A 57355-nucleotide genomic window follows, 5' to 3' on the forward strand; every position below is an offset into this window, starting at 1 on the left:
GGATGTACGCGTCATCGTTGACGACCATCGCGAGCAGGCTCGCTCCTACAGTGGATTGGGTTTCATCTGTGGAATCTGGTTTAAGCCGGTGAGGCCGAGGATCACCCGATATGGCCGGGTTTCATCAGCCTGATGTAGGAGCTGGCCTGTCGGGCCGCCGCATCGCAGCGATGAGCCTGAAGCCGCCGCGTTAATCCAGGATGTACGCGTCATCGTTGACGACCATCGCGAGCAGGCTCGCTCCTACAGTGGGTTGCAGTGGAGCGAGCAAACTACGGCAGATACATCACATGCACGTCATTGATCTTGCCATTGAAATGAAACGGCGCGCGGTCGAAGTAGTCGAGGGTGACCGGGGAGCCCTCGTCGGTGGCGACGTCGAAGGTTTCGCTGGCAGTGAAGGTCAGCGGTGGGGTGAAAGGCGTGGTGGCGCTGGCGATTTCCTTGCCGTTGAGGCGCAGGGTCAGGTTGGCGGGCGCGCCGGGTTTAGGGGCTGACATCACCGTCAACATTTCAATGCTGAGGCGCCCGGCCGGAACTCGCTCGGCCGACTTCAGCTTGACCCGGGCAATCGCCAGGGCGTTGTACTCGTAGACCAGGAAGCCGTCATCCATGTACAGGCTGACCCCGCCGCCGATCCCGCCCAAGGCATACAACACGCCCGAAGCATTGGCTGGTACGTCGGCGTCCACCACCACGCTGTTGTTCTGGTTGCGCAGGTTCGGCGCGGCGAATTCCGGGAAGCGTTGCACGTGGTCGCTGAAGTGCCACTCGTGCCGGGTGGTGGAGATCCGAGCCTGCGGGTCGAGGAACGGATACAGGCCGGCACCGATCGGGTAGACATGGTTGGCCTTGGCCTGCACGTCGAATTCAGCCTTCAGCTCGGCGAGTTTTTGCGGATGGGCGGCAGCGACATCCTTGGCCTGGGAGTAGTCATCCTGCAGGTTGTACAGCGACCACTGATCCTTGCTCGAATCCCAGCCCATGAACTGAGCGAACCCTTGCACCCACGGCTTGCGCGGGCCGAATACCGAAGCCATCCAGCCGTCCTTGTACACGCCACGACTGCCCAGCACCTCGAAGTACTGCGCCGGTTTTTTCGATTTCACCTCGGGGTCATTGAAGGTGTAGCGCATGCTGACGCCGTCGAGCGGGTCCTGGGCGATGCCATTGACCTCGGTAGGCGGGGAGATCGCCAGCAGGTCATACACGGTGGGAGCGATGTCGTTGACGTGATGGAACTGTCCGCGCACCCGCGCGTCGGCCTTGATCTGCTTCGGCCAGGAAACCGCCAGTGGTGTGCGTGTCCCGCCAAAGTAACCGGCCACCAGCTTGGTGCCGACAAAAGGCCCCGAACCGGCCCAGGCCCAGGCGGCGTTGTACATGTTCTCCAACTTCGGCCCGCCCAGCGCCGACAGGCCTCCGTACATCTCATTGAGGACTTTCAACTGCTGTTCCTTGGGCACCGGGATACCGTTCTGCGCCAGCAGTTCGTTGATCGTGCCTTCCATACCCTCGGCCGAAGCGCCGTTGTCGCTGAACACATAGAAAATCAGCGTGTTGTCCCGCTTGCCGCTGCGTTCGAGCTGGTCGAGGAGCTTGCCGGCCTGGGTGTCCGCATGCTCCATGAAGCCGGCATACACCTCCATCAAGCGCGCCTGATACTGCTTTTGCTCGGCCGACAGGCTGTCCCAGGCCGGCAGTTCCGCTGGGCGCGGGGTAAGCACGGCATTGGCCGGGATAAAGCCCAGGGCTTTCTGGCGAGCAAAGGTCTGCTCGCGGTAAGCGTCCCAACCGGCGTCGAACTTGCCTTTGTACTTGTCCGCCCACTGCGCGTTGACCTGGTGCGGGCCGTGCACTGCACCCGGGGTCCAGTACATGAAAAACGGCTTGTCCGGCGCATAGGTCTGTTGATCCTGCAGCCAGTTGACGGCCTGGTTCGCCAGGTCTTCGCTGAGGTGATAGTTCGGGTCGCGCGGCGGTTCGATCGGGGTGTTGTCGCGGTACAGGCGTGGTTCGTATTGCGAGGTTTCCCCGGCCAGGAAACCGTAGAAATGTTCGAAACCGTAAGCCGTCGGCCAGGTGTCGAAAGGCCCCGCGGCAGTGGTGTCCATCGGTGGCGTGTTGTGCCATTTGCCGAACGCGGCGGTGCTGTAGCCATATTGCTTGAGCACCTCGGCCATGGTCGCCGAACTCTTTGGAATCTTGCCCGTGTAGCCGTCCCAATCGGTGGCCAGTTCGGCGATCACGCCGTTTCCAACGCGGTGGTGATTGCGCCCGGTGAGCAGCGCGGCACGGGTGGCGGAGCTGATCGCGGCGGTGTGGAAGGCGTTGTAGCGCACGCCGCTGTCGGCCACGCGTGTCAGGGTTGGCGTGTGGATCGCGCCACCGACGGTATCGGCCTGGGCGAAGCCGGCATCGTCGAGCATGATCACCAGGATGTTCGGCGCGTCGGCCGGCAGGTGCGATTGCGCCTGGCGTTTATGGTGCGTGGATTCTTGCAGCGTCGGTTTCGCCTCACTGGCCGAAGGCGTGGGCGGGAAGGGCAAGGTGTCCTGGGCACTGGCGACCGATGTCGCCAGCAGCGCACAGAGTTTCAAGGCGAAGGGCCCGGCGGGATGCAGCTTCTGGGACATGGGGGTCTCCGTGATGTTCAGGTGGCAACGACACGGCCGCCCGGTGCGGCGCCGGGCGGTCGAAGAGGCTGTGGGGGCGTTCAGACAGCAAAGCTGGTGATGTCCCGGGGCTCGACATCGTTGGCCTGACAGAACGCCAGGTAGCGTTCGACGCTGGTTTTCCAGTTTTCGATGGCGACCAGGTTGTCGCTGTCGTCGAAGTACAGCAGGTCGCCCTGGGTGATGTTCAGGGTGATGATTTCGTCGCCGTATTCCGGCAGGGCCACCGGGGTATGGCTGGAGCCTGCGGTTTCGAACACCACGCCGCCGGCCTTGGAGATCCAGTCGTGTTCCAGGTACTTCCAGCCGCCCTTGATGGTGTAGACGATCACCGTGCCGGAGTGATGGTGCTTGGGCAGGGTGGTGCCGGCCGGGGCCTTGAGCAGGGTGATGGTCTCACCGCGAATCGGGTCGCATTTGAGGTATTTGATAAAGACCTCATTGCTGTAGGGCACGAACGGCACCCACGGCAGGTCTTCATCGTTGATCGCGGCGGTATCAATGCTTTCGTAAAACATGGTTGTTGTTCTCTCATTGACGGCGGGTGGAGGGACGCGTGTATACGGCGCCATCCTGAAGAGGACCCCAAACCATTGCCCCCCCATCGGCGAGGGGGAGCGTCTGCTGATTGATCGTGCCAGGCGTGGGCTGGACCTCAACCGCCCTGCGGCGCCATCTGGTGCCCGGCGTGTTGCATGTGGTCCTCATGGTTTTCCTGGACCACCGGCGGCTCGGGCTGCACGCGTTCGGTTTCTTCGGCGAGGAAGGTCAGCAGGGCGTTGATCTCGATGTCGCCGAGGCGCAGGTTGGGCATCGCCAGGTTGTTGTATTGCGCATACAGCTGCATCGCCAGCGGGTCTTTTTCGCTGAGCATCTGGTCCGGTTCGCGGATCCAGCGCTTGAGCCATTGCGGGTCGCGCTGGCGGGTGACGCCGATCAGGTCCGGGCCGATGCCGCGCAGGCCGGCGTTGGCGGTGTCGCCCAGGGTGTGGCAGGACGAGCAGCGAGTGCGGTAGATCTGCTCGCCGGCACTCGGTGGGCGCAGGGTCGGGGCGCTGGCGTAGTCCTGGGTATTGCTGCTCGGTTGCTTCCAGTTCTGCAGGGTCTTGCTCAGGCGGTCGGCGAGGATGTAGGGGTTCTCCATCGGCGAGGATTTCATCCAGCGCCCGGTGCTCTGGTTGCCGATGATCAGGCTCAGGTTGTGGTCCTTGTTGCGGCCGTTGTCGATGCCATCGATGAACAGCCCGAGGTTTTTGCGCAGGGCGGTGATGTCGTCCTTGTTGCCAGTGAGGAACTGCCAGCCCGGGCCGATGCGAAATTTCTCGGCGTACTTTTTCAACACTGGCGGGGTGTCGGTTTCCGGGTCGATGCTGATGGAGTAGAGGAACACGTCCTTGCCGACCCGGTCGCCGAGGATTTTCTGCACCTGCAGCAGGCGTGCAGTTTCCAGCGGGCAGGAGTCGGTGCAAGAGGTGAAGATGAAATTGATCGCGACCACCTTGTCTTTGATCATGTCATCGAAGAAGTGCAGGGTCTGGCCGTCCTGATTGATCAGCGCGGTGTTGGGGAAATAGTCCTTGCCCCAGGGCGTGCCCGGGTCGCCGTCCTCGGCGGCGCTGACCCAGCGCGCAAGGCCGAGCAGGAACAACAGCAGCAGGCGGATCAGTGGGTTCGGTGCAGTCCAGGATAACGTGCTCATGATATGCGTCCTGTGCAGGTACTGATAAAAAACCTTGCACCCCGACCGTCCGGGCCGAGGTGCAAGAGGGTCGCGATCAGCGCACCGAAACCGGGGCGGTGATGGTCTTGCCGGAGGACGACTTGATCGTCACGCTCGCCCCCGCCGCCGGGGCATTGCCGGTGGTGGTGATCGAGACCCGCCAGCGTGCGCCGGTGGGGGCTGACGACAGGGTCGCGGTGCCGAGGCTGACCGGTCCGCCGGTGGTCGCGGCGGTTACGGTCAACACCGAGTCGGTCTTCGACGTGGTACCGGCCAGGTCCCAGGTGTAGCGGCTGTTGCTGCGCGCCGTGACGCTGGCGCTGGTCACCTGCAGGTCCTCGTTGCTGGTGACGGCGGCCGGCACGTTGACGGTCACCGTGCCCGGCGTCGCCGATATCCCGCCCTTGGCATCGCGCAGGTCATAGGTGAACACCGCCGTGAAACCCTCGGTCACCGTGGCCGGTGGGGTGTAGGTAATGGTCGTGCCATCGGTGGTGACGACGCCCTTGCCGGAGTCCGGCTGACTCAAACCGACCACCGACAGCGGCAGGTTGTTGTCCGGATCGCTGTCGTTGGCCAGGACGTTGAGGGTCACCGCCGCGCCCGCGGCCGTGCTGGCACTGTCGGCGCCGGCGATGGGTTTTTTGTTCTCGCTGCCGTCGTCGCCACCTTCGCCTTCTTCCTCATCGTCAGGGTTGCCGCTGCCCTTGCCGCCGCTGCGGAAGGTTGGCAGCGCAGCCGTGGCGACGTACTCGACGCCATCCCAGCTCGGCAGCGGGGTCGGCATCAATTCGAATTGGCCGGGGTGCTCGATGTCCCAGCGCAGCAACATCGACGAGTCCTCGTGCTGGGTGTTGTGGCAGTGCTCCATGTAGGTCCCGGCAAACTCGCGGAAACGGATGGCCATGGTCACTTCCACCGAGCTGTCGACTTCCGGGCCGATGCGGAACACGTCCTTGCGCGCCCATTTTTCCCAGTCCGGCGGGGCCTTGCCGTCGCGGTCGAGAATCACCCCTTCCTCGAAGTGCACGTGCACCGGATGGCTCCAGCCGTTGCCGCCGTTCTTGATCTTCCACACTTCCAGGGTGCCGTCGCCGCTGAAGCCGGCATCGGTCGGGCCGGTGGACAGGGTGGCCGCTGCGGTCAGCTGCCGTGGGTCCATGCTGTAGCCGAAACCGTCATCGGTCTTGATGGTCCAGGGCGCCAGGTCGGTGCCGTCGGAACGGCCGAAGGTGAAGCTGCGATGGCGCGCCAGTTCGAGCTTGGCCTTGTCAGCGGCATCGTCGCGGTTGATGGTCAGCGGGATCATTTTCTTGCCTTCGGGCTTGCCCGGTTTGGCCGGCTCGTAGGCGACCGGGTCCATGCTCTGGTCCTGGCCGGAGTAGGAGTTGACGATCAGTTGCAGGAACTTGCCCACCACCGGATCGCCCTTGTCCCATTTCGGGCCTTTGCTGCTGTCCTTGAGTTCGGCCTTGTACTTGCCGGACAGCACGTCGCCCAGGGGCACCGCGTCTTTCTCCGGGCCCTTGCCGGTCTTGTGCTCCATCACGTTGACGAAGTACAGCTTGTCGCCAGTCTTGATCCCGTGTTTGGCGAAATTGATGATGATGTCGTAGCGCTCGGCGATGGCCTGGGTCGGCAGGATCGCGTTGTTGTTCTTCAGGTCGCCGTCGCCATCCAGGTCCAGGGTGCCGTCGAACGGCACCGCGTGCTCCATGATGTTGCCGTCGTTGCCGATCATGTGGAACGGCACCCGCGCGTAAGACACACCCGAGCCGGACGGGCCCTGGAATTCACCGCTGGTGCCCTTGATTTCGCGGACCACCGCCAGCTTGAAGTAGCGCGACACCGAGCCGTTGAGGATGCGGAAGCGGTAGCTGCGCGCGCGCACGTTGAGGAACGGCTGGTACTGCCAGTTGACCAGCATCTGGTCGCCGAGGAAGCCATCGGTGTTGAACGGGTTGAACCACAACTGGCCGTTGGCATCCCAGGCCTTGTCGCCGAGCACCAGGTTGACGTCGTAGTCGCGGTTGCCCCAGGGCATGGCGCTGCCGCTGGGGAAACGCAGGTTGACGCCGTCTTCGAAGGTCTCGTTGCCGCGGTCGATGGCGCTGTAGTAGTTCATCATCACCGCGTTGCCCTTGTAGACGTTCTGCGCGGTGAAATCGAGCATGTGGTCGTGGAACCAGTGGGTGCTCATGGTTTCGCGCCAGTCGCCACGGATCTTGATGCTGCCGTTCTCGCAGGTCTTCTTCGACGGCGCCATGTCGTTGACCCACAGGGTTTCGCCAGGCGAGCAGGGGAACGCCGCGCGTGGGTCCTCGGCCTTGGTGTTGATGGTGTCGTAGCCGGCCAGTTGCACCGGCCAGCGGTAGTCGTAGTACTGGCCGGGGAAGAAGAAGGCGTTGGCATAGCCGTCGCTTTCGGCCGGGTTGTGGCCGTTGTGTTCGTGGGTGCTGATGGTGTGCAGGCCGAAGCCGTTGTTGGCCGCCGGGTCGATCGGCAAGGCGTTGTAATGACGCATCAGCAGTGGTTGGCCGTAGCGCACCATCAACAGTTTTGGCGGCAGGGTGCCGTCGAAGGTCCACACCGAGTTGTGGTTCTGGATCGGCATCTTCGGATGGATGCGAATGTCGATGCCCTTGGTCGTGCCCTTGGTGGTGGGCATGTCCGAGGTCTGGTAGTAGAGCCCGCCCGGGCCGAACTCACCCTTGGCGTAGCCGTGCATCTGCTTGTTGTCGCGCAGGCCGAGGTTCTGCCGCGCGCCGGCTTGCACGGTCTTGAATGCGGCCTGCGGGTAGAACTCGTTCCAGCGCTGGTGCGACCAGCCCTTGCCACCGGGCCGGCCTTCGGCGGGCGAACCGACCGGGGCGCGGTTGAGGAAGGCTTCGATCTGCGCCTTCCACGGGTTGCGATCCAGCACGTTGGAATACTGGGTGGGGTAGGGGGTCAACCCCGGTTGCCGGAGGAAGGCTTCCAACGCAGTGCCCGCCGGACCGCTGCGGGCGATGCTGTTGGGGTCCTGGCCCGGCATTGGCCCCAGGGTTGGGACCGGGAAGGTCATCGGTGCTGGTGGGGTTTGCGGGTCGAGTTTTTCCGGGCCGAATTCCTCGAACAACAGAATCTGCTGGGTGAACGGCTCGGCGCCGAACAACGGGCTGGGCTTGCCGTTGGTGGGGAAGTTGAACGACGTCTGCAGCGCCGGCGGCAACACGTTGTCGGTGCGCGGCGTGTTGCGGTCGCCCTGGCCGCCATTGGGCAGGGACAGCGAGCCATGGTTGGCCTCGGGCATGCCGCGGATTTCCAGCAGCGCAGCGGCCGGGTCGGCGGGCTGCGGCCGGTAGTAGGACGGGTCGGTGGGAGAGGGCTGGCTCTCGTCGTCCATCGGCGATGCGCCGGCGTCCATCAGGTACAGCGCATAGAACATGGCTGACGCAATGCGCGAACGCTCCATCAAGGGCGACGCTGGGGTAGGTGTGTTGTTCATCCGGTTCGCCTCACTGCCTGCGTGGGTGTGTACCGGGCATACTTCGTGTCGAGGGTGATGTTGTTGGAGCTCTCTCCCTCACTGTCGGAGCGAGCTTGCTCGCGAAAAACTTCAGGACACCGCGTTCATTCAGAATGTCCGCGTAATCGTTAACGTTTTTCGCGAGCAAGCTCGCTCCTACAAAAGAGAGAGCGAACCCTGAACAATATTACCGGTCGATGGCACTTTGCCCTTTATTTGGGCATGGGGCAAAGTCCGTGCCAGCGCCGTTTCAGGCCTGTTCTGCGGCGCTTCAGAGCCGTCAGCCATGGGGCTTGCAGACCGTCCAAGTGGATCCAATCAATACTGGCCATGAGCCGGGTATTGGGGGGGATGTGGGGGGGAATTGGGGGCTGGCCGGGCTTGCGGGAAATCAACGGTACGCCTATATTTCAACAGAATGTTGAAAATCGGACCGCAATGCCCATGCTGGATACCACCCTCGAACGCCACACCACCCTGCAGGTGTTGCGCGCCGCCATCAGCGCCTTGTCCAGTGTGATCGGGCGCAATACCGAGATCCTCCTGCACGACCTCGAGCGTCCGCAGCAGTCGGTGCTGGCGATTGCCAACGGGCATATTTCCGGGCGCAAGGTCGGCAGCCCGATCCTCGGCGGGCCGGAGCAGGACAAGGGCTTTGCCGCCGTCACCGCGGCCACTGCCGCCAGCGACGGCTGCGACCCCGTGGTCATCCCCGACTACCCGACCCTGGTCAACGGCCGCCATTTGCGCAGCGCCACCGTGGTCTACCGCGACCGCAACGGAACCCCCTTCGCCAGCCTCTGCATCAACGCCGACCTCACCGGCTTGAGCGTCGCCCAGGCCTTCCTCGAACAGTTGCAACCAATGCTCCAGCCCGCCGGCGAACCGGCCGCGGAACCGGGGGATATGGAAGTGCTGATGGCGCAGATCATTCAGGACTCACTGGCCACCCTGGGTCTCGGCAAGATGAACAAAAAAGCCAAGGTCGAAGCCGTGCGAGTGATGCAGGAGCGGGGCCTGTTCATCGTCAAGGGCGGCGTGGAAAAAGCCGCCACCGCCCTCGGTGTGACCCGCTTCACGATTTACAACTACCTCGAGCAGTTGCGCGGCGATAACGCGGCGCAACGCTGAACCCATTTTTCAGGACCTGCCCATCATGCCCTTGCACATCAACACGCCGCTGATCGAATCCCGCCCCCTGAGCCTCGCCGCCCATTGCACGGTCAACCTCAAGCTCGACGCCCTGCAGCCCTGCGGCTCGTTCAAACTGCGCGGCGTCGGCCATGCCTGCGAAATCCATCGAGCCAATGGCGCCGAGCGGTTTATCTCGTCGTCCGGCGGCAACGCCGGGCTGGCGGTGGCCTACGCCGGACGCAAGATGGGCGTGCCAGTGGTGGTAGTGGTCCCGGAAACCACCACCGAACGGGCCAAGGAACTGCTGGCGCTGGAAGGCGCCGAGGTGATCGTCCATGGCAGTTCCTGGCAGGAAGCCAACCAGCTGGCGCAAGGGCTGATCAAGGGCAACGACGCCTTTATCCATCCATTCGACGACCCACTGCTGTGGACCGGCCACGCCACCCTGATCGACGAAGTCGCCGCCAGCGGACAAAAGCCCGATGCGGTGGTGCTCTCGGTCGGTGGCGGTGGTTTGCTCTGCGGTGTCATCGAAGGCCTGCAGCGCAATGGCTGGCACGACGTGCCGGTGATCGCCGTGGAAACCGAAGGCGCGGCGTCGTTCCACGCGGCGACCCTGGCGGGCAAACCGGTGCAGTTGGATCAGATCACCTCGATCGCCACCTCGCTCGGCGCCAAACGCGTGTGCGACCAGGCGGTGAACTACCTCGGCAGCCACAGCATCCACAGCGAACTGGTGACCGATCAGCAGGCGCTGGACGCTTGCGAGCGCTTCCTGTTCGATCACCGGGTGCTGGTGGAGCCAGCCTGCGGCGCGGCATTGGCGGTGGTCTATGAGGGCGCGGCGCTCAAGGCTTTCGACAATGTGTTGGTGGTGGTCTGCGGCGGGGCAACGGCGTCGCTGGAGCAGATCCGGTTGTGGTCTGCCAAGGCATGAGCCGATAAGCGCTTGACTCTGTAGTGGCTTCAGGCTGTTGAATGGCGTCCGCCTACCTCTTGAAAAAGGATTTCACCGGATGCCCCCGTCCCCTTCACAGCCTCTCCCCAAAGGCTGGCCGCTGTTACTGATCGCCTGGCTGCTGGCCCTGGTGTCCAGCCTGGTCGTGTTGTTCGTTGGCGAAGTCATGGGCCAGGCGCCCTGCGTGTTGTGCTGGTTCCAGCGGGCGTTCATGTTCCCGCTGGTGGTGGTGCTGGGCGTCGCCTGCTGGGTCTCCGACACCCGCGTCTGGCGCTACGGCCTGCCCCTGGCCGGCGCCGGCTGGTTGCTCGCCTTGTTTCACAACCTGCTGTATTTCGGTTTTATCACCGAAAGCCTGCAACCCTGCGGCGCCGGCCCGTCCTGCTCGGGCGCCGACATGACCATCCTCAGCGGCCTGCCATTGCCGTTGCTGTCACTGGGCGTCTTCAGCCTGTTGATCATCCTTCTCGAAATCCTCCGCCGGAGAGTCACCCCATGAGTCGTCGCACCCTCGTCATCGCCATCACTGCCGTTGCGGTGATCGGCTTCAGCGCCGCCGCGTTCTACTACAATCGCGCCACCACCCCGGTGCAAGTCACCGCGCCCGTGCAGGACAGCAGCGCCCTGGTGCGCTTCAACGCGCCAAGTTTCGGCCCGGCCAAAGCCTCGGTGACCGTGGTCGAATTCTTCGACCCATCCTGCGAAAGCTGCCGCGCCTTCTACCCCATCGTCAAACAAATGATGGCCAAACACCCGGACGACATCCGCCTGGTGCTCCGTTACGTGCCCCTGCACGTCGGCTCCGAACAAGCCATCCGCCTGCTGGAAACCGCCCGCAAACAAGGCGTCTACCCGCAAGTCCTGCAAGCCGTCCTCGAATCCCAGCCGCAATGGCACGACGACGCCAACGCCACCGCCGCCTGGACCGCCGCCATCCAGGCCGGCCTCGACGAAGCCAAGGCCCGGGAAATCCTCATGTCCGCTGACATCACCGCGACCATCGCCCGCGACGCCGCCGACGCGAAAACCCTCGGCGTCACCCGCACCCCAAGCTTCTTCGTCAACGGCAAACCCCTGACCAACTTCGGCGCCCAACCGCTGTACGACCTGATTCGTAGTGAAATGAGCGCGCCACGATAACTAGGTGTTGAGGTGAATATGAACACACGCCTGCGACAGGCCATTGATCAAGCGTTCGTCGAGGCTCGGGCTGCGATGGAGTCGGGTGACATTCCGGTCGCGTATCGCTGGCTGGAGCGGGCGCATGTGTTGACTCAGCGGATGCCGTTCGCGCATGCGAAGGCCCATTGGTGGATGTTGCGGGTGGGGTGGCTGGATCGGGATTGGCGGGAAGTGACGGGGCAGGTGCCGAGGATTTTGGCGGCGTTGGCGTTTTCGAGGGTTTGGGTGCCGGTGGGGAATACGGGGAGGGCGCGGGTGAGTGCGTTTAGGGTGATGGGGGTTGAGGGGGAGGTGGAGGCGTTGTTGCGGGTTGGGTTGGAGAGGTAGGGGGCTGGATGGATGAATTCACCTCTCATCAGCTTTGATGCCTTCGCTTTGAGCGAGTCGTGTCTGTGGGGTAGGGCAACTTTCGGCCAAGAGCGGACAGTGGACACAGTGATATCAAATTGGTAGCTTCACCGGTGCTGTTTTCGAATATCGAAGGTCGTAGGGCTTGCCGTCATCCATGTCACATTTCTCCTTGAGCAATGTCGCGTTTGCCGCGACCACCTCTGAGACAAATACGGCTGGAGCGTAAACGAATTACCATCGAAGCATCCGGTGAATGGGAGAATCGCAAGTTTTCCTACAAGTGATGAATTGGCAGTGCGGACGTTGCTTGGTCAGTACTATCTTGAGATTTCTGATCAGGTGCGACCAATTCTGAAAGCAGTTATCAAGTACTGCTGATCGAGCGGGCATGCTGATTCGAGATGTTGATGGGGGTATTTATTTATGAATCGTCAATTTTTTTTTGCAAGTCATGGTTTAGAGCGAAGAAGAAGCCGACAGAAGTTTGGTCTAAAGAGCAGGCTGAGCTTGCTCATACCAACAAGAAAACTTATACGGTATTAGTTGACTCTGTCAGTCAGCCATACTGCTTTCTCGATATTTCTGACAAGGTAATAGGTGTAGGATTTCTTGATGAGAATTTGCGTGTATCGCTGACGTACGCTTTTCAGGAGGTTGAGCCTGAAATGTTATTTTTAACTACGGCTATATACCGAGAGTTCGATGGTGAGTCAGATAAGGTGATTAGTGGTGCTTCATATTTATTTGATCGCAGCGGGGGAGTTGTTATCAGGAAAGAATCATTCAATCCTCATAAGCTTGAAATTGCGAACTCTCATGCCGATGTTTCGTCAAATTATTCTCGAGTACCGTCATTTGGCGACTACGATGAGTTGATTCGAGTAGAGCACGGCTAATTTGTTTGGCGGCCTCTTAATATCGTTAGAGTAAAGCTAAAGGTTAATCACCAATTGGCACGAAGATGGGATATGTGATTTTTTATCCAAAGGTTGATAGGTCGCTGCATGAGCTTCCGCGGGAAGATGCCCCGATCCAATCATATACTGATTACCAAGGTGAAAAAGCGATGAAGCGGATTTCCCGACTGTAAGCCGTGTTATGGGTGCTATCTACGCCTCACATTTTTGCCAATGACGCTGAAGGCGTACGCATGTCAGACGAAGCTACAGACATCAATCACACCATGCACAAGGATGCAGTCATGAGTCGCTACGAAGGCAAACCATTTCTAAAGCTATTGGAGTTATACGTTTTACAATCCATTGGCAGGATTGAGCCAGAGCAATTGAACGTCTTGGCTCGAATGGAGCCCAAACTACGCGAGACCTATGCCACCCAAGGAACGTGGTTTGAAATAGTCGCCGAGCAGATGGACTTTCGAGATGATCTTCCCAGCCGTATCAGCGTCAAGTGGGATTCCTATTCCAAACACATGCAGCAAAAGGGAGTGACTGCCGACCCAATGGAGTTAACCTACCGATTTGTAGATACCAATTTTATCGTTAATTAAGACGACCGCTTTTGGGCTGGCCTCGATCATCCGACAGGCCGCTTTGGGTCGAAAGCGACCACGGCGCACTGTGCCTGATCCATCCTTGTCCTCCCCCAACGTGGAGGACACCACCATGAACACTATTGCTACATACACCCATCAGCCGTGGAACAAGGGAAAGCTAGTCGGCCAGAAAGCCCCGCTTCGATTCAGAGATACCTGGGCCATCCGGGTCAGACTCCAGCTCGCAGAGAAATGCCCTGGAAATGGCGGGACAGACGGAAGTCTGACTATCTATAGCGACTGTCGATGCTAGACCGTCGCTATCCGACCCATTGCTGCCGGTGGCGACAGGCTACAACCGGCCAGAAATAAGCCAGTCGCTAGCTACCCAACGTCACTTTTTTCACCAGCACCTGCCCCTGGCGAACCAAGGTCACAGTAATGGCCTGGCCGCTATGGGCATCAATCAACCGAGAAAAGCCCTCCTGATTGGCCACTTTTTCATTATCGATAGACACGATGAAGTCGCCGGGAAGGATGTCTGCCCAGAAGGCGGGACTGTCATCGACGATAACCTCTACCGCCACCCCTTGGTTGGTCTGCAGAGCTTGGCGCTCAAGATCATTCAGGTTTCGAACAGAGACCCCAAATTTGTTCCGATATTTCACAAAAAACACAGCGCCGTAGTCAGACCGGTTCACTGTCATCGGGACATAGGTCGTATTAGTCCCATGGGTGGTCGTCAACACGTTGCCGTAAGTGGTTGCTGGGCCGCCTGGCCCATATGCTGTCGCTGATCCGGTAGCATACGACGTGCTGGTTGTCGGGGTGGTGATGGGCACGCTGGACGTCACTGAGTCCGTATATTTGGGGTAGAAGACCAAAACCAAGTCAGCCCCAACGGCGCTACCTTGTGCCAGGGCTTGATGTTCAGAAGCCACCTCGCCACTGTTGAACATCGAACTGCCGATGGACACAAATCCCCGCTTATAATAGTCGGCAATGATCTGTTTGATGTCGCCAAACTCCGAGCGCTCGATTAGCGGTTCTTCGGGAGCCGGGGAGACCCGATTGGCGGCGATCAATTCGGGAGTGACTCCGGGGGCGGGAGTGTAGAAGTCCTCGTAGCGACCAGCACAACCCGCAATCACAAGCGACGTAGCCATCACCAGCGTAAGCTGCATAAACCGCTTTCTCATTCCCTACCCTTCCTATTCGAACGTAGTCACTACCGCACTCGAAGTGTGCCCAAATTATCACGTAATAACACTATGGCGAATAGGTGGATTGCTGTTTACGAGCGACACAGGGGGGGGATGAATAGAAAACTTCCGGCGACGCATCATGTGAGAAGTAATGACCACTTCTGGCCGATAGCGGACACTCAGAGCGTCCAAAATCAACCACTAAAAAATACCTTCCCCTTCGGTTATCAAGTACGACTGTCCTGGCTAATTCCAAGCAGTTTCGATCCGCAACACGCTCTTGAATGACCAGTTACCCCGACACACTCGGCACCCCAAGCCCGACCTTCACCCGGTCCAGCGCCACGATGGTCTTGAACCAGGTCACGTTGGCGTTTTCGGCAAACAATCGCCGGGCCAACGCCTGGTATTCCTGCATGCTGGCAACGGTCAACACCAGGACGAAATCCACTTCACCGGTGACGTAGTAGCACTGCTGAACTTCGGGCACCGCGAAGTGCGCCTTCATCGCCTCCAGCGCCTCGATGCTGGTGCGCTCGGCCATCACTTCGACAATGATCGTGATCGGCCGTCCTACGGCGGTGGGATCGACGATGGCGACGTTGCCGGTGATCACGCCCACTTCTTCCATGCGCTTGATGCGGCGCTGAACGGCGGCCGTGGAAAGATTGACCTGTTCGGCCATAAGGCGCAGCGGCATCGTGTTGTCGCGCTGGACGAGGTCGAGGATGGCACGGTCGAACTTGTCCAGCGATTGAGGTGCGGCGTCGTTTTTTGCCATGGTCGATCCGTGAGAAATTTTCTCGAAAACTATCAGAAAACTGCGGCCCTTTATCTGGCCAGGCGAAATATTATTTTGCCAGCAGTCTGCGTACGCAGCCTTGGTCGAGAACACACTCAGGATATTATTGGCATGCTCGCACTGTTCCATCTTTCCCCGGTCCTGTTGGTGACCGCCATGCTCGTCGTGCTGCGCCGGCCACCTGTTCACGCGGCACTTGCGGGCACTCTATTGGTCATGGTGCTCTGGTTCGCCGGTGCTGCTGACGCGTGGCGCCTGGGCAGTATGGTGGCCGCCGCGCAAGATACGGCCGTGCTGTTTGCAAGCACGGCTTTCGTGATCGTTCCAGGTCTGGTCTTCGTGATTTTTATCGAGCGCATGGGCGTCAACCTGGCGCTTAGCCAATGGGTGCGGTCACTGGGGCTTGGACGCGGCGATCAAGTGGTGTTTATCGTCCTTGGGCTGGCACCGTTGCTTGAGGCGATGACCGGCTTCGGCGTGTCGTTGATCGCAACGGTGCCGCTGCTGCTGAGTCTCTTCGAACGTCGGATTGCGCTGCGAATCGCACTGACCGGCATGGCAATCATGCCCTGGGGAACGCTGGGCCTGGCAACGGTCATTGGTGCTTCGTTGGTTCACCTGGACGCCCCCGCGCTGGCATCGACCTCGGCACTGACCAGCGCACCGGTGTTTTTCGCCCTCAGTGCAATCGCGCTCTATCTTGCAGGCGTTCGTGACGCGCGGGAGTGGAGGGCGTTGGGCGCTTTCTGGTTGCTGTTTGTGGGCGTGCTCTACAGTGCCAGTCGGTGGCTGGGGCCGGAAGTGGCCGGCGTTGCTGCGGGCCTGGTGACGGCAGGAGCGGTACTCACTGTCGGGCTGTGGCGCCTGCGCCGCAACGATAGCGGGAGCGGTGCGGTGCAATGGCCGCGTCAGGCATGGCCGTATCTGGTGTTGATTACCTGCATCGTCGCGTTGAAGGTGCTGTGGACAATCACCTCCTGGCAGGATCACTGGGTTGTCCAGGGCGCGCAGGTCACCTGGAAGCCACTCGCCTCACCCGGTGTGGCACTGGTTCTGGTGCTGATCGGGCTAGGGTTTCAGACGCGCAACGCACCACGCCAGACAGCACTCGACGTCAGCATGCCTGCTGCGCTGCTGGCGCGGGCAAAGCGGCCGTTGTTGACCATTTTCTTTTTCCTCGCGATGTCGCAGATGATGGTGAAGGCCGGCTTCCTTGCGGGTTTGATGCAACTGCTGGCAGGGCTGTCGCCCACCGCCGCGACGTCGCTGGTGGCCCTGTTTGGCGGGCTGTCAGGCTACATGACCGGGTCGAATGTTGGCGGCAACGCGATCTTCATGCCGGCCATCGCGATGCTGCCCGAATCCTCTCGCCTATTGTTGGCGGCCGTCCAGAACAGCGCGGCAGGGCATGCCGCGCTGGGCTCGCTGTCGATTGTCATGCTGATCCTGGGGCTGGCCAAAACCCAGGCCAGTGAGGAAGGCGAACTGGTCAGGTTCGGCTTCATGCTGGTCTGTCTCAATACTGTGTTGGTCGCGTTGGGTGCCGCGTTGCTGAGTGGATGGTTGGGGTAGCAGGGTAGTGGCAGATGATCACCCGAATGAGGCCGGTTGCTGTCTCACCAGGGGACCTCCTACGCTTGGAAGAATCGATCAGGCCGGCATGGGCTCAGGGCGCTGGACGCTTCGTCATCGATGATCTCCTCGCTGGCAAGGCGTCCCACTACCGCCGCCAATGTCACTCCAGGGTGCATGGCGCAAACATAGACACCGGCGACTTTCGGTAGATAACCGATGATGGGGAGGCCATCGGCGGGCATGGGCCTGAGGCCGACACAAGCCCGTTCCGGATGTATGGAAACAACCCCATGGAGTTCGTTCTGGATTGTCCTGGCGGTGCGAAGCGCTATCGCTCCCGGCTGATTTTCCATGGCGTCGTCCAGGTAATCTTCCGCCGCCAGCAATGCACCCTCCGAGGTTTGCCTCACCTCCATTTCAGGGCTGGAGATGAGGGTGTGCACGAGCTTGGGTTGTGACGTGTAACGGATGAAAATGGCGGGCGAGGCGTCTATTGGCAGGGATATCCCAAGCATGTCTGTCAGCTTGGTGATGCCTGTTCCGGCCGCCAGTACGACAATATCGGCATCGATGATGCCTATTGTCGTTTCGACTCCGGTCACCGTTGTACCCCGGGTTTCAAAACCCAGCATTCGCGTCTGAGTGAGGATCTTCGCTCCGTACCCCTGGGCAGCTGCGATCAACGCATGGGTGGCCGCCACTGCGTCCAGCGCGCCTTGTCCCGCCTCATAGACAGCAGACTGGGGTGGGTTCTTGAGATTGGGTTCCAGGTCGAGAATCTGCGCTCGAGACACCCGGGTTGCCGAAGCCTGTTGATCCGAGAGCGGCGGGGTTCCGATCACCGTCGCGCCGTAAGACAGGGCACCCGTCCATTGGATCTCCAGGCCAGGCAGGTGCGTTTCGAGTCGGCGGTACTCCTTGATGGCAGCACCGCGCAGTTGCGCAATCGGGTCAGGTTCGGGGTGTGAGGTATTGAGCCAGGCGAAAGAGCTGCCAGTCACTCCCGAAGCAATATCTCCAGCCTCGACCAGGGTGACATTCGCGCCTTTGGCTGCCAAGTGATAAGCCATTGACCCACCAACGATGCCTGCACCAATGACAACGACTCGCTTGCCCTGACCATTTCCCATATCAACCTCCGTTTTGTCGATGTACCGATGGTACGACAGCCGGATGATTTAATGACATGAGCACCTGATCGTTCTGCACGTTTCGCCAAGCATCAACGGGCAGACATCCGCTCACTCAAGCCACGCTGTCAGGTACGTTGGTCCCCATACCTTCAGGCAAGTAGTGGCTTATTTCTTCTATTTCAGCGGGGGCAAGACGAACGCCGATTGCATCGATCAATCCATTCACCTGTTCGGGCTGGCGTGCGCCTACTATCGCGCCGGTGACGGCCGAATCACGCAGTACCCAAGCGATGGCGATGGCTGCCGCACTGACGCCATGCCTGGCACCGATGGTTGCCATCACTTCCACCAACACCAGGTTCTTGCTCAGGCGTGGTTCCTGGAAATCAGCGCTGCGCGATTTTCGCCAGTCGTCGTCGGGCAGGTTGGCAATTCGTTCGCGGGTCATGCTTCCCGTCAGCAGGCCGGATTGTAAGGTCGAGTAGGCAATCACGCCGATCTGCGCCGTTGCGCAATAAGGCAGAATCTCGTCCTCGATCTCACGCATCAACGCTGAATACGGCGGTTGAAGGGCGGCGATATCGGTGACCGTACGGGCTCGCTCCAGTTGGGCCACATCGAAGTTTGATACGCCAATGGCCCTTATTTTGCCCTGCGCCCTGGCTTGGGCCAGCGTTGCCAACGCCTCCTCGATGCCGTCGCTGTTGCCACCTGGCGGAAACGCCGGCCAGTGAATCTGATAAAGGTCGATGACATCGACCTGCAAGCGCCGCAGGCTGTCCTCGATCTCTTTCATCAGTGACCGGGGGGCGAGTGAATGAGCAATCTCACGGGTCTCGGGATCCCACACCAGACTGCCTTTGGTGAACACCAAAGGACGACGCGAGGCGGGCACCTGACGCAGCAATTGCCCGGTCAGACTTTCGGCATGACCGAGTCCATAGACCGCCGCTGTGTCAATCCAATTGACCCCGCGCTCTACCGCGTACTCCAATGCCGCCAGGCTATCGTGATCATCCTGTGCCCCCCAGCTGAACTCCCATCCTTGACCTGCAATGGCCCAGGTGCCCATGCCAATGGGCGAAATCCACAACTCGGATGTACCCAGTCGATTCTTCTGCATAAACACCTCACGTCGATTGATGCGCAAAGTATCCAACGCGAAGTTACCGACGATAAGATAGCCAATCGTGTTTGAACTACTGAATCCTGTTCATGAAAACCCCATGTGATCTTTCCGAGCTCGACGCCTTCGCCGCCGTCGCTCGCCACCACAGCTTCCGTAAAGCTGCCGACGAGCGCGGGGTGTCCGCATCGGCAATAAGCCACGCCATGCGTGCGCTGGAGGGCAGGCTGGGGGTCAGGCTGCTCAACCGAACCACTCGCAGCGTGACGCCCACGGAAGCAGGCCATCAGTTGCTCGCCACACTGGTCCCAGCGTTGGCGGAGGTCGCCAAGGCGCTGCAGGAGCTGACCTTCAAGCAGGAAGTGCCCACCGGTACGCTGCGCTTGAACGTATCGCGCCCCGCAGCCCGCCTGGTCATTGCGCCACTGCTGGCGCCATTCACGGCTGCCTGCCCGCGTGTCAACGTCGAGTTGGTGGTCGACGATGGCTTGTGCGACATCATCGACAAAGGGTTCGATGCGGGCGTGCGCTTCGGCGAGAGCCTTGCCGGGGACATGGTCGCCGTCCCGGTGGGCTCGCCGCAGGGATTTGTCACCGTCGCTGCCCCCGGTTACCTCAGGAAGTACGGGACACCGGACACGCCACAACAGCTACTTGAGCACGTCTGTATCGGCCGACGTTTCCCCAGCGGCAAACTGTATAAGTGGGAATATCTTGCCGAGGGGCAGCCCATGCGCCTGACGGTGGCCGGACCGTTGATACTGGAAGATGACACCCTGATGATCCAGGCCGCGAAGGACGGTGCCGGGATCGCGTACGTGTATGAGGAGATGGCCCGGGAGTACCTGGTTCAGGGGCAACTGGAGGAAATTCTCCAGGACTGGAAATCCCTGCCAAGCCGATTTTTTATTTATTACTCCAGCCGGCGCCACGTACCGCCAGCGCTGCAGGCGCTGATCGAGTTTGTACGTGAAAGGTGGCGGCCGTGAATAATTAAAGGCAGTTCACGGGTGTGCCGTCTGGAAGCATGGGGTGGTGAAGAGGGTGTTTTGATAAGTGTTATAGATCGTCTGTTTTCGGCCATAAGCGGACGGTCGCGGAACAAAGCGACAGAACCTTGCCTTGCTGGCTGGTCCTTTGGACACCGATCCGGCATTTCTGAACGACCCGGCCTTCGGCTTTCCCTCAGCGGCCGCCCCGGACATTCAATTGCCGAAACCTCTCACACATCACTAAACCTGATCCGGGTGGACTCGGCGTACGCTCTGATCCAGTCGGTCGTTTTGATCACATGGGGTTTGCTCATGTGCTGACGGTTGACCACCAAAAACTCCTTGAGCCGGCTGGTCTTCCTCAATGAGAGCACCGGGCACAACTTCCCCTGTACGAGCGCCTCCGCTGCGTAGTACTTCCAGCCGAGTGCCACGCCATGGCCGTAAACGGCCGCGTCCAGCAGCGTTGAATAGGTCGAGTAATACCTCAGCAAGGTCGAGACGGGTTTATCCAGGACCTGGTTTGGCAGCCATTGCTTCCAGTCCATCAACGGGCTGTGATGAGTGGCCAGCTGTAGCAGCGGTACGTTGCAGAGGTCTTCAACCTTGTTGATCGAATGCTGGCGTAGGAATTCCGGGCTGGCGACGGGCAGGATAACCTCATCGAGCAATGGATAACTGACCCCGTCGCTCCAGTTGCCGCTGCCGAATCGCACTTCAATGTCGAAATCCGCCATATCCACCGAGGGCGATTCGTCGACACAGATCAACTGCAACAGGACATCCGGGTTGGCAGCGTAGAAGTCACTGAGCGCCGGCAATAGCCAGTTGGAGGCGGCAACACTGGTCCGCAGCCGCACCACCGCACTTTCTTCCACCTCCGGGCGCAATGCCAGGGCGGTGTGCTCGATGTTTTCGAAAGCCACCGTCACCGAGCTGAGCAGTTTTCTGCCGGCCTCGGTCAGTTCTAGGCGCGTGCCAAAGCGCACAAACAGCGCCACCCCCAGCGTGTATTCCAGCTCCTTGATCTGACGGCTGATGGCGGGTTGGGAAATCAGCAGTTCTTCGGCGGCCCGAGTGAAGTTACAGCGCCTGGCGGCGGCTTCGAAGGCAACGAGCCGGTTCATGGAGCCGAGGAGGTGACGTCTGGAGGTCATGATTGCGCTTCGGAATGGGACGGTTCTCATAACATATCGTTATCAGGAGTATAAATACAGCTGCCCTTCCGGTGGGGGAGGGGCGGTCGTACTATTTGTTCAAGGCATGAGGCGAACGAAGGTTCGCGCGCAACTTCTGACCTGCAATGGACATAGTCGCAAACCCGAAGACGGAGTGACCCATGAAATGCAAGCTCGAAGTCAAAAACCTGTTCAAGGTTTTTGGAGGCTGTCCTGAAGAGGCGATGCGCCTGGTGAAAGAGGGGCGGGAACGCACGGAAATTTTCGCCAGGACCGGTCAATCGCTGGCCGTCAACAATGCTTCTTTCAGCGTGTACGAAGGCGAGATCTTTGTGGTGATGGGGCTTTCTGGATCAGGCAAGTCCACGCTGGTTCGCTTGCTGAACCGCCTGATCGATCCGACCTGCGGGCAGGTTCTATTCGATGGGGCCGATATTGCTTCGATGTCCGAATCTCAACTGCGCGAACTGCGTAGGCGGCACATCAGCATGGTGTTTCAGTCGTTTGCGTTGATGCCCCATTTGACGGTTTTGCAGAATGTGGCTTTCGGCCTAGAACTCGCGGGTGAGCCGCGATCGGAGCGCAACCTGAAGGCGCAGAAGGTGCTGGAACAAGTCGGACTCGGCACACGTTCCAACAGTTTCCCTCATGAATTGTCCGGCGGCATGCAACAACGGGTCGGACTGGCCCGGGCGCTGGCCAGCGATCCGTCGGTGTTGCTGATGGACGAAGCGTTCTCCGCACTTGACCCAATGATTCGCGCCGAGATGCAGGACGAATTGAAGAGGCTTCAGCGCAATGACAAGCGCACCATCATCTTCATTTCCCACGACATCGAAGAGGCGTTCCGCATCGGAGATCGTATTGCGATCATGCAGGATGGCGTAGTGGTACAGGTTGGCACCAAGGAAGAGATCGTCAAGCAGCCGCGCAATGACTATGTGCGGTCATTCTTCAAAAATGTCGACGTGACCCATGTCTATTCGGCGCTGGATGTGTCCGACATGCCCGCCGAATCCTTGCTCGACGCCAGTCGGTACAGCCTGCAGGAAGCCCGCGTCCGGCTGCTAGCCAATGATCTGGAGTTTGGCTACGTAGTTGATAAGCAACGCAAGTTCCTCGGCATCGTGTCCATCGCCTCGCTGGACGCCGGGATTGAGCTCAAGGGCCAGACCGATCTGCTGTGCGCGTTGCTGGGAGCGGACCATAGCGTGTCTACGACGGCATCGGTTTGCAGCTTGTACAACACCCTCGCCAACTTCAGGCACGACTTGCCAGTCGTCGATCCCGACGGCCAGTTCTGCGGCGCAATCAGCCGTTCCCGGGTCTTCGAACTGTTGGGGCGCAAACCGCTGGCGGCCGAAGAGCCCGTGGCCGGGGTAAATGAACCCGATACCTGTTGTTGAGCCCTTTACTGCGGCTGATTCAGTCCATCTGGCGGCGCGCTCCAGGTTTTTTCGACAGCGCCAATAACACCGACCGGGATACACCATGAAACGTAATAACTATAAAAATCATCCGTGGGTTCAAGCCTGTTTCATTGCACTTGCGTGTTTCTGGCTGGCGGGTCTGGCCCAGGCGGCGCCGACAGACGTCGCGCCCTCCCATGAGGTGTCGGCAGCCGAGATTGTCCAGTCAGCTGGAGATTTTCTGAGCGGCTCGACGGCAACGGAGCAACAGGCGCGGTTTGATCCCTGGCGGCCATTCAGCGATCAGGCGGTGATTCCGCTGGATCGATGGGTCACCAACGGGCTGGATTGGGTGGTTGCGCATTTTCGCCCGGCCTTTCAAGCGATCCGGGTGCCCGTCGACCAGACCCTTAGCAGTCTGGACCTGGCTTTGCAGGCGGTGCCGCCGCCAGTCATGTTGCTGCTGATCGGCGTGCTAGCGTGGCGCGCCAATGGCTACCGGCTGGCCGTCGGTGCCGTGGCCTCATTCGTGTTGATCGGATTGATCGGTGCCTGGTCGGAGGCAATGGTCACCCTGTCACTAGTCCTGACATCGTTGCTGTTCTGCATTGTCGTGGGTGTACCCCTGGGCATTGCCTGCGCTCGCAGTGATCGATTGCAAGGCCTTGTGCGGCCGATCCTCGATGCGATGCAAACCACCCCCGCGTTTGTCTACCTAGTGCCCGTGGTCATGCTCTTCGGCATCGGCAACGTTCCCGGCGTTCTGGTCACCATCATCTTTGCCCTGGCGCCGCTGGTGCGCCTGACCAATCTGGGCATTCGCCAGGTCCGTCCCGACCTGATTGAGGCCTCCCGCTCTTTCGGTGCATCGCCCTGGCAAATACTGCTCAAGGTTCAAGTGCCGCTGGCCATGCCGACCATCATGGCCGGGGTCAACCAGGCGCTGATGATGTCGCTATCGATGGTGGTCATTGCATCGATGATTGCCGTCGGCGGGCTCGGTCAGATGGTGCTCAGGGGCATCGGCAGGCTCGACCTGGGGCTGGCGGCAGTGGGCGGAGTGGGGATCGTGCTGATGGCGATCGTGCTTGACCGAATGACGCAATCGCTAGGCCACGCCAGCAGGGTTTCGAACAAAAGCAGTGTTACCCGCAACAGAAAAGGCAGGCTGCAAAAGCAGTGAGCAACCAAGTGCATGGGGTGTAGGCCTCCCTTGTCGGGCTTTGCGCCAGACCCAGGTTTTTCAACGGAGTATTCACAATGAAATGCCATAAATTTTCAAAGCGTCTGTTGATGGTTTCGCTGTTCGCAGCCATCGCTTCTACTTCTCTGGCCGGTGTCGCGCAGGAGATGCAGCCGGGCAAGGGCGTGGTCGTGATCCCTGCGAAAAGTACCGATCAAGGTGTGTCGTTTCAGAATCAGTTGGTGGTGCATGGCTTGAAAGACTTGGGCTACGACGTCAAGGAGGCCAAGGAAGTGGAATACGCCACGGCACACATCGCCATTGCCAATGGTGACGCTACCTTCCTGGCTGGCAGTTGGGAGCCTCTGCACAATGACTTCTACGAGAAGTCCGGCGGCGATGCGAAGCTGGTGCGTTCGGGCAGTTTGTCGGCTAATGCCCAGCAGGGTTACCTGATCGACAAGAAGACCGCTGACCAGTACCACATCACTAACATCGATCAGCTCAAGGACCCTTCGATCGCTAAGCTTTTCGATACCGACGGTGATGGCAAGGCCGACCTGACCGGGTGCACGCCGGGATGGGCCTGCGAAAAAATTATCGAGAACCTGCTCAAAAGCACCGGCTTGCAGGCAACGGTCAGCCAGAAGACCGGTGCCTATTCGGCGCTGATGGCCGATGTGATTGCGCGGTACAAAGAGGGCAAGCCGGTCCTCTATTACACCTGGACCCCTTATTACGTCAGCGCCTTGCTGGTGCCGAACAAGGACGTGGTCTGGCTGGAGGTGCCGGCGCCCGCTGGCGAGCCACAGCCCGCCGGCAAATATTATGGCTATGCCGTCAACACCCAACACGTGGTGGCGAACAAGGACTTTGTCGAAGCGAATCCGGCGGCAGGCAAGTTCTTCCAGTTGGTGAACATCGACGTGAATGACATCAACGCGCAGAACAACCGCCTGTTCAGTGGCGAGAAAACGCCGGCTGATATCGAGCGTCATGTCACCCTGTGGATTAAGGCCCATCAGAAGATCTACAACGATTGGCTGGCGGCGGCCCGCAGCGCCGGCGAAAAACCGTCCTTACAGGCGGGGCAGTAAGCCTGGGCCAAAACTGAACACGTTTTCTCCTCCTCGATTGGGATACCGACTCGATGAAACCATTGAGCAGCACAAGCCAAGCACAACAGGCCTTGCAGCAGGGTGAGTGGCCATTGGCGCCGTCGCCATGCCTGCGACAGGGGCCGATTCACTCGCCAGCCATTGGTTTGCTGGAATTGTCGGTCGAAGTAGTGATGGCCGCGGAGTTGCTGGCGTTCTGTCCGGCCGAGGCTTCGCTCTACACCGGGCGCATGGCGTTCAGCGGCGAGACTACCATCGAGGGCTTGAGCGCCGTCGCCAACAACATTACCAGCGCCGCGGCGCTCTTGCCCGACGCACAATGGATGCATGCAATCGTCTATGGCTGTACATCCGGCACCATTGTGCTGGGGCAGGACAGGGTGGCCGAAATGATCCATCGAGTGCGGCCTGATGTGCCCGTCGTCACACCGATCGGTGCGGTGCTCAAGGCGCTGCGAGCACTGGATCTTGGCAGGTTGGCCGTGATCACCCCTTACGTACCGTCGATCAATCGGCTGGTGGCGCAGACGCTTGATTCAGCTGGCGTTGAGATTGTCGGTGCCCGGACCTTTGGTCAGCGCGATGCCGAGGACATGTTCCGTACCCCCGCCCAGGCCTTCCTCGACGTCGCGCTGGCGGCAGACAGTCCGGACGCCGATGGAATTTTCATTTCCTGTACCGGCATCTGTGTCAGTCCGATCATCGAAGAACTAGAACGGCGCACAGGTAAGCCGGTGGTGACCAGTAATCAGGCGATTGCCTGGCAATGCCGCGAAATCGCCGGTGCTTCCCAGTCAGCTAATGACATGGGCGTGTTGTTCCAGCAAAGACTGGTCGACTGATTCATCCAATGGAGGACAACCTTCAGCCTTTTGAGGTGGCAGCACTTGGGTGATGCCGCACGGGCAAGGTTGCGCCTTTTTTGCCTTCTCCCGGCCTTCAATAACTCGAGTTTCAAGCTGATGAACAATCAATCCAGTCAGTACCGTTTACCGTTCGGCTCGTTGTGGAAGATGAAAATCGAGCATCCCTATTCCTTGCTGGTTCAGGACGACGGATTTGCATGGACCTGCGGCCAGTGTCCGCTCGACGAATTCGGCCAGGTGGCCCACGAAAACGATTTGCTCGCGCAGACCCGGCATGTCGTGCAGTCGATCCGGATCATCCTGTCCAAAGCCAGGTTGCAAACGCCGGTGGTGGGCAAGCTGGTGGTGTATTACGTCGAGCAAAGTATCGAATCCGAGCAGGAGATGGTGGCGCTTCTGCAACAGGCGTTCGGCACAGACGTCATCATCCAGCCCATCGCGGTGCCATATTTCTACTACAGCGGCATGCTAATTGAAGTCGATGTGCATGCCGCCGAGTCTCGACACTTCCTGCGCAGCACCGTGATAGAGAAGGCGGGGCTTGAAATTCGAATCACGGATTTCGACCAGATGGTCTGGGTCAATGTTGTTGCTCAGGTGGGTGAAGGGCACGCTCAAGAAGTGCGTGCCGGCCAACTGGTCGAAGCCCTGGCGGCTGTAGATCTCGGGGCCGATGAACTGCTGGCAGATCATTGGTTCATCTGCCCGGACCGAGCCGAATCTGCGCTCGATGCATTCGTTGAAAAAGGTCTGGTGACCGATCCGGGGGGCGCGGCCATTACCCGCTTGCCGGCGGGCACAGCGCTGGTGGGAGAACTGACCTTCGCCCATCGTTCAGGCAGCCAGCGCAACTCAGTGTTCAGTGTCCGTCGTGTAGGCGATCTGACGCTGACGCTACGGCAGAAAGGTCATTTTTTCTGGGCCGGGGTCCGGATTAGCAATAGAGCCATGGCTCTGCCGGAGCAGACCCGCAAGGCGATGATCGCTTTGAACAATGCCCTGCTAGGCCATGGCTTGAGCTTTGATCATGTGTGCAAGGTCACGACTCATTACGTGGGCAGCAGCAGCCCGGCTGACCTGCATGACAATATGACCGTTCGCAATGCCTATTACTCCCAGCCTGGGCCAGCTTCGACGGGGTTGCCGGTTGAGGCCCTGAGGGATTCGCAAAGTCTGGTCAGCATCGATGTGCTCGGGAGATTCGTGCGATGAGCCGCTCGATCACCAGGAAAACAATCGCCCTTCCCGCACTCTCCCCGGGCTGTACCCAGCAACTGACGGTGTATTCCTTCGGGGCGGCGATCTCAGGCAAAAGTATCTACCTACAGGCGGGCTTGCACGCTGATGAGCACCCCGGGCTTCTGGTGCTGCAGCATCTGCTGGTTCAGTTAAAGGCATTGGACGAACTGGGCAAAATCAGCGGCCAGGTGACCGTCATCCCTTACGCCAATCCACTGGGCATGGCGCAGCGCTTGTTCGATAGCGTGCTGGGCCGATTCGATCTGGCGAACGGGGAAAACTTCAATCGCAACTTCCCTGACTGCAGCCGCTTTGTAAATCAGCAAATCGAAGCAGGAATCAGGCTTACGAGTGAGCAATGGAAGGACTGTGTTGCCTCGCACCTCGCCTCGCTGCGGCCTTTGACCCCAGCGGCGACCCTGAAGCTTGAGCTGATGAAAATGGCGATGCAGCATGACATTGTGCTGGATCTGCACTGCGACGTTGATTGCGTGGCCCATCTCTATGCCTCACAGGCTCAAGAGCTGCAGGCGCTCAGGTTGGCGAGCGCGATGAACATCCCGTTTGCCTTGCTGGAACCTGACGATATGGGCGGACAAGCGTTTGAGAACGCTGTTTGCAGCACTTGGCGCGAGCTTGAAATCAACAACGCCATTACCTCAGGCGCACGCGGATTTTCGGCGACGGTGGAACTGCGGGGCAAGACTGAAATCAGCGACCACATTGCGCAGGCGGATGCGGCAGGACTGCTGGATTTTATGGCCGAGGAAGGCATCATCGTTGATTTTGAACCCGCAGCTGCAGAGGGTCCAAGGACCAGTGCGCAAACCTTTCCACTAGTAGCCGCCTCTCACATTCCGTGCCCGGCGGCAGGCATTGTGGTCTATGAAAAAAGCCTGGGCGAGATGGTCAGAAAAGGTGATGTCATTGCTCAGGTGGTGCATCTGGACAGCGAAAACATCGGTGAGCGCAGCCTTGTCCGTAGTGATACCGATGGCATACTCATCGTTCGCCAAGCGCCTGGACTGATGCGCTCCGGGCAACGGTTGGCATTAATAGCCAGCGGCACTGTGCCGGTGTATCAAGACAGCAACCGCTCCTTGTTGGACGCATAATCCTTTGGTGATCGCCAGTAGCATCGCATCGACGACCATTAAGGCAGCACAGCGCCATGGATCGACAAGCGCAGTTCCTCTTGCGCCTACCTGATAATGCGGTCGGCAATTCTCTCGCCAAAAATTGACGCCACCGCAGATTCGTCGGCCGCGGTGGCCACGGTGGTGTAAGACAGCGCAAGCGAGCCCCATAGAACTGCGCGCGCGAAGGGCTGCTTCTGGCCGATTTCTGCCATTCACCACTGTCAGCTTTGGGGCGATTCATGCACTTCATGAAAGGCAGAAATCGACCCACCACGGTCGTCCCACTGAAAGACCCAGAGCTGCATCGAAACCCAGGTGAACGCGAATCGTGCCGTTTGCGGTGAAATCGAGATCAAGGGGGGCGCAGCTTGTACTCCTGGCTCAAGCCGCCCTAGCCATAGGCACTGGCGCGGCAGTCGATCACATGAATGTTTGAGTGCGGATGTTCATTGCCTATTTCCGTGGCCAACAGTTTGAAAACCTCATGCTGGTAACGTGCTTTCTGCGCCTTGGTATTGGTTTCATTCGTAATCGTGACCTCCGGACGGAAAGAGTGGCGTCTGTGTTCGATTAGTGAGCGCTGTCGATGAACTACTGTTCGCGCCCTTGTTACCTGCGCGTGCCGGCGAATCTCATTTGATCGGCGCCGTACGAGAAATGCTTGCCAGCAAATTGGGCGGATGATCGAGCAATCGCTCAAAGGGAAACGCCGCGTTCATGAGTAATGAGGGTGGCCATGAAACAGGTTGCTTCTGACCAGATAGCTGCCTGTCACCCTCCTGTCCAAAAGGTAGTCGAAGCACCGTACTGATTCTGAGCGCAATTGCATCTGCCCGCCCGGACCCGGGAGGGCAGATGTGCCTTTGCTTCAGTTTTGCGGCGCGCCGCGTTCTACCATCGCTCGCCACTCTTGAACGCTCGGCCTTTGTTGCATGCGCACATGCCACGCTCGCAACGCTGCACATTCGTCCGGTACAGGGAGCTTGACCAGAGAGGCGAAAATCATGCCGCCCAAAACTGCGATATCGGCCATGGTGAAGCTGTCGCCTGCAACGAACGGTTGATTGTGCAGAACGCTGTCAAAGTAGTGCATGCCGCGGACCGCCTTGTCGCGCATGCGATTGCCCCATTCGGGGTTCTGGTAAAGCTCGACCTGCGGGCCAAGCCCCGGAGTGGCGTGATGAAAGTAGACGCTGACCGCGTCGAGAAACTCGATTTCGGCACGCTTGGTCATCATGTGGATGAGCCCCTTCGTCACCGGGGTTCGCCCGGTAAGGGTGGGATTGCCATCCAGGGTGTCCAAATACTGGGTAATAGCCGTGCACTCGGCAATGAGCGTGCCGTCACTCAACTCCAACACCGGTAACGTTCCGGAATAGTTGATGGCCAGAAACGCTGGGGTCTTGTGTTGCCCTGTCCACAGATTCACCGATTTGAACTCGACGTGTGGGAGCAGGCCTTTTTCAGCCAATGCAATGCGCACGCGAGCAGGGTAAGGGCCATCAAACCAATCGTGGATTGTCATCGTGGGTAATGTAGAGGTTTCGGACTGCGCGTTTGAATAGGTCATTTCATAATCTACCTGTCAGTTGGTAGGTATACGATGCGCTCACGTTTTCGGGCTGTCAATCCCTACCTGTCAGTTGGCAGATTTGTGTGTCCGGGCGTATAATTCGTCCCTCGACTGATCAGCAAGGAGTTCAAGCGTGAGCGAAAACGCGCGTGAGGCCATCCTGGCGGCTGCAAAAACAGCGGCGCAGCGGCACGGTTACAACGGCATCAACTTTCGAAGCATCGGCGAAGTGGTGGGGATCAAGAACGCGAGCATTTATTACCATTTTTCCAGCAAGGCCGACCTGGGTGCCGCAGTCGCCGCACGATACTGGCAGGACACGGCTGGCGTTCTGGAATCGATACGCGAGTCGAATCCCGATCCCATCCGTTGCCTGGAACGCTACCCGTCAATCTTCCGAACATCCCTGGAGGACGGCAACCGCCTCTGCCTCTCCAGCTTTATGGCGGCGGAATACGAAGACTTGCCCGAGGAGGTCAAGCGCGAAGTCACGGCGTTTGCAGACGCTAATGTGAACTGGCTGACGCAGGTGCTGAGTGATGTCGGAATGGGCAGCGCGGAAAACTGTGGTCGACGCGCTCGGGCGATTTACACCGCCGTTGCCGGGGCTCAATTGATTGCCCGTACCCGGCTCGATATTGGTCTGTTCGACGATCTGATCCTGAGCTACCGGGAAGCGGGACTGATCCCGACCCGGCAGCCCTGACACCCTCAGGGTAGATTCACCGACTTCAGCCTGTCTTGAAGGGCTGAAACCGACCCAAGGCGGCCTTCCAAGGTTGCCCATCGTCGGCCCGCAGCACTCGCTCGACCCGCTGAAAATGCTCCACTGAAGCAACTTTCGCCTTGCTCAGCGGAGCATTTTGCCTATTCTCAGCTTCAGTCCATCGCATCGGAGTGTTTCCATGGGTTCGTTCCTGTACGACCTTGTCGCTTTTGCCATTTTTGTCGCCGATATCTGGGCGATCATTCAAGTCGTGAAAAGCAGTGCTGAAGTCCCGAAGAAAGTGCTCTGGGTCGCACTGATTGCATTGCTTCCGGTGATCGGCCTGATCATCTGGGCCATCGCTGGCCCTCGGGCCAAAGCCTGATAGGGGGCAGTCATAACCGGCGTGGCAATGATCTTTAGGCGTGATAGCCGTGAAGGAGCGAACTGTGGGTAAACGGCAACTGGTCTCGCTGACTTTTTGCTTGCTCTTCCTGATCGTCTTCGGGCCGTTAAGTCTCAGTGTCTATATCTCGAGCGTGCAGGCGCAGAAGTTAGTGCTTTCAGAAATGAAGGAGTTCACCGCCCGAACCTTGATTCGCACGGATCTTGTCCTGGAGCAAGCCAAACTGGCACTGGAAAACATGCAGCAGTTTGCAGGTGAGGACTGCAGCCCGGAGCATTTGTTGAAGCTGCGCCAAGTCACCTTCGAAAACCGGTATGTTCAGGAGATTCTGTTCGTCGACGGTAAAAAAGTTCGCTGCTCCTCAATGCGGGCAGAGGGCGGGGACCTGGCGATACAGGCACCGGACGCCACAGGGCCGAATGGTTTTTCCATCTGGTATCAGGCGGGGAATGATCTAGGTGTCGAAAAGCCAATGACTCACCTCAGGCTCGGACGGTACGTTGTGGTCATCGATTCGATTTCCTTCATTGATATCGTTCCGCGAGATTCCAGGATCCAGTTGGGCGTAATTGATCTGAACAACCAAAAGGTCGTCGCGGCCTGGCCTGAAACAAACCCCGCATTGCTGGCGATGGCGCTAGCCAAAGGGCGAGACAACTTTATCGAGGATAAGCAGTTTTTCGATGTCCAGCACTCGCCGCAATTCCCGATTGCCGTGGTTGCCTATACGCCGCTCGACGCACAAAGCACTGCGTGGCGAGGGCAGTTGCTGATCTGGTTGCCGCTGGGGGTGCTGATCAGTGCATTGGGCGTCTGGGTGTTGCTGACGCTGCATCGGCGTTTCTCGTCGCCTAAATACCAAATGCAGGAGGCCATTCGTTTACGTCAGTTCCAGGTCCACTTCCAACCCATTGTCGATTTATCCAGTGGGCGCTGTGTGGGCGCTGAAGCACTCATGCGCTGGCAAATGCCTGACGGGCATTATGTCGCCCCCGACCTGTTCATTCAGTTGGCTGAATCCCTGGAGTTGATACAGCCACTCACGGATCTGCTGATTGAGCTGGTGTTCAGTGAGATGGGCGATTTTCTGGCTGCCCATCCCGACCTCTACATCTCTATCAATCTGTCCGCGCAAGATATGCAAAGCCTGCGCGTCCCGCCATTATTGAACGACTATGTCACCCGCTATAAGGTCTTGCCCAAGCAGCTGTGTATCGAGGCTACGGAGCGCGGCTTCATGGATGCTGAGCAGACACGGCCAGTCATCGAAGCTTTGCGCAGTGCGGGACACCCGGTTTATATCGACGATTTCGGGACGGGCTATTCGAGCCTTTCGCTTCTGGAAAATCTGCAGGTCGATGCGTTGAAAATCGACAAAATATTTGTCGATACATTGGCCACTGATTCGGCCACCTCGAAAGTTGCGCTGCATATCATCAACATGGCTCACAGCCTTGGGCTTTATATGATTGCGGAGGGCATCGAGCTGCCCGCTCAAGCGGACTATTTGCGTGAACATGGCGTTCAGTTCGGTCAGGGTTGGATGTTCCATAAAGCGATGCCGGCGGCCGCCTACATTGAATATTGCCGTCAGCAGGCTACTGACTCGGTGACGCACTAATCCTGCCGCGCCCGCCAAACAGCGGGCACTGCCTGTAACCGATCCTTACCAGTTATAACTCACCTTCGCCGTAATCTCCCGTCCCGGGTTGTAGTAGTTCGCCGTCCCCGACCCCACCACATGCTGTTCATCCAGCAAATTACTCACATTCACCGCCAAGTCAGTTCCCTTGGCGATCTGGTAGTTGAAGGCAGCATCAAACAGGGTAGTGCCATCACTCTTGCTGGTGTTCTCGGCATTCATGTAATAAGCCCCGACATACCGCGCCCCCAGGCCAATGCTGACGTCGGTGCCTGGCACATCGTAGTAGCTCCACAGCGACGCCGAGTGCTTGGGTGCGGTGGTGAATTCGTTGCCTTTGAGCGAGCTGCCGTCGTACAGGGTGCCGCGCAGGACTTCGGATTCCATGTAGGAGTAGCCGCCGATCAGGCTGAGGTCCTGGGTGATTTGCGCCTTGGCTTCGAGGTCGAGGCCGCGGACTCGGGATTCGCCGACGGTTTGCTGTTCGATGATGCCGCTGGGCAGGACCACGGCGATGGTGACGTTTTCCTGGGTCAGGTCGTAGACGGCGGCGGAGAACAGGGCGTCCATGGCCATTGGCGAGTATTTCACGCCGACCTCGTACTGGCGGCCGGTCTGGGGTGTCACGCCGACCTGGGGCGGGGAGACGGATTCGACCATGCTGACGTAGGTCGAGACTTCGTCGTTGACGATGTAGGTCAGCGCGCCGCGGTAGGAGGTTTCCGAGAAGTTGTCTTTTCCTTGGATTGCAGGCCCTTGCTGGTCAGGTCCATGGAGTCGTTGCGCATGCCTGCGGTGGAGCTTTCCTAGTCGACGAATAGAGATATTCGACACCCACCAGGCTGCTGCTGTCGATGTTCTCGAGGCGGGCATCGTATTGCAGCATCAGGTTCCAGATCGATCCTACACGCTTCTGGGAATCATCTGATTCCATCAGTTATCACCTTCGTGAAAGCCTTCCAGCGCTTGAACGAGGGTAGGAAAAGTTCTCCTTGCGCCCTTGAACAAGCACAAATCCGTGCCCTGAACCCCACGGATTCCCTGCCTGATTCTTCGTAAAACTAGGAGCGACACTCAGCATGGCCAGTTGGCTTTCTTTCTTTTTCGGCCTCCCCGATGTGCCCAAGAGGGCGCCCACACAACGGCCAAAACCGCGAATCCTGCCCATCCGCGACAACGGCCTCAACCCCAAGCTGCCCGACACGCCCAAGCTGACCCCGCTGAAAAACTGGAGCCACCCGTTCAAGGACAGCCGTGACCCGCTGCAGCAACTGACCCACATGGCCAAGGCCGCCGCCGGTTATTACCCGCTCGGGCGCAACGGCATGTTCCATGGCGGCGTGCATTTCGACGGCGGCACCGCCGGCACCCTGGATCAGTCCAGCGTGCATTGTCTGGCGGACGGTGAAGTGGTGGCCTACCGCGTCGACAGCCGCTCGCCCACCACCCGCTATTTCGTCGAGGGCATCACCGTTGACGTGCCTTTCTCGCGCAATTTCGTGCTGGTGCGCCACCACCTGCAGGCGCCGCACATCACCGGCAGCCCGGACGTACCGCCGAGCCTGACCTTCTACAGCTTGTATTTGCACCTGCAGGATTGGGCGCTGTATCAGGACAATCGCGCGCAAGCGCGGCCACCGTTCTGGCCGCAAAGCTCGATCCGCCGCGTCAAGCAGACGGCCAACGATGGTCGCCCCGGCCACCCCGAAGAGACTGGCCTGAACGTGCGCAACGCCGACTATCAGGGCAAGGTCCTCGACCTGTTGCCGCGCGGCACCGAGGTGGTGGTCAGCGGAAAAGGCCGTTACCGCAAGCTGGAAAATCGCCTCGGCCCAAGCGCACTGCTCGACGCCGACGGCGCATTGCTGGGCTACATCGCCGCCAGCCTGCTGCGCCCGGAGGCTGACGGCGAGCACCGCATTGTCTCCTCGCGAGAGCGGGTCAATGTGCGCGCCGAGCCGGATATTCACAGCGAGATCCTGCTGGAGTTGCCCACCGGCACCGTGCTCACCGTCAGCGGCGAAGGCGATTTCCGCAAGCTGGAGCGGGTCAATCAGTACCTGTACTTCGCCGACCTGGAAAGCGAACCCGCGCCGCAAGCGGTCGATCAAATCGTCGTGCTGGAGCAACCGGTACCGATCAAGGCCGGCGCCCTGATCGGCCATATCGGCGACTATCAGGACGGCTACGTCGAACGCCCGGAGCAGCGACTGCACCTTGAAGTCTTCAGTGGCGATGACATCGACCTGTACTTCGAAACCAGTCGTGCCTGGGCCCAGCGCTTGCCCGCCAAAGAAAAAACCTGGCTGAAACTGGCCAAGGGCACCGCCGTCGTGCCCCATCGCGACGATGTCACCGGGCCGCTGCTCAGAACCTGGAGCGAAACCAGCCCGCTCAGCGACGCCGACCTGCTGATCCCGCGAAGCCTGCTGGACGGCTTGCCCGCCGAGAAAAAATTCCACGTGCCCGGCCGCGATGGCCGCAACGACCGGCGCTGGTACCGCCTCGACGGCCTGCTGCACGACGCCGAGCAAAACCTGCTCAACGGCTGGGTTTGCGAAGAAGCCGGCGTCACCCCGACCGTCAGCCCCTGGGCCTGGGAAGGCTACGACGTACTTTTCGACTACAGCACCCCACGCCACAACACCGCCTCGTTCTTCAGCGTCATCGGCGAATTCACCGAAGCCCAATGCCAACGCTTCAAACCCCTGGCCGACACCGACAACGCCGGCCCGATGAAACAACGCCTGTACGACATCATCGACCGCAACCGCGACGGCCATATCACCGGCGACGAACTGCAAGCCGCGCTGCAACTGCCGGCTCATGCGCAGGCTATTTCACAGATGGTTTTGCGCAAGGAAAGCGAGTGGTTTTACACCCGGGAGAAGTGGGATGGGGTGGATGAACTGATGGGGCACTGCGGGTCAACGCCGGAGTTGAACTGGGTGGCGGAGAAACAGCGGATTGAGCAACTTGGGTGGTGGAGTGAGGTGGCGGAAAGGGTGGGGTTGCCGAGTTGGGGGAGGCCTTATCACTTTCATCCAATTGGGTTGGTCGGGGCATTCACTACTAAGGAGAAATCAATAAACTTCCCCGGTATGATTACTTATAATGCGGAAGGTAATGATATCCCAAACTCAATGCACTACAGCAAGGTAATACATTGGCCTGGCAATGATCTTTCTGGAGTTACTTTGGGGCGCGGGTATGATATGGGTAGTAGAACTGAAAGCGAAATCTATACACATATGACACAGGCTGGAATTGCCGGTGAGAAAGCTCTATTAATTTCTTCGGCTCATGGGCTGAAGGGCGGTGGTGCTAGAGAATTCGTAATAAAAAACAAAATTCTGATTGGGGCGATAACAGAAGGGCAGCAGATATCGTTGTTTAATGCAATATATCCAGCATGCGTTAAGCGTGCTATCTCTATTTACGATAAGTGGACTTCAGGTCAAGTTGGCAAAGTAGATTGGGATGATCTCGATCCAATCATTCGTGACGTGCTGGTTGACTTTGTTTATCAAGGGTTTACTGCCGGACCTAATCCTATGAGGTCTGGGATGCACAATAACAAGTTGGAAATGATCACCTACATTGAAAGCACCCCTGCAATCTATCAGTACGAACCCGGGCGCCAACGAGCTAAATATTTGAGAGGTAAATAATATGATCGTCATCTCGCATAAACCCATATTTTTTGTTGTGGCTTGTTCCATCGGTGTTGGATGTTTTGCAGCACCATCAAATGTCGATAAATGTCCCGCCGAGTCATTGGACAGTCAAGGGATATATCAATGCTCCAAGGAGGTTTTTAATCAGGCGGACGGAAAGCTTAATGTTGCATACAAGGAGTTGATTTCAAAAATCTCCTCTGATTACAAGGCTGACCCGTCATTGGGGTCAAAATTAAAGTCTCATTTAACAAAGTCCCAGCGCGCTTGGATTTTGCTGCGAGATGAAAACTGTGCTATCGAGAGTTTTGTCACTCCGCACGGAACAATAGCATTTGAAATCACTAAAAACTTTTGTATCGCCCGAGAAAGCAATGTGAGGACCGAATATCTTAGGAACTTAACGTGGTAATTCTTCTCTGGACCAGCAGTCTGATGCAGCTTCCAGCCCATGGTCCTGCGCGAGGAAATTGAATGGTTTTACACCCGGGAGAAGTGGGATGGGGTGGATGAGCTGATGGGGTACTGCGGGTCGACGCTGGAGTTGAACTGGGTGGCGGAGAAACAGCGGATCGAGCAGCTTGGGTGGTGGAGTGAGGTGGCGGAGAGGGTGGGGTTGCCGAGTTGGGGGAGGCCTTATCACTTTCATCCGATTGGGTTGGTCGGGGCATTTTCAACTTTAAATGACGATAATGATCTTCGTTGGCTGAACGTGCCATTTGGACAGCTTACCTTCGATGTAGAAGGTAATGATCACGAAGATTCGTCACATGCCGGACATCGATTTTTTAGTCGAAAGATTCACTGGCCCGGCGGCGCTTCGGGCATAACTATTGGACGAGGGTATGATTTGGGGCAGCGACCTTCACCGCAGGAGGACTTGCAGTCCGCAGGAATAACTGAGCCATTATTGAGTTGGCTGGTTGGCGCCAAAGGACTCAAAGGCCAGGCAGCGATGATCTATTTTGAAAGTGCCGACAACGAAATAAAGAGTGCTGTCATATCGCGCAAGCAGCAGTATGATTTTTTTATTCCTATCTATGAGTTCATGAAGTCGGAAGTTTTGCGAATCTCACGAAAGGTGGATGTTGAAAGAAAATATGGCAATGTAGATTGGGAGGTGTTGGATGCAAAAATTCAGGATGTGGTCGTAGATATAATTTATCGTGGCGACTATACCGGAAGCACTAGGGAGATAATTCAATCATATATTGCTGATAATGATCTTGCTGGTTTTTCTTCAGTTATATGTGAGCAAAAAAATTGGCTCTCAGTGCCAGCAGACAGGTTTTCAAGAAGATCTCGATATGTAAGGGGGCTGAGATGAGCGTTTTTCTTGGTGTTCTGTTTTTAGTGGTAGCATCGTTTGTTTTTTCGCAAGTTAGCGCTGCCGACTACTCAAATGCGTCTGAAATTAATTCAGGCAGAAGCGGTGATGTGCCGGTGCGATATATCAAATCATTTAATGATCAGTGCCTAATGGTCGAAGTGCTCGATGTCAAGCGCGAGGTTGAGGTGCTAGATAGGCTTAATCTATGTAGCTTTGAAGGTAAAGACTTCTCGACTGAGTACGCTGATGTTGGATTCCAAGATTTATCTTTTGGACAAGACGGACTTCAATTTGTACTAAGCATAACGCCATTGGAGTCCACTGGAGAGCAGTTAAGGAGGTGCGTTGTGCCGATAAAAGGAAAAGTTCTCGGAAGCTTTAAGTGCTTTGAGCGACTTAAATAATTGGCGCTTTTTTACGTGAGCTGGCATGGGCAGTTGTTTTAATATTTATCAGTGCGGACCGAAGTGGCGACCAGGTTGTTGCTGGGGGAAGTAACGGGTCGCGGTGTGCAAAAAAAGCCATGCTGTTTTCCAATTGCGTGCTGAATTGACGTAACTGTTATGTCGCACCATCACGTGGGCAATACTCCTTTATAACTCGTGGTGACCGCTAAACAGCGGGCACCACTTTTTTCCGTAAAAATCCCTACCAGTTATAACTCACCTTCGCCGTAATCTCCCGCCCCGGGTTGTAGTAGTTCGCCGTCCCCGACCCCACCACATGCTGCTCATCCAGCAAGTTACTCACGTTCACCGCCAGATCCGTCCCTTTGGCAATCTTGTAGTTGAAAGCAGCATCAAACAGGGTGGTCCCATCAGTTTCGCTGGTGTTCTGCGCATTCATGTAATAAGCCCCGACATAACGCGCCCCCAGGCCAACGCTGACGTCGGTGCCCGGCACATCGTAGTAGCTCCAAAGTGACGCCGAGTGCTTGGGTGCGGTGGTGAATTCGTTGCCTTTGAGCGAGCTGCCGTCGTACAGGGTGCCGCGCAGGACTTCCGATTCCATGTAGGAGTAGCCGCCGATCAGGCTGAGCTCCTGGGTGATTTGCGCCTTGGCTCCGAGGTCGAGGCCGCGGACGCGGGATTCGCCGACGGTTTGCTGTTCGATGATGCCGCTGGGCAGGACCACGGCGATGGTGACGTTTTCCTGGGTCAGGTCGTAGACGGCGGCGGAGAACAGGGCGTCCATGGTCATTGGCGAATATTTCACGCCAACTTCGTACTGGCGGCCGGTCTGTGGGGTGACGCCGACCTGGGGCGGGGAGACGGATTCGACCATGCTGACGTAGGTCGAGACTTCGTCATTGACGATGTAGGTCAGCGCGCCGCGGTAGGAGGTTTCCGAGAAGTTGTCTTTTTCCCTGGATTGCAGGCCCTTGCTGGTCAGGTCCATGGAGTCGTTGCGCATGCCGCCGGTGACGATGAAGCGCTCGTAGAACGACAGGTTCTGCTGCAGGAATACCGCCTTGGTGGTGGCGTCGCGCTTGTTCACGGCGTAGGGCGTGAGATCCCGTGAAACGCCGGTGAACACCGGGTTGGCGATGTCGATTGGGGCCGTCAGGGCGTAGAACGAACTTTCCTTGGTCGACGAATCGAGGTACTCGACGCCCACCAGGCTGCTGCTGTCGATGTTCTCGAAGCGGGCATCGTATTGCAGCATCAGGTTGCCGTTGAACTGGTCGGCTTCGCTGTCGGTTCCGAACAGATAACGGTCAACCGTGGTGCCGACACGGGTCGGGCTGTCGCTCAGGTACACGTAGCCGAAATCATCGGTCAGGGTGCTGTAGCGCATGTTGCTGCGCAGCACGAAGCCGTTGTCGAAGTCGTGGGTGACGTTGCCGCTGAGGTTGGTGCGTTCTACGTCGTGGAAGTTGTAGCTGGGCTCACCGAAGAAATCGCTGCGGTCGTATTCCTTGTCCAGCGGGTAGCCGCCGCTGTTGGGCGAGCTCTGGGTTTTCAGGTAGTCGAGGACCAGGGTTGCCGAGGTGTAATCGGTGGGTGCCCAGGTCAGGCCGCCCATGAACAGCTGGTTGTCGTCCTGGGAGTGGTCGTACTCGCGGTCGCTGTTCTGGCCCTTGGCGGTAAAGCGCCCGGCCACGGTTTTCTCGTCGTTCAGCGCGTCGCCGACATCGATGCCGGTCTCGACATGGTTGAAGGAGCCGTAGGTCACGTAGCCGTGGCCAAACTGCTCGAAGCGCGGCTGCTTGGTGACGAAGTTGACCGATCCGCCTGGGTCGGCCGGGCCGAACAGGGTGGAGTTGGCGCCCCGCAGGATTTCGATGCGCTCGTAGGCGAACGGGTCTTCGCGCACGCCGCGCATCGAGCTCAGGGTCAGGCCGTCACGGTAGGTGGTGGCCTGGAAGCCGCGAATCTGGAAGTAGTCGTTGCGGTCGTCCGAACCGTAGAAGTCACTGATCACGCCGGGGGTGTATTGCAGCGCCTCTTCGGTGGTGCTGACGCTGCGCTGCTGCATTTCCTTGTTGGTCACCACCGACACCGAGGCGGGGGTGTTGAGGATGCTGGTGGCGACTTTGCCGCCGACCCAGAGCTCCTTGGCGACCACCGATTGGTCGTCGTCATCGGCGCCGGAGCGAACCTTGGCATTGATGATCACGGGCCCGAGGCGGTAGTCCTCGACGTCGGTGGCGTCCAGCTCCAGCGGGCCGGCCGTGGCGGGGCGCGGGGTCAGCAGGTAGGCATTCGGGCCTTGCTGCTCGAACTGCAATTCGCTGCCCTGCAGCAACGCGGACAGGGCGGACGCGGTGTCGAGGCTGCCGTTGACCCCTTTAGTGGTGCGATTGGCCACGCTCGCCGCGTCAAAGGACAGGCTGATGCCGGCCTCGCGGGCAAAGCGGTCAAGCGCCGGCGCCAGTGGGCCGGGTGCGATGTTCCACTGCTGGACCTGGCTGCTGTGTCCGGCGCTCGAGGGTTGCGCCAGTGACGGCAGGGCGTAGCTGCCGACGAACAGACCGAGGATCGCGGCCTGCAGGGCACGACTCAATGGGTGGCGCTGTGGAACCGGGGACAAACGCATTTTCTCGCTCCGAGGAAGGGTGTTGGCTGACTGGCCTGTGTTCCGGCCTTCCTTACAGGTCGAACGAGAATGCGAAAGCCCCTCATTATATTTTGCAAATATATGCAGAGGGTGGCGGGACTCAGCTGGGGGCGGTCAAGGTCACCCAGTAGCGGGTCCGGTAATCGATCTGCAAGCGCAGGGATTGGGCGAGCAGGGTCAGTACCTGATCGTTGTCGGCCAGTTGGAAGGTGCCGGACACACGGCGCTCGGCAACCTCGTCGGCGCAGCGCAGGACCCCGGGGCGATAGCGCGACAATTCGGCGATGAAATCCGCGAGGCGCATATTGCGTGCGCTGATCACGCCGTCGCTCCAGCCCCAGGGGTCGAGGCCGTTGTCCTTGAGGTCACGGCTGCCATCTGAGGTGAACAGCAGTTGATTCGTGGCCTGGACGGGGGGCTGACCCGCCCCGGGAAAGACCGTCGCGGCGCCGCCCTGAACCGCCAGCAGGGTGCCGTCGTCACGCTCGCGGGCCAGCAGGCGGCTGCCCTGGGCACGAATCAGCCCGTCGCGGGTTTGCACCCAGAGCGGGCGGGCTAAAGCCGCCTGTTGATCAGCGCCGACATCGACGATGATTTCACCTCGACGCAGAATGATCAGTCGCCGCTGCGGGGTGAAATCGCTGTCGATGGCGCTGTCGCTGTTGAGCTGGACCTGGCTGCCGTCATCGAACTGGAAACGGCGTTGTTCGCCGGTGTCGCTGCGCTGCTCGGCCAGCATGGCGGGCAGGGGGGTGTAATCGCGGCCGAGCCAGGCTGCGCCGCCGACAGTGGCGAACAGGGCCAGCAGCTTCAGGCCTTCGCGGCGACCCATGCCCTGGTGGCTGCCATCGAGGGTTTGCCGGGCCAATTGCGCGGGGATGCCGGTGAAGTCGTCGCCGAGGGATGCCACGCGCTGCCACGCCAGTTGATGTTCGGGGTGCTGTTGCAGCCAGTGCTGGAAATCGCCCTGGGTTTGCTCATCGGCCTGGTTGAAACGCAGGTGCACCAGCCAGTCGATGGCCTGGTCGACCACTGCTGGGGCCAGCGTCTGCGGCTCACGCATCGACATAGCGCAGGCGATAGCAGTGTTGCAGGGCCTTGGCCAGGTCGCGCTCCACCGTCGACACGGAAACACCGAGTTGTTCGGCGATTTGCGCGCAGGTCAGGCCCTCGAGCTGGGCCAGGAGGAACGCCTGGCGCACCCGCGGCTTGAGGGCATCGAGCATGCGATCGATGCGCTCAAGGGCATCGAGGATCAGCATCCGGCTTTCTTCGCAAGGAACGTCCTGGCGCGGCAGCAGCGCGACACTCTCCAGGTAGGCCCGCTCGAGTTCGCGTCGGCGGTACTGGTCGATCATCAGCCCGCGGGCAATGCTGCTCAGGTAGGCACGGGGTTCGCGCAAGGGGCTGGCCTGGCGGGTTTTGAGCAGGCGGACAAAGGTGTCCTGCACCAGGTCCGCGGCGCGGTCGTGGCATCCGGTGCGTCGGCTCAGCCAGCCGTGCAGCCACGAATGGTGGGTGCGGTAGAGCAACCCGAGGTCTGCAGTAGCGGGGGAATCGTTGCTGACCATCGGCATCCCGGAAAGTACATGATTGATAATTAATCTCATTCTACTCAAGGGATGGGGTTGCAGGCAAATGGGCTGTGGGGTAGGGCTTTCAGGGGCTTTGGGTGTTGGATTTTAGGGCCTGTTCGCTGGCAAGCCAGCTCCTACAGGGGGGTTGCAAGCGCAACAGGGTTTTGTGGTGATGCTCCGAGTCATTAAAAAACCCGCCCCTCAGACCACAGATCCATCGTTTCACCCCCCGCGCGCATTTCCCTATATTGCCCCCCATACCCGGCGAGTGACTCAACGCTTGCCGTCTTCAATGCGAGAAGTCTTCATGAATAAAAAAACGGACAACGCAGGGCTGCCGAATGCCGGTGCGGGGACTCGGGTGGTGTGGGGTGGCGAGCAGGTGCGCCATCCGTATAACGCGACGCAGACGCCGATCGTTGCCAGTGCGGCCTACGGCTACGACGACATCGATCACTGGTACGACGTGGCGCTGGGCAAGGAGCCCGGTTTTATCTACAGCCGCATGAGTAATCCGACCGTAGAAGTGCTGGAAGCGAAGATTTGCGAGCTGGAGCAAGCTGCGTCGGCGGTGGCGTTCAGCACGGGCATGGCAGCGATCAGCAGCGTGCTTTACACCTTTCTGATGCACGGCGACCGAGTGGTTTCGACCCGTGACAGCTACGGCGGCACCAATAAAATTTTCGAGGAGTTCCTGCCGCGCATGGGCGTGGCGGTGACCTTGTGCGAGACCTTCGATCACGCGCAGATCGAGGCCGAGATCGCCAAGGGCTGCAAGGTGCTGTACCTGGAAACCCCGACCAACCCGACCCTGAAGATTCTCGATATCCAGCGTCTGGTGACGGCGGCCAAACGCGTCGGCGCGCTGGTGGTGGCGGACAATACCTTCGCCACGCCGCTGAACCAGAACCCGCTGGCGCTGGGCGTGGACGTGGTGATTCACAGCGCGACCAAATTCCTCAGCGGCCACGGCGATGTGCTCGGTGGCCTGGTCTGCGGCAGCGAAACGCTGATGGCCGAGGTGCGGCATTACCGGGAAATCAACGGCGCGGCCCTCGATCCGTTCTCGGCGTTCATGATTATTCGCGGGATGAAAACCCTGGTGCTGCGTATGCGTCAGCAGCAGCACAGCGCGCGCGCCCTGGCGGACTTCCTGTGCACCGAGTCGCTGGTGGAATCGGTGAATTATCCGGGGCTGCCGAGCCATCCGAACCACACGATCGCCTGCGCGCAGATGCGCGGTTTCGGCGCCATCGTCAGCTTCGTGCTGGTGGGTGGCATGGACACGGTCAAGCTGCTGCTGCCGCGTCTGCGTTATGCCCATTGCGCGGGCAACCTCGGTGCGGTGGAAACCATCTACGGCCCGGCGCGCACCACCAGTCACGTCGAGAACACCCTGGAGGAGCGTCAGGCCCTGGGGATTTCCGAAGGTCTGGTGCGGGTCTCGGTCGGCATCGAAGACACCGACGACCTGCTCGAAGACCTGCAGCAGGCCTTTGCCTTTGTTCGCCGCTTGCGCGAATCGCAAGCGGCGGCCGTCACCCGGTCCGCCGTCCAGCAGCCTTGCCCCGAGACCGCAGGCTGACCCCGGCGTCCCCCATCCCACGGCACCTTGCGCCGTGGGACTTCATGAAGAGCGATAACAATAAAACGTAGCGGCGACCTGTTTTTCCTCTGCCAGGTAACTCGCGCAGACGCGTGCCCTCACTACTTTCATGAGAACAACCATGTCCAGACAAGAACAACAAACTCATCCGCGTTCCGGATTCAAGCAAGAAATGCAGACCCGGCATATCGTCATGCTCGCCCTCGGCGGCGTGATCGGCACCGGGCTGTTCCTCACCTCCGGCTACACCGTCAACCAGGCCGGGCCGATGGGCGCGGTGATCGCCTACATCATCGGCGCGCTGATGGTCTACATGGTGATGATGTGCCTCGGCGAACTGGCGGTGCAGATGCCCGAGACCGGCTCCTTCAGCACCTACGCCACCCGCTTCCTCGGCCCTGGCACCGGCTACACCGTGGCCTGGCTCTACTGGCTGACCTGGACCGTAGCCATCGGTTCGGAATTCACCGCCGCCGGGATCCTCATGACCCGCTGGTTCCCCGACACCCCGGTGTGGATCTGGAGTGCGATGTTCGCTTGCGTGGTGTTCCTCACCAACGTGATCTCGGTGCGACTGTTTGCCGAAACCGAGTTCTGGTTGTCGTTGATCAAGGTGGTGACGGTGATCGTGTTCCTGATGATCGGCGGCGGGGCGATTCTCGGCCTGTTGAACATCGAACAGGCGCACAGCATTGGCCTCGGCAACTTCACCCGCGAAGGGCTGTTCCCCACCGGCTTCATGCCGATTGCCATGACCCTGCTGGCGGTGGCCTTTGCCTTCTCCGGCACCGAGCTGATCGGCATTGCCGCCGGTGAAACCAAGGACCCACAGCGCAACGTGCCACGGGCGATCCGCACCACCGTGCTGCGCCTGGCGATCTTCTTTGTCGGCACCATCTTTGTCCTCGCGACCCTGTTGCCCCGTGAGCAGGCGGGTCTGGTGGAGAGTCCGTTCGTGACGGTGTTCACTTATATCGGCATTCCGTACTCGGCGGACATCATGAACTTCGTGATCATCACCGCGCTGTTGTCGGCGGCCAACTCCGGTCTGTACGCCGCCTCGCGGATGCTCTGGACCCTCAGCGACCAGGGCCACTTGCCCAAGCAGTTCTCGGCCCTGACCCGCATGGGTACACCGCTGAACGCGATTATCGTCAGCATGGCCGGTGGTGCGGCGTCCCTGCTCAGCAGTGTGTTTGCCGCCGACACCATCTACCTGGCGCTGGTGTCGATTTCCGGTCTCGCGGTGGTCGTGGTGTGGATGAGCATCGCCGCCAGCCAGATCGCCTTTCGCCGACACTACGTGGCCAACGGCGGTGACATCAACGACTTGAAGTTCCGCGTCCGTGGCTATCCATGGGTGCCGCTGGGCGCGCTGGTGTGCTGCAGCCTGGCCTGCGTCGGCATCGGCTTCGACCCCGAACAGCGCGTCGCCCTGTACTTCGGCGTGCCTTTCATCGCCTGGTGCTACTTCGTGTATTACATTACCCGCAAAAGTCGCGAGCGCCGCTTGTCCCTGGCCCCGGCGGCCTAGGCAACGCGCCCCAACCCGGTATGGCGCCGAACCCTGTGGGAGCGAGCCTGCTCGCGATGATCGTCAACGATGACGCTGGCATCCTGATTGCTCGCTCCCACAACTACCGCCCCGAGCCCCAACCCATGAAACAAAAACCGCTCCCCCCACTCAACTGGCTACGCGCCTTCGAGGTCTCGGCCCGCAACCTCAACTTCACCCACGCCGCTGACGAGCTGTTCCTGACCCAGGGCGCGGTCAGCCAGCAGATCCGCCAACTGGAAAGCCACCTCGGCGTCGCGCTGTTCAAGCGCCTCGCCCGGGGCCTGGCGCTGACCGAGGAAGGCCAGGCCTACCTGCCGGTGGTGCAGGACGCGATCACACGGCTGGCGGTGGGCACCAACGAGATTTTCGGCCAGCACCAGCGGCGGCCGATCAAGGTGCGCGGCAGTCTGTCGTTCTTCGTGCACTGGCTGGCGCCGAAGCTGGTGAGCTTCCAGCAGGCCCATCCGCAGGTGGATATCCGCTACATCAGCAACATCTGGGTCAAGGAGCTGGACGGCGAAGACGACATGGAGATTCGCTGGGGGCACGGGCAGTGGCCGGGCCTGGTGGCGCAGCGCCTGACCTGGGACAGCCTGGTGCCGGTCTGCTCGCCGGCGCTGATGGCTCGTTCGCCGATCAAGGAGCCCAGCGATGTGGCCCAGCATCGGCTGCTGCACGTGCTGGGCTACGAAGAGGGCTGGGGCTACTGGGCGAATATGGTCGGTGCCCAGGGGGTCGACCCGTCGAGCGGCATGCAGTTTGACACCCTGATTTCCACTTTGCGCATGGCCGAGCTGGGGCAGGGGATTGCCCTGGCGCGTTCGTCGATGGTGGTCGAGTTGCTGCGCGAAGGACGGCTGGTCGAGCCGTTCCAGCAGCGCATCGAGGCCAGCGAATCGTTTTACCTGGTGCGCGGGGCTGGCGCCGACCAGCATCCCGACGCCGTGATGTTTGCCACCTGGTTGGTCGAGCAGGCCCACCGCTTCAAATAAATGGCCGGAGCCCAACATGCGTTATGTGAGTACCCGCAGTGCTGCAATCAGCGCCGATTTCGAACAGGTGGTGTTGTCCGCCATCGCCGCCGACGGCGGTTTGTTCGTGCCGGTCGAGCTACCGCGTTTCAGCCCGCAGGAGATCGCCAACTGGTCGACCCTGGCCTATGACGAACTGGCCTGGCGGGTGATCAGCCGGTTCGTCGGCGAAGCGATTCCCGAGACCGATTTGCGTGGGCTGCTCAAGGCCGCCTGCAGCTCTTTCAGCCACCGTTCGGTGGCGCCGTTGCATCAGGTCGACCGTAATGAGTGGGTGCTGGAGCTGTTCCATGGCCCGACCCGCTCTTCCAAGGATTTTGCCGCCCAGTTGCAAGCACAACTGGTGCAGTACTTTTTGCGCAAACGCCAGCGTCGCGCCCTGGTGCTCGGCGCTACCAATGGCGATACCGGGCTGGCCGCGATCGAGGCGTTCAAGGACTGTGACGACGCCGAGCTGGTGCTGGTGTATCCCGGCACCGGCATCGCGCCGCAACAGTGGCAGCAGTTGCAGGCGGTGGATCAGCCGAGGGTGCATCGCCTGGTGCTCAATGGCAGCTTCGACCAGTGCCAGACCCTGGTCACCGAAGTCTTCCGCGACTGGCCGTGCGCCGAGTATGAGGCGGTCAGTTTCAATTCGAGCAACTGGGTCAGCGTCCTGGCGCACCTGGTGTTCTATTTCCATGCGGTGTTGCAGTTGGGGGGAGGGCAGCGGCCGATCGGCTTCAGCGTGCCGGCGGCGAGTTTCGCCCAGGTGTATGCCGGCTACATCGCCGAGAAGATGGGCTTGCCGATCACTCAGATGATCGTCGCCACCAATCGCAATGACGCCCTGCACCAGCTGTTTCTGAAGAATCACTACTCCCGCGGGCCGGCCAACAGCACTTTGTCGCCGGCCATGGACCTGTCGATTTTCTCCAACCTCGAACGGTTTCTCTGGGAGTTGTATGGGCATGACGGCGACGCAGTCCGGGCGCTGATGGAGCGCTTCGAGGCCACGGGCGAGATGAGCATGGCCAACGAGTGCTGGTTGCAGGCGCGGATGATCATCGACTCCTACTCGGTGAGTGATGCCGAGACGGTTGAGGAAATCACTTCGCTGCACCGTGACACCGGCTATGTGATCGACCCGCACACCGCCACCGGGGTGCTCGCGGCACGTTTGTATCGGCGCAGTCTGGTGGCGCCGATGGTGACATTGGGTGAGATTGCGCCCGGCAAATCGTCGCGCTTGCTGGCGGAGTTGGGGATTGCTGTTGCACCGGTCGGGGAGGTTGACAGGCAGGCGTGTGGATCGCGGTTGTATGGCATCGAAGCCGATGATCTGACGGCGATTCGGCAACGCGTGCAGGCGCTGCCAAAGGAGGCGTCATGAAGCGCATTCTCGACCCGCTGGACGAACGGATCATCGCCGAGTTGCGACTTAACGCCCGCGCCGCCCATGCCGAGCTGGCGGCCAAGGTCAACCTGTCGCGCAACGCCGTACGCCAGCGCATCGAACGCCTGGAGCGCGACGGCGCGATCCAGGGCTACACGGTACGCACCGGCGAGGGCCTCGACGGCAGTTCGCAGATCAACGCAGTGATCTTCGTCTACCGCTATGACCGCATGCGCGGCGCCGAAGTCCTGCAGGCCCTGCGGGCGATGCCGGAAGTCATCCAGTGCGACGTCATGAGCGGCGAATTCGACCTGATGCTGCGCGTCGGCGCCGCCACTCCGGAGCGCGTACACCGGGTATGGAACCAGATCTCGGCCCTGCCGGGCGTGGAAAACACCGTGACGTCGTTTGTGTTGTCGTCGGTGGTGTAGACAGCTCCTTTCTCTAATGTGGGAGCAGCCCGGGCGGCGCTCCGCCGCCATCGCTAGCAGGCTAGCTCCCACAGGTTCAGCGCCAAACCTCAATCCAGCATGTGCCGCAGATTTTCTCTGTGGGAGCTAGCCTGCTAGCGATGCAAACAACTCGGTGTATCAGGCCCAGCGCCATCATCGGAACGCCGCCCGGGGCAAGCCCGCTCCCACAGTCAATTTGCGCCGGACGCAGCTGTATGTTCGACGCAAAAAACTCTGTAGGAGCGAGCTTGCTCGCGAAGAACCCGAGACCGCTGCGGGGTGTCAGGTTGGGCGCGTTATCGTTGACGTTCTTCGCCAGCAAGCTCGCTCCTGCACAGTGCATTATGCAGCCGCAGCCGCTGGTCAAAACGCTCAATAAATGAAGCAAATTGGCCTATTTCACTGCCCGCTCCCCGCACCTAACCTAGTGCCCAACAACCCACTCACCTGGATCAAGGGCCTATAACAATGACTGAATATAAACTCGCGCTGGTCGGCTTTGGTGGTGTCAACCGTGCCTTGGCGCAGTTGATTGCCGAGCGTAATCAACAATGGAAAACCGAGCTCGGCTTTACCTTGAAAATCGTCGGCGTGACCGACTTGTTCCTCGGTTCGATCATCGGCCGCGACGGTCTCGACGCCGCTCAATTGGCCAGCCTGCCAGCGGCCAAGGGTGCCTTCGCCCAGTTGCCGGGCGGCCATGCCGAGGCGTTGAATGAAGCGGTGATCAAGGAGTCCGGCGCTGACATCATCGCCGAAGCCACCTTCACCAACCCGGTCGATGGTGAGCCAGCCACCACCTTCTGCCGCTGGGCGCTGGAAGCGGGCAAGCATGTGGTCACCACCAACAAGGGCCCGATTGCCCTGCATGCCGACGAACTGAAGACCCTGGCGCGCCGCAACAACGTGGCCTTTGAATACGAAGGCGCAGTGATGAGCGGCACCCCGGTGATCCGCCTGGCCAAGCAGACCCTGGCCGGCAGCGAGATGAGTGGTTTCGAGGGCATCCTCAACGGCACCTCGAACTTCGTCCTGACCCGCATGGAAAACGGCCTGGCCTTTGCCGAGGCGGTGCGCGAAGCGCAGGAGCTGGGTTACGCCGAAGCCGACCCAAGCGCCGATGTCGATGGTTATGACGTACGCCTGAAAGTGGTGATCCTCGCCAACGAACTGCTCGACGCCAAGCTCAGTGTCAGCGATGTCAGCTGCCGTGGCATCAGCGCCCTGACCCTGGCCGACATCGACCATGCCCGCGCCGACGGTGCCCGCTGGAAGCTGATCGGCGCCGCCTCGCGCAACGCCGATGGCTCGATCAACGCCAGCGTCGAACCGCGCCTGCTGCCCAACGCCCACCCATTGGCCGGGATCAGCGGGGCGATCAATGCCGTGTCGTTCAACACCGGCCTGCTCGGCGCGGTCACCGTCTCGGGTCCAGGTGCCGGACGCACCGAAACCGCCTATGCGTTGTTGTCCGACATCATCAGCCTGCACAACACCGTAGCCTCTGCCCAGGAGTAAGCCTGTGAACGTATCGCGTCTGGCCCTGGCGGTCGTCGAGCCACAAATCGACGTATTCAACCCGTTTGACGGCAGCGTCATTGGCCGTGTCGACCAGGTCTGTGCGACCCAGGTCCCGCAACTGCTCGAGCAGGGCCGCCAGGGTGCGCGGCTGTGCGCCAGCCTGCCGCGCCATCGCCGGGCGCGGATTCTCGAGCAGGCCGCGCTGGACATCGAGCGCGACGCCCGGGTGTTCGCCCAACTGATTGTCGACGAAGCCGGCAAGACCCTGGTGCAGGCGCAGAAGGAGGTCAAACGCTGCGTCAATACCCTGAAACTGTCGGCCGAAGAAGCCAAGCGCAACGCCGGCGAGGTGGTGCCGTTCGATGCCTACGAAGGCTCGGAATCGCGCCAGGGCTGGTTCACTCGCGAGCCGTTGGGCCTGATCGTGGCGATCACGCCGTACAACGACCCGCTGAACCTGGTGGCGCACAAGCTCGGCCCGGCGATTGCCGGCGGCAATGCGGTGATCCTCAAGCCTTCGGAACTGGCGCCGTTGTCGGCCCTGCGCCTGGTGTCCTACCTGGTGCAGGCCGGGTTGCCGGAGTCGGTGGTGACCGTGGCCACCGGTGGCGCGGAACTGGGCAAGGCGCTGGTAGCGGCCCGCGAGGTGCGGATGATTTCCTTCACCGGTGGCTTCGTCACCGGGGAACAGATCGCCCGCACCGCCGGCTTGAAGAAGCTGGCGATGGACCTCGGCGGCAATGCCCCGGTGATCGTCATGGCTGACTGCGACTTGCCGGCGGCCATCGACAGCTGCGTCTCCGGGGCCTTCTGGGCGGCGGGGCAGAACTGCATCGGCACCCAGCGCCTGCTGGTCCAGGCCTCGGTGTACGAGGCGTTCCGCGCGGGGTTTGTGCGCCAGGCCGCCGCGCTGGTGGCCGGCAATCCGGCGCTGGCCGGCACCGATATCGGGCCGATGATCAGCGTGCAGGCCGCACAGAATGCCGAGCAGGTAGTCAACGAAGCGATCCGCGAAGGCGCCACCTTGCTCTGTGGCAACCAGCGCCAGGGCTCGTGCTACTCGGCGACCGTGCTGGAGAACGTCAACCACGCCAGCCGGTTGTGGCGCCATGAGGTGTTCGCGCCAGTGGTGGTGCTGCAGCCGTTCGACAGCTTCGAGGAGGCCATTGCCCTGGCCAACGAGCCGGAATACAGCCTGCACGCCGGGATCTTCACCGGCAATCTGGACACCGCCCTGCGTGCCGCGCGGCAGATCGAGGCGGGCGGGGTGATGATCAATGACTCGTCCGACTACCGTTTCGATGCGATGCCGTTTGGTGGTTCCAAGTACGGCAGCCTCGGCCGCGAAGGCGTGCGCTTCGCTTATGAGGAAATGACCCAGCCCAAGGTGGTGTGCCTGAACACCCTTGGCTAAGGCTTGATACCCACTTCGAACAGGTCGTTTTGGCACCGGTCAGGTTTGGTCACCCGCCGGTGCCTTTTTTTAGTTGTCGTACCACATCGTCGCACCATAAGCGTTCACATTAAGCCCGATTGCCCCAATAACCACGGTTGTGAAGGGGCTTTCTGGCTTTTTTTTGGGCCTGAAATCAGTCGGTTTTGGTGATTGCGAAATCAGAAAATCACATGTCATACTACGTCGTACAACAACTGAGAGGCGCTAGACGATCCTCCGCAGATCGTTAGTGCACCTCCAAGGAAGGCGGGTATTTCATGAGTTTTGAAAGTCAGCGCGTCAAACAGATTTCCTCTTCTCCCAGCATGATCATCTCCATGCGTGCCAAGGAACTGGCCAACGAGGGTCGCGACATTGTCGACATGAGCCTCGGCGAACCGGACTTCGATACCCCCTCTCATATTGTCGACGCGGCCGCCCAGGCCATGCGCGACGGCCATACCCGCTACACCGCCCCACAAGGCACCCTGGCCCTGCGCCAGGCGATCGTCGGCAAGTTCCAGCGGGAAAACGGCCTGGCCTACGGCGTCGACGAAATCACCGTCGGCAACGGCGCCAAACAAGTCATCTTCAATACCTTCATGGCCACCCTCGAAGCCGGCGACGAGGTGATCATCCCCGCGCCGTACTGGGTCTCCTATTCCGATATCGTCACCCTCAATGGCGGCAGCCCACAGGTCATTCCCTGCGGCATCGAGGCTGGTTTCAAGCTCACCGCCGAGGCGTTGCAAAACGCACTGACCGAGAACAGCCGCTGGCTGATCCTCAACTCGCCGTCCAACCCGAGCGGGGCGATCTACACCGAGGCCGAACTGCAGGCGCTGGGCAAGGTGCTCGAGGACTTCCCGCGGGTGCTGGTGATGTCCGATGAGATCTACGAGCACGTGCTGCTTGCCGATCAGCCCTTCGTTTCCTTCGGCAATGCCTGTCCGCAACTGCGCGAGCGCACGCTGCTGATCAATGGCGTGGCCAAGGCCTACGCCATGACCGGTTGGCGCATCGGTTACGCCGCCGGGCCCAAGGCGTTGATCGCGGCCATCAGCAAGATCCAGTCGCAGAGCACCTCGGGTGCCAGTGCGATTTCCCAGGAAGCCTCGCGCGCTGCCCTCGAAGGACCGCAGGATTTCGTCAGCCGCAGCGCCGCCGAGTACGCCGAGCGCGGGCGCGTGTTGGTGGAGGGTCTGAGTCAGTGTGAAGGGTTGCGTCTGAGTGCGCCGGCGGGGGCGTTCTACGCCTTCCCCGAGTGCAGCGCTTTATTCGGTCGGGTCACCCCGGAAGGGCGGGTGATCAGCGATGACGTCGAGTTGTCGTCGTATCTGCTCAACCACGCCGGGGTGGCGGTGGTGCCGGGCCTGGCATTCGGGTTGCCGGGGTATTTCCGGCTGTCGTTTGCCACCTCGCGAGAAAAAATAGAAAAAGCTGTCGTCAATATCCGCGAAGCGCTGTCAGCCCTGCGCTGAAGCCTTTGCCTTTTGCTGTGCCCAAGCTGCCATAACAATAGTCGGAGATCCCCATGCTCGATAAAAAGAAACAGCTGCTCGCCCTCGTCATTGCTGCGTGCCTGGGCACCAGCGCCGCACAAGCGGACGAATTGACCGGAACCCTGAAGAAGATCAAGGAATCAGGGACCGTCACCCTCGGTTATCGCGACGCCTCGTTGCCGTTTTCGTACCTCAATGACGCGCAGCAACCGATTGGCTACAGCATTGATTTGTGCCAGAAGATCGTCGACCAGATCAAGGTCAAGGTCGGCGAGCCGAACCTCAAGACCGAGTACGTCTCGGTGGTCGCGGCCACCCGAACGCCGCTGCTGATCAACGGCACCATCGACCTCGAATGCGGCGTCACCACCAACACCGTCGAACGGCAGAAGCAGATCGGCTTCCTGCTCACCAGCTACGTGGCCAGCGCCAAGTACGCGGTGAAGAAAACCGCCGGGATCAACAGTGTCGATGACCTCAAGGGCAAGGCGGTGGTGGTGATTACCGGCGGCAGCGGCGAGTGGATCACCAAGAACCTCAACCGCGACAAGCAACTGGGCCTGAAAATCCTCAACGCCAAAGACGGCGGCGAAGCCTTCCTGATGCTGGAAACCGGTCGCGCCGTGGCCTACATCAACGACGACGTGCAACTGATGGCGACCATCGCCCAGAGCCGCAGCCCGGACGCTTACACCTTGTTGCCCGAGCCGATGTCGGCCGAACCCTATGCCATCGGCATCCGCAAGAACGACCCGCAGTTCAAGACCTTTGCCGACGACGTGCTGCGCAACCTCTACAGCAGCGGCGTGATCAACAGCCAGTACCCGAAATGGTTCGAGCAACCGATCCCGCCGAAAAACGCGGTGATCAACCTGCCGATGAGCGACGCGCTGAAACAGGCCATCGCCAACCCGAACGACACGGGTGTCTGATCACGGCGGGTCATACAGCTGATCTCCCCGATTTCGGAACCGCACTACATCCCCCTGTAGGAGCTGGCGCCCGCTTGCGGCTTGCCAGCGAAGGCTGCCTGGAGCCTTGCACCGTTAGTGGCGACGCCTTCGCTGGCAAGCCAGCTCCTACATGAGCCGTGACAGGTCCGAATTCGCGGTGAAATCAGCACGCAAGCGTTCCGCTTTCTCGCAAAGGTTGGTGCTTCATGGATTACAACTGGAACTGGAACGTGTTCTGGGACTTTGCGCCCGGAGAATCGTCCTCGTATCTGCATTGGCTGGTGACTGGCACCAGCTGGACTGTCGCGACTACGCTCGCGGCGTTCATCCTCGCGTTTGTCATCGGTGGCCTGGTCGGCACCCTGCGTACCAGCACGCTGCGGCCGCTGGTGTGGCTGGGCAACCTGTACACCGAGGTGTTCCGCAATATCCCGCTGCTGGTGCAGATGTTCATCTGCTTCTTCGTCGTGCCCGAGCTGTTGCCGGTGTCGATGGGCGATTACCTCAAGCAGGATTTGCCCTATCCGTCGTTCTTCAGCGCAGTGGTGGCCCTGACCCTGTTTACCTCGGCCAAGCTGTCGGAGCTGTTCAAGGCCGGCATCGAGTCGGTGGCGGCGGGGCAGCGCGGTGCGGCATTGGCCCTGGGGCTGCGGCCGACGCAGATGTATATGCAGGTGCTGTTGCCCCAGGCGTTGCGCGTGGTGTTTCCACCGCTGACGTCCGAGGCACTGAACACCCTGAAGAACTCGTCGGTGGCCCTGACCATCGGCCTGATGGAATTGACCGCGCAGGCACGCAACGTCAGCGAATACTCGTTCAACACCTTTGAGGCGTTCACCGCCGCAACCGTGATCTACGTGGTCATTTCGTTGCTGGTGACCTTCGTCATGGGTCGCATTGAACGTTCCCTGGCCCTGCGCGGCGCGACGAGGTAGTCATGTTTGATCTAGACCCAAGCGTCATTGTGCGGGCCATGCCGGCCCTGTGGAACGGCCTGAAATTCACCCTGATGCTGACCCTGGTGGCGATGTCGGTGGGCATTGTCGCCGGCACCGTGCTGGCGCTGATGCGCCTGTCCGCCAACCGGGTGCTGCGCGGTTTTGCCCTGGGCTATGTGACGGTGATGCGCAGCATTCCGTTGGTGCTGGTGATTTTCTGGTTCTACTTCCTGATGCCGTTGCTGTTGCAAATGGCCTTCGGCACGGAGCGACCGGTGCAGATCGGCCCGGTGGTGACTGCCTTCGTCACCTTCTGCATGTTCGAGGCGGCGTACTACAGCGAGATCATTCGCGGCGGGATCCAGAGCATCAGCGGTGGCCAGCGACAAGCGGCGGCAGCTCTCGGTTTGCGCCCGGCGCAATCGATGTTCTACGTGATCCTGCCCCAGGCCATGCGCCGCATGACCCCGTTGCTGCTGACCCAGACCATCATCCTGTTCCAGGACACCTCACTGGTGTACGTGCTGTCGATCGCCGACTTTACCGGCGCCGCCAGCAAGTTCGCCCAGCGTGACGGGCGCCTGGTTGAACTGTACCTGTTCGTGGCCCTGGTCTACCTGGTGATCTGCTACCTGCTGTCCAACCTGACCAAGCGCCTGAAAAGAAATGTAGGGAGAACCGCATGATCCAGATGAAAAACCTGAGCAAATGGTACGGCAACTTTCAGGTCCTGAAGAACTGCACCACCGAGCTTTCCAAGGGTGAAGTGATGGTGGTGTGCGGGCCGTCCGGTTCGGGCAAGAGCACCTTGATCAAATGCGTCAACGGCCTGGAGCCGGTGCAGGAAGGCGAGATTTTCATCGAGAATCAGCCGGTCACCGGCAAGGGCGTCGACTTGCCCAAGCTGCGGGCGCGGGTGGGGATGGTGTTCCAGCACTTCGAACTGTTCCCGCACCTGAGCATCATCGACAACCTCAACCTGGCGCAGATCAAGGTGCTCGGTCGTGATCGCGACACGGCGACCAAGAAGGGCATGGCGCTGCTGGAGCGGGTCGGGCTCAAGGCCCATGCGCACAAGTACCCGATCCAGTTGTCCGGCGGCCAGCAACAACGGGTGGCCATTGCGCGAGCCCTGGCCATGGACCCGATTGCCATGCTGTTCGACGAACCGACTTCGGCGCTCGACCCGGAGATGGTCAACGAGGTGCTCGACGTCATGGTGCAACTGGCCCGCGAAGGCATGACCATGATGTGCGTCACCCACGAAATGGGCTTCGCCCGCAAAGTCGCGGATCGCATCGTGTTCATGGACGGCGGCGAGATCATCGAGGACGTCAAGTCCGAAGAATTCTTTGGCGCCCCGCGCTCGGACCGGGCGCGGAGTTTTCTGTCGAAGATTTTGCAGCATTGATGGGGTGAGGTGAGTCAGTCCGATACCTGGCAATTCAGGCGCCGCGGTATTTCTGACACATCGCCTTCGCCGGCAAGCCGGCTCCTACAGAGATTTACGATCGCCTGCGATCCTTGTAGGAGCTGGCTTGCCAGCGAATCAGACGCCTCGGTATGCCTGATACACCGCCTTCGCCGGCAAGCCGGCTCCTAAAGGGATTGCATCGATCAGCCAATCACTTCCGATCCAGCCACACCGCCTGCGCATTGCAGAATTCGCGGACGCCGAAGTGTGAGAGTTCACGACCGAAGCCGCTTTTCTTCACCCCGCCAAAGCTCACTCGCGGGTCGGAGGCGCTGTAGCCGTTGATGAACACGCCGCCGGTTTCCAGTTCGTCGGCAAACTGCTGCGCCAGTTCGGCGTTGGCGGTGTACACAGTCGCGGTCAGGCCGAATTCGCTGTCGTTGGCCAACGTCAGGGCGTGGGCCGGGTCGCGGGCGGTGATGATCGAGGCGACCGGGCCGAACAGTTCCTGTTTGAACGAGGTCATCTGGTCGGTGACATCCCCCAGCACCGTCGGCTGGTAGAAGTTGCCAGGGCCCTCGACCTTGCCACCGCCGAGCAGCAGCGTCGCGCCTTGCTCCAGGGTCTCGCGCACCTGGCCGTCCAGCTCTTCGCGCAGATCGGCGCGGGCCATTGGCCCGAGGTAGGTCGCGGCCAACGTCGGATCGCCCATCACCAGTTTCTGCGTGTGCTCGACGAACTTGCGGGTGAATGCCGCGACCACCCCTTGCTCGACAATCAAGCGCTTGGCCGCCGCGCAGACTTGCCCGGTGTTCTGGTAACGACCAATCACTGCAGCCTTGACCGCTTCGTCGAGGTCGGCGTCGTTGAGCACGATAAACGGGTCGCTGCCGCCCAGTTCCAGCACACATTTCTTCAACGCCGCACCAGCCTGGGCACCGATGGCGATACCGGCGCGCACGCTGCCGGTCAGGGTCACGGCGGCGATCCGTGGGTCGGCAATCGCTGTCGACACACCGTCCGGGGTGACGTTGATCACTTCAAACACGCCGGGAGCAAAGTCGGCTTGCTGGAAAACATCACGCAGCAGATAGGCGCTGCCCATGACGTTCGGCGCATGCTTGAGCACGTAAGTGTTGCCGGCGAGCAGCGCTGGGACCGCGCCGCGCAAAACCTGCCAGATCGGGAAGTTCCACGGCATCACCGCGAGGATCGGCCCCAGCGGCCGGTACTCGATGCGCGCCTTGCCGCCTTCGACCTGGGTCGCTTCGGCGCTGAGCATGGCCGGGCCCTGGGCGGCGTACCACTCGCAGAGCTGGGCGCATTTCTCGATTTCGCCACGGGCCTGGGTGATCGGCTTGCCCATCTCCAGGGTGATCATCTCGGCCATGGCCGTCGCGTTGTCGCGCAGGGCGCGGGCCAGGGCGAGCAGGGCGTCGGCGCGTTGGGCCAGTGGCTTGCGGCGCCACAGAGCGAAACCGCTGGCGGCGCAAGCCAGTGCCGCCTGTAACTGATCGGCGGATTGGTAGGGGTACTGGCCGACCTGTTGCCCGGTGGCCGGATTGGTCGAAATAGCGTGGGTGAGGCTGGATACGTCAGTCATGGCACCGT

General features: G+C 60.0%; 48 protein-coding genes and 2 pseudogenes. 35 read left to right on the forward strand and 15 right to left on the reverse strand.

Features of this window, described 5'->3' with window-relative positions; translation table 11 throughout:
* Nucleotides 1–272: 272 nt before the first annotated feature.
* The 4 genes from ACZYR5_RS21360 to ACZYR5_RS21375 form a co-directional block, all read right to left on the reverse strand.
* Nucleotides 273–2636, reverse strand: coding sequence for an arylsulfatase (locus ACZYR5_RS21360; protein WP_489091425.1), 2364 nt, complete (start codon nucleotides 2634–2636; stop codon nucleotides 273–275).
* An 80-nt stretch (nucleotides 2637–2716) separates the two neighbouring features.
* Nucleotides 2717–3193, reverse strand: coding sequence for a 2,4'-dihydroxyacetophenone dioxygenase family protein (locus ACZYR5_RS21365; RefSeq protein ID WP_489091426.1), 477 nt, complete (start codon nucleotides 3191–3193; stop codon nucleotides 2717–2719).
* A gap of 137 nt (nucleotides 3194–3330) precedes the next feature.
* On the reverse strand, nucleotides 3331–4374 hold the full coding sequence (locus ACZYR5_RS21370) for an SCO family protein (protein ID WP_489091427.1): 1044 nt from the start codon (nucleotides 4372–4374) through the stop codon (nucleotides 3331–3333).
* Between the two features lie 76 nt (nucleotides 4375–4450).
* On the reverse strand, nucleotides 4451–7849 hold the full coding sequence (locus ACZYR5_RS21375; protein ID WP_489091576.1) for an Ig-like domain-containing protein: 3399 nt from the start codon (nucleotides 7847–7849) through the stop codon (nucleotides 4451–4453).
* Between the two features lie 498 nt (nucleotides 7850–8347).
* Here ACZYR5_RS21375 and ACZYR5_RS21380 point away from each other — a divergent pair, with 498 nt between their 5' ends.
* The 8 genes and pseudogenes from ACZYR5_RS21380 to ACZYR5_RS21415 form a co-directional block, all read left to right on the forward strand.
* The gene (locus tag ACZYR5_RS21380) at nucleotides 8348–9034 is read left to right on the forward strand and encodes a helix-turn-helix transcriptional regulator (RefSeq protein ID WP_489091428.1); all 687 of its coding nucleotides are present in this window, start codon (nucleotides 8348–8350) and stop codon (nucleotides 9032–9034) included.
* A 25-nt stretch (nucleotides 9035–9059) separates the two neighbouring features.
* Nucleotides 9060–9974, forward strand: a complete 915-nt coding sequence (locus ACZYR5_RS21385; RefSeq protein WP_489091429.1) for a pyridoxal-phosphate dependent enzyme — start codon at nucleotides 9060–9062, stop codon at nucleotides 9972–9974.
* 79 nt (nucleotides 9975–10053) lie between these two features.
* Entirely contained in the window at nucleotides 10054–10494 is a 441-nt protein-coding gene (locus ACZYR5_RS21390) for a disulfide bond formation protein B (RefSeq protein WP_489091430.1), read from the forward strand.
* Nucleotides 10491–11135, forward strand: a complete 645-nt coding sequence (locus ACZYR5_RS21395) for a DsbA family protein (protein WP_489091431.1) — start codon at nucleotides 10491–10493, stop codon at nucleotides 11133–11135. The genes ACZYR5_RS21390 and ACZYR5_RS21395 overlap by 4 nt, the downstream gene beginning before the upstream one ends.
* An 18-nt stretch (nucleotides 11136–11153) precedes the next feature.
* Nucleotides 11154–11504, forward strand: a complete 351-nt coding sequence (locus ACZYR5_RS21400) for a DUF3703 domain-containing protein (RefSeq protein WP_489091432.1) — start codon at nucleotides 11154–11156, stop codon at nucleotides 11502–11504.
* Nucleotides 11505–11935: 431 nt separating this feature from the next.
* Nucleotides 11936–12424 carry a lytic transglycosylase gene (locus tag ACZYR5_RS21405; protein ID WP_489091433.1) on the forward strand — a complete coding sequence of 163 codons (489 nt, stop codon included), beginning with the start codon at nucleotides 11936–11938 and terminating at the stop codon, nucleotides 12422–12424.
* A 305-nt stretch (nucleotides 12425–12729) separates the two neighbouring features.
* A complete protein-coding gene (locus ACZYR5_RS21410; RefSeq protein WP_489091434.1) occupies nucleotides 12730–13038 on the forward strand; it encodes a hypothetical protein in 309 nt (102 codons plus the stop codon).
* Nucleotides 13039–13153: 115 nt separating this feature from the next.
* A pseudogene (locus ACZYR5_RS21415) lies at nucleotides 13154–13276 on the forward strand (integrase); the annotation flags it as partial.
* A gap of 127 nt (nucleotides 13277–13403) precedes the next feature.
* Here ACZYR5_RS21415 and ACZYR5_RS21420 read toward each other — a convergent pair.
* Nucleotides 13404–14207 (reverse strand): PDZ domain-containing protein, encoded by an 804-nt coding sequence (locus tag ACZYR5_RS21420; RefSeq protein WP_489091435.1) that lies wholly within the window; start codon nucleotides 14205–14207, stop codon nucleotides 13404–13406.
* Between the two features lie 313 nt (nucleotides 14208–14520).
* Nucleotides 14521–15009: an Lrp/AsnC family transcriptional regulator gene (locus tag ACZYR5_RS21425; protein WP_489091436.1), complete on the reverse strand. Its 489-nt coding sequence runs from the start codon at nucleotides 15007–15009 to the stop codon at nucleotides 14521–14523.
* 132 nt (nucleotides 15010–15141) lie between these two features.
* Between ACZYR5_RS21425 and ACZYR5_RS21430 the strand changes: the two genes are divergently transcribed.
* A complete protein-coding gene (locus tag ACZYR5_RS21430; RefSeq protein ID WP_489091437.1) occupies nucleotides 15142–16602 on the forward strand; it encodes an L-lactate permease in 1461 nt (486 codons plus the stop codon).
* Between the two features lie 59 nt (nucleotides 16603–16661).
* On the opposite strand, the gene ACZYR5_RS21435 is transcribed toward ACZYR5_RS21430, so the two are convergent.
* Both ACZYR5_RS21435 and ACZYR5_RS21440 read right to left on the reverse strand, forming a co-directional pair.
* On the reverse strand, nucleotides 16662–17735 hold the full coding sequence (locus ACZYR5_RS21435; RefSeq protein ID WP_489091438.1) for an NAD(P)/FAD-dependent oxidoreductase: 1074 nt from the start codon (nucleotides 17733–17735) through the stop codon (nucleotides 16662–16664).
* A 115-nt stretch (nucleotides 17736–17850) separates the two neighbouring features.
* A complete protein-coding gene (locus tag ACZYR5_RS21440) occupies nucleotides 17851–18861 on the reverse strand; it encodes an aldo/keto reductase (RefSeq protein WP_489091577.1) in 1011 nt (336 codons plus the stop codon).
* A 92-nt stretch (nucleotides 18862–18953) separates the two neighbouring features.
* On the opposite strand from ACZYR5_RS21440, the gene ACZYR5_RS21445 reads away from it, so the two are divergent.
* Nucleotides 18954–19853 (forward strand): LysR family transcriptional regulator, encoded by a 900-nt coding sequence (locus ACZYR5_RS21445; protein WP_489091439.1) that lies wholly within the window; start codon nucleotides 18954–18956, stop codon nucleotides 19851–19853.
* A 233-nt stretch (nucleotides 19854–20086) separates the two neighbouring features.
* Here ACZYR5_RS21445 and ACZYR5_RS21450 read toward each other — a convergent pair whose 3' ends face one another.
* Nucleotides 20087–21013 carry a LysR family transcriptional regulator gene (locus tag ACZYR5_RS21450; RefSeq protein ID WP_489091440.1) on the reverse strand — a complete coding sequence of 309 codons (927 nt, stop codon included), beginning with the start codon at nucleotides 21011–21013 and terminating at the stop codon, nucleotides 20087–20089.
* A 182-nt stretch (nucleotides 21014–21195) separates the two neighbouring features.
* Here ACZYR5_RS21450 and proV point away from each other — a divergent pair, with 182 nt between their 5' ends.
* The 6 genes from proV (at nucleotide 21196) to ACZYR5_RS21480 (ending at nucleotide 27964) form a co-directional block, all read left to right on the forward strand.
* Nucleotides 21196–22440: a glycine betaine/L-proline ABC transporter ATP-binding protein ProV gene (gene proV / locus ACZYR5_RS21455; RefSeq protein WP_489091441.1), complete on the forward strand. Its 1245-nt coding sequence runs from the start codon at nucleotides 21196–21198 to the stop codon at nucleotides 22438–22440.
* An 85-nt stretch (nucleotides 22441–22525) separates the two neighbouring features.
* On the forward strand, nucleotides 22526–23626 hold the full coding sequence (gene proW / locus ACZYR5_RS21460) for a glycine betaine/L-proline ABC transporter permease ProW (RefSeq protein WP_489091442.1): 1101 nt from the start codon (nucleotides 22526–22528) through the stop codon (nucleotides 23624–23626).
* A gap of 77 nt (nucleotides 23627–23703) precedes the next feature.
* Nucleotides 23704–24723, forward strand: coding sequence for a glycine betaine/L-proline ABC transporter substrate-binding protein ProX (gene proX / locus ACZYR5_RS21465; protein WP_489091443.1), 1020 nt, complete (start codon nucleotides 23704–23706; stop codon nucleotides 24721–24723).
* Between the two features lie 53 nt (nucleotides 24724–24776).
* A complete protein-coding gene (locus ACZYR5_RS21470) occupies nucleotides 24777–25586 on the forward strand; it encodes a maleate cis-trans isomerase family protein (RefSeq protein WP_489091444.1) in 810 nt (269 codons plus the stop codon).
* A 45-nt stretch (nucleotides 25587–25631) separates the two neighbouring features.
* A complete protein-coding gene (locus tag ACZYR5_RS21475; protein WP_489091445.1) occupies nucleotides 25632–26822 on the forward strand; it encodes a Rid family hydrolase in 1191 nt (396 codons plus the stop codon).
* Complete coding sequence (locus tag ACZYR5_RS21480) at nucleotides 26819–27964, forward strand: M14 family metallopeptidase (RefSeq protein WP_489091446.1); 1146 nt, start codon at nucleotides 26819–26821, stop codon at nucleotides 27962–27964. The genes ACZYR5_RS21475 and ACZYR5_RS21480 overlap by 4 nt, the downstream gene beginning before the upstream one ends.
* Before the next feature lie 892 nt (nucleotides 27965–28856).
* On the opposite strand, the gene ACZYR5_RS21485 is transcribed toward ACZYR5_RS21480, so the two are convergent.
* A complete protein-coding gene (locus ACZYR5_RS21485) occupies nucleotides 28857–29513 on the reverse strand; it encodes a glutathione S-transferase (RefSeq protein WP_489091578.1) in 657 nt (218 codons plus the stop codon).
* A 181-nt stretch (nucleotides 29514–29694) separates the two neighbouring features.
* On the opposite strand from ACZYR5_RS21485, the gene ACZYR5_RS21490 reads away from it, so the two are divergent.
* From ACZYR5_RS21490 to ACZYR5_RS21500, 3 genes are all read left to right on the forward strand, one after another.
* On the forward strand, nucleotides 29695–30267 hold the full coding sequence (locus ACZYR5_RS21490) for a TetR/AcrR family transcriptional regulator (RefSeq protein WP_489091447.1): 573 nt from the start codon (nucleotides 29695–29697) through the stop codon (nucleotides 30265–30267).
* A gap of 199 nt (nucleotides 30268–30466) precedes the next feature.
* Complete coding sequence (locus tag ACZYR5_RS21495) at nucleotides 30467–30652, forward strand: PLD nuclease N-terminal domain-containing protein (protein ID WP_489091448.1); 186 nt, start codon at nucleotides 30467–30469, stop codon at nucleotides 30650–30652.
* A 64-nt stretch (nucleotides 30653–30716) separates the two neighbouring features.
* The gene (locus tag ACZYR5_RS21500) at nucleotides 30717–32294 is read left to right on the forward strand and encodes an EAL domain-containing protein (RefSeq protein ID WP_489091449.1); all 1578 of its coding nucleotides are present in this window, start codon (nucleotides 30717–30719) and stop codon (nucleotides 32292–32294) included.
* Between the two features lie 45 nt (nucleotides 32295–32339).
* Here ACZYR5_RS21500 and ACZYR5_RS21505 read toward each other — a convergent pair.
* Nucleotides 32340–33207, reverse strand: a pseudogene (locus ACZYR5_RS21505) (TonB-dependent receptor); the annotation flags it as partial.
* Nucleotides 33208–33394: 187 nt separating this feature from the next.
* On the opposite strand from ACZYR5_RS21505, the gene ACZYR5_RS21510 reads away from it, so the two are divergent.
* Genes ACZYR5_RS21510 through ACZYR5_RS21525 form a run of 4 tightly spaced genes read left to right on the forward strand, consistent with a single transcriptional unit; the run spans nucleotide 33395 to nucleotide 37726 of the window.
* Complete coding sequence (locus tag ACZYR5_RS21510) at nucleotides 33395–35986, forward strand: hypothetical protein (RefSeq protein ID WP_489091450.1); 2592 nt, start codon at nucleotides 33395–33397, stop codon at nucleotides 35984–35986.
* 1 nt (nucleotide 35987) lies between these two features.
* Nucleotides 35988–36404: a lysozyme inhibitor LprI family protein gene (locus tag ACZYR5_RS21515; RefSeq protein ID WP_489091451.1), complete on the forward strand. Its 417-nt coding sequence runs from the start codon at nucleotides 35988–35990 to the stop codon at nucleotides 36402–36404.
* 39 nt (nucleotides 36405–36443) lie between these two features.
* Nucleotides 36444–37319, forward strand: coding sequence for a hypothetical protein (locus ACZYR5_RS21520; RefSeq protein ID WP_489091452.1), 876 nt, complete (start codon nucleotides 36444–36446; stop codon nucleotides 37317–37319).
* A complete protein-coding gene (locus ACZYR5_RS21525) occupies nucleotides 37316–37726 on the forward strand; it encodes a hypothetical protein (protein WP_489091453.1) in 411 nt (136 codons plus the stop codon). The genes ACZYR5_RS21520 and ACZYR5_RS21525 overlap by 4 nt, the downstream gene beginning before the upstream one ends.
* A gap of 244 nt (nucleotides 37727–37970) precedes the next feature.
* Here the strand turns inward: ACZYR5_RS21525 and ACZYR5_RS21530 are convergent, their stop codons facing one another.
* From ACZYR5_RS21530 to ACZYR5_RS21540, 3 genes are all read right to left on the reverse strand, one after another.
* A complete protein-coding gene (locus ACZYR5_RS21530; protein ID WP_489091454.1) occupies nucleotides 37971–40361 on the reverse strand; it encodes a TonB-dependent siderophore receptor in 2391 nt (796 codons plus the stop codon).
* Nucleotides 40362–40482: 121 nt separating this feature from the next.
* A complete protein-coding gene (locus ACZYR5_RS21535) occupies nucleotides 40483–41451 on the reverse strand; it encodes a FecR domain-containing protein (RefSeq protein ID WP_489091455.1) in 969 nt (322 codons plus the stop codon).
* A complete protein-coding gene (locus ACZYR5_RS21540; protein ID WP_489091579.1) occupies nucleotides 41438–41959 on the reverse strand; it encodes a sigma-70 family RNA polymerase sigma factor in 522 nt (173 codons plus the stop codon). Before ACZYR5_RS21540 ends, ACZYR5_RS21535 begins: the two co-directional genes overlap by 14 nt.
* Nucleotides 41960–42266: 307 nt before the next feature.
* Here ACZYR5_RS21540 and ACZYR5_RS21545 point away from each other — a divergent pair, with 307 nt between their 5' ends.
* The 12 genes from ACZYR5_RS21545 to ACZYR5_RS21600 all read left to right on the forward strand — a co-directional run bounded on the left by ACZYR5_RS21545 (nucleotide 42267) and on the right by ACZYR5_RS21600 (nucleotide 55741).
* Nucleotides 42267–43544 carry a cystathionine gamma-synthase family protein gene (locus tag ACZYR5_RS21545; protein ID WP_489091456.1) on the forward strand — a complete coding sequence of 426 codons (1278 nt, stop codon included), beginning with the start codon at nucleotides 42267–42269 and terminating at the stop codon, nucleotides 43542–43544.
* A gap of 142 nt (nucleotides 43545–43686) precedes the next feature.
* Entirely contained in the window at nucleotides 43687–45099 is a 1413-nt protein-coding gene (locus ACZYR5_RS21550; RefSeq protein ID WP_489091457.1) for an amino acid permease, read from the forward strand.
* A 125-nt stretch (nucleotides 45100–45224) separates the two neighbouring features.
* Nucleotides 45225–46115, forward strand: coding sequence for a LysR substrate-binding domain-containing protein (locus ACZYR5_RS21555; protein ID WP_489091458.1), 891 nt, complete (start codon nucleotides 45225–45227; stop codon nucleotides 46113–46115).
* A gap of 16 nt (nucleotides 46116–46131) precedes the next feature.
* Nucleotides 46132–47526, forward strand: coding sequence for a threonine synthase (gene thrC / locus ACZYR5_RS21560; protein ID WP_489091459.1), 1395 nt, complete (start codon nucleotides 46132–46134; stop codon nucleotides 47524–47526).
* The gene (locus tag ACZYR5_RS21565) at nucleotides 47523–47960 is read left to right on the forward strand and encodes an Lrp/AsnC family transcriptional regulator (protein ID WP_027618258.1); all 438 of its coding nucleotides are present in this window, start codon (nucleotides 47523–47525) and stop codon (nucleotides 47958–47960) included. Before thrC ends, ACZYR5_RS21565 begins: the two co-directional genes overlap by 4 nt.
* Nucleotides 47961–48449: 489 nt before the next feature.
* Nucleotides 48450–49499: a homoserine dehydrogenase gene (locus ACZYR5_RS21570; protein ID WP_489091460.1), complete on the forward strand. Its 1050-nt coding sequence runs from the start codon at nucleotides 48450–48452 to the stop codon at nucleotides 49497–49499.
* Between the two features lie 4 nt (nucleotides 49500–49503).
* Nucleotides 49504–50916, forward strand: coding sequence for an aldehyde dehydrogenase family protein (locus ACZYR5_RS21575; protein WP_489091461.1), 1413 nt, complete (start codon nucleotides 49504–49506; stop codon nucleotides 50914–50916).
* A gap of 299 nt (nucleotides 50917–51215) precedes the next feature.
* The gene (locus ACZYR5_RS21580; RefSeq protein WP_489091462.1) at nucleotides 51216–52418 is read left to right on the forward strand and encodes a pyridoxal phosphate-dependent aminotransferase; all 1203 of its coding nucleotides are present in this window, start codon (nucleotides 51216–51218) and stop codon (nucleotides 52416–52418) included.
* Between the two features lie 53 nt (nucleotides 52419–52471).
* Complete coding sequence (locus tag ACZYR5_RS21585) at nucleotides 52472–53371, forward strand: transporter substrate-binding domain-containing protein (protein ID WP_489091463.1); 900 nt, start codon at nucleotides 52472–52474, stop codon at nucleotides 53369–53371.
* A gap of 227 nt (nucleotides 53372–53598) precedes the next feature.
* Nucleotides 53599–54327 (forward strand): amino acid ABC transporter permease, encoded by a 729-nt coding sequence (locus ACZYR5_RS21590; RefSeq protein ID WP_489091464.1) that lies wholly within the window; start codon nucleotides 53599–53601, stop codon nucleotides 54325–54327.
* Nucleotides 54328–54329: 2 nt separating this feature from the next.
* Nucleotides 54330–55016, forward strand: a complete 687-nt coding sequence (locus ACZYR5_RS21595; protein ID WP_489091465.1) for an amino acid ABC transporter permease — start codon at nucleotides 54330–54332, stop codon at nucleotides 55014–55016.
* Nucleotides 55013–55741 carry an amino acid ABC transporter ATP-binding protein gene (locus ACZYR5_RS21600; protein ID WP_027618265.1) on the forward strand — a complete coding sequence of 243 codons (729 nt, stop codon included), beginning with the start codon at nucleotides 55013–55015 and terminating at the stop codon, nucleotides 55739–55741. Before ACZYR5_RS21595 ends, ACZYR5_RS21600 begins: the two co-directional genes overlap by 4 nt.
* Nucleotides 55742–55955: 214 nt before the next feature.
* Here ACZYR5_RS21600 and ACZYR5_RS21605 read toward each other — a convergent pair whose 3' ends face one another.
* Nucleotides 55956–57347, reverse strand: coding sequence for an aldehyde dehydrogenase family protein (locus tag ACZYR5_RS21605; RefSeq protein WP_489091466.1), 1392 nt, complete (start codon nucleotides 57345–57347; stop codon nucleotides 55956–55958).
* Nucleotides 57348–57355 lie beyond the last annotated feature (8 nt).

The organism is Pseudomonas sp. F007 (assembly GCF_057814275.1).

Bases quoted from the DNA above. Each gene is read 5' to 3' on its own strand.
- ACZYR5_RS21360 (WP_489091425.1), bottom strand. From the start codon at position 2,636: ATGTCCCAGAAGCTGCATCCCGCCGGGCCCTTCGCCTTGAAACTCTGT.
- ACZYR5_RS21365 (WP_489091426.1), bottom strand. From the start codon at position 3,193: ATGTTTTACGAAAGCATTGATACCGCCGCGATCAACGATGAAGACCTG.
- ACZYR5_RS21370 (WP_489091427.1), bottom strand. From the start codon at position 4,374: ATGAGCACGTTATCCTGGACTGCACCGAACCCACTGATCCGCCTGCTG.
- ACZYR5_RS21375 (WP_489091576.1), bottom strand. From the start codon at position 7,849: ATGGAGCGTTCGCGCATTGCGTCAGCCATGTTCTATGCGCTGTACCTG.
- ACZYR5_RS21380 (WP_489091428.1), top strand. From the start codon at position 8,348: ATGCTGGATACCACCCTCGAACGCCACACCACCCTGCAGGTGTTGCGC.
- ACZYR5_RS21385 (WP_489091429.1), top strand. From the start codon at position 9,060: ATGCCCTTGCACATCAACACGCCGCTGATCGAATCCCGCCCCCTGAGC.
- ACZYR5_RS21390 (WP_489091430.1), top strand. From the start codon at position 10,054: ATGCCCCCGTCCCCTTCACAGCCTCTCCCCAAAGGCTGGCCGCTGTTA.
- ACZYR5_RS21395 (WP_489091431.1), top strand. From the start codon at position 10,491: ATGAGTCGTCGCACCCTCGTCATCGCCATCACTGCCGTTGCGGTGATC.
- ACZYR5_RS21400 (WP_489091432.1), top strand. From the start codon at position 11,154: ATGAACACACGCCTGCGACAGGCCATTGATCAAGCGTTCGTCGAGGCT.
- ACZYR5_RS21405 (WP_489091433.1), top strand. From the start codon at position 11,936: ATGGGGGTATTTATTTATGAATCGTCAATTTTTTTTTGCAAGTCATGG.
- ACZYR5_RS21410 (WP_489091434.1), top strand. From the start codon at position 12,730: ATGAGTCGCTACGAAGGCAAACCATTTCTAAAGCTATTGGAGTTATAC.
- ACZYR5_RS21420 (WP_489091435.1), bottom strand. From the start codon at position 14,207: ATGCAGCTTACGCTGGTGATGGCTACGTCGCTTGTGATTGCGGGTTGT.
- ACZYR5_RS21425 (WP_489091436.1), bottom strand. From the start codon at position 15,009: ATGGCAAAAAACGACGCCGCACCTCAATCGCTGGACAAGTTCGACCGT.
- ACZYR5_RS21430 (WP_489091437.1), top strand. From the start codon at position 15,142: ATGCTCGCACTGTTCCATCTTTCCCCGGTCCTGTTGGTGACCGCCATG.
- ACZYR5_RS21435 (WP_489091438.1), bottom strand. From the start codon at position 17,735: ATGGGAAATGGTCAGGGCAAGCGAGTCGTTGTCATTGGTGCAGGCATC.
- ACZYR5_RS21440 (WP_489091577.1), bottom strand. From the start codon at position 18,861: ATGCAGAAGAATCGACTGGGTACATCCGAGTTGTGGATTTCGCCCATT.
- ACZYR5_RS21445 (WP_489091439.1), top strand. From the start codon at position 18,954: ATGAAAACCCCATGTGATCTTTCCGAGCTCGACGCCTTCGCCGCCGTC.
- ACZYR5_RS21450 (WP_489091440.1), bottom strand. From the start codon at position 21,013: ATGACCTCCAGACGTCACCTCCTCGGCTCCATGAACCGGCTCGTTGCC.
- proV (WP_489091441.1), top strand. From the start codon at position 21,196: ATGAAATGCAAGCTCGAAGTCAAAAACCTGTTCAAGGTTTTTGGAGGC.
- proW (WP_489091442.1), top strand. From the start codon at position 22,526: ATGAAACGTAATAACTATAAAAATCATCCGTGGGTTCAAGCCTGTTTC.
- proX (WP_489091443.1), top strand. From the start codon at position 23,704: ATGAAATGCCATAAATTTTCAAAGCGTCTGTTGATGGTTTCGCTGTTC.
- ACZYR5_RS21470 (WP_489091444.1), top strand. From the start codon at position 24,777: ATGAAACCATTGAGCAGCACAAGCCAAGCACAACAGGCCTTGCAGCAG.
- ACZYR5_RS21480 (WP_489091446.1), top strand. From the start codon at position 26,819: ATGAGCCGCTCGATCACCAGGAAAACAATCGCCCTTCCCGCACTCTCC.
- ACZYR5_RS21485 (WP_489091578.1), bottom strand. From the start codon at position 29,513: ATGACAATCCACGATTGGTTTGATGGCCCTTACCCTGCTCGCGTGCGC.
- ACZYR5_RS21495 (WP_489091448.1), top strand. From the start codon at position 30,467: ATGGGTTCGTTCCTGTACGACCTTGTCGCTTTTGCCATTTTTGTCGCC.
- ACZYR5_RS21510 (WP_489091450.1), top strand. From the start codon at position 33,395: ATGGCCAGTTGGCTTTCTTTCTTTTTCGGCCTCCCCGATGTGCCCAAG.
- ACZYR5_RS21515 (WP_489091451.1), top strand. From the start codon at position 35,988: ATGATCGTCATCTCGCATAAACCCATATTTTTTGTTGTGGCTTGTTCC.
- ACZYR5_RS21520 (WP_489091452.1), top strand. From the start codon at position 36,444: ATGGTCCTGCGCGAGGAAATTGAATGGTTTTACACCCGGGAGAAGTGG.
- ACZYR5_RS21525 (WP_489091453.1), top strand. From the start codon at position 37,316: ATGAGCGTTTTTCTTGGTGTTCTGTTTTTAGTGGTAGCATCGTTTGTT.
- ACZYR5_RS21530 (WP_489091454.1), bottom strand. From the start codon at position 40,361: ATGCGTTTGTCCCCGGTTCCACAGCGCCACCCATTGAGTCGTGCCCTG.
- ACZYR5_RS21535 (WP_489091455.1), bottom strand. From the start codon at position 41,451: ATGTCGATGCGTGAGCCGCAGACGCTGGCCCCAGCAGTGGTCGACCAG.
- ACZYR5_RS21540 (WP_489091579.1), bottom strand. From the start codon at position 41,959: ATGCCGATGGTCAGCAACGATTCCCCCGCTACTGCAGACCTCGGGTTG.
- ACZYR5_RS21545 (WP_489091456.1), top strand. From the start codon at position 42,267: ATGAATAAAAAAACGGACAACGCAGGGCTGCCGAATGCCGGTGCGGGG.
- ACZYR5_RS21550 (WP_489091457.1), top strand. From the start codon at position 43,687: ATGTCCAGACAAGAACAACAAACTCATCCGCGTTCCGGATTCAAGCAA.
- ACZYR5_RS21555 (WP_489091458.1), top strand. From the start codon at position 45,225: ATGAAACAAAAACCGCTCCCCCCACTCAACTGGCTACGCGCCTTCGAG.
- thrC (WP_489091459.1), top strand. From the start codon at position 46,132: ATGCGTTATGTGAGTACCCGCAGTGCTGCAATCAGCGCCGATTTCGAA.
- ACZYR5_RS21565 (WP_027618258.1), top strand. From the start codon at position 47,523: ATGAAGCGCATTCTCGACCCGCTGGACGAACGGATCATCGCCGAGTTG.
- ACZYR5_RS21570 (WP_489091460.1), top strand. From the start codon at position 48,450: ATGACTGAATATAAACTCGCGCTGGTCGGCTTTGGTGGTGTCAACCGT.
- ACZYR5_RS21580 (WP_489091462.1), top strand. From the start codon at position 51,216: ATGAGTTTTGAAAGTCAGCGCGTCAAACAGATTTCCTCTTCTCCCAGC.
- ACZYR5_RS21585 (WP_489091463.1), top strand. From the start codon at position 52,472: ATGCTCGATAAAAAGAAACAGCTGCTCGCCCTCGTCATTGCTGCGTGC.
- ACZYR5_RS21590 (WP_489091464.1), top strand. From the start codon at position 53,599: ATGGATTACAACTGGAACTGGAACGTGTTCTGGGACTTTGCGCCCGGA.
- ACZYR5_RS21595 (WP_489091465.1), top strand. From the start codon at position 54,330: ATGTTTGATCTAGACCCAAGCGTCATTGTGCGGGCCATGCCGGCCCTG.
- ACZYR5_RS21600 (WP_027618265.1), top strand. From the start codon at position 55,013: ATGATCCAGATGAAAAACCTGAGCAAATGGTACGGCAACTTTCAGGTC.
- ACZYR5_RS21605 (WP_489091466.1), bottom strand. From the start codon at position 57,347: ATGACTGACGTATCCAGCCTCACCCACGCTATTTCGACCAATCCGGCC.